The sequence below is a fragment of the [Clostridium] fimetarium genome (assembly GCF_900111235.1).
Lineage (GTDB): Bacteria > Bacillota > Clostridia > Lachnospirales > Lachnospiraceae > Clostridium_N > Clostridium_N fimetarium.
In genome coordinates, this window is sequence record NZ_FOJI01000013.1 from 1 (window position 1) to 57,671 (window position 57,671).

A 57,671-nucleotide genomic window follows, 5' to 3' on the forward strand; every position below is an offset into this window, starting at 1 on the left:
TAAAGTACGCACTTTTTTCACAATAAATAAAGCTTGGAGTTCCCTGTTTATGGGGCTTCCAAGCTTTTTACTCTTCTCTAACTGTCAAACGTGAGGATATATTTCAGCAAAGTGAAAGTCTTTTCACAAAACTTTCATTAAAAACAAAAAACTCACAAAATTAATCTTTGTAAGTTTTTATTTACTGTGCCAATATGGGCAAATCTTATCTTGTTTGCGCTTGAATTGTACCTCCAAATACGGTTGCCAATTCTTCTGTTTTTTTATTAATATCAGTTTTTAGTTCATTTATGCCGTTACTCGCTTTGGTTTCGAATTCATTTATACCTTTGCTAGTATTCGTAATCACTTCACTGGCTGAGCCACGGATTCCACTACTTGCTTTATTACCATCATCAGTATCTTTTTTACCACAACCAGTCATTGCTCCAACGCACATGATTAAAATGGCACTAAGTAATAAAAATTTTGCTTTTACCATAACTATTCTCCTTTGAAAATTAACTTCTCAATTTATTATGAACAATTACTTGATTCTTATGCGGAGGAAAAAGATAAAGTTTGCTAGTTCAAGGGGAAAAAGACAAAGTTTGCTAGTTCAGTTGACTTCGTCAAGATTCACTTGCAAACTTTGTCTTTTTCCTTGGGCTCAGTACCTTAAAGTAAAAGAGTAAAGCAAAAGCCAAAGTTCAAATTATAAAACGAAAAGAAAAATGTAAAACAAAATTAAAATATTAAAAAAATTAAATAAATGTACTAGTTTTTGATTATTTTGCTGACGTATTTGTATAACACGCCTGTCGCGATAGCAACTAATGTACCTTTTAATATGTTAAATGGTGCGACTGCTAATGCTACGAAAGAAAATACATTTGTAATGTTACTATTTACAGCGGTACCTGCTGCAATCAGGTATTCCATTGGTATTCCATATAATTCTGCATACTTTGGAAGCAGATAAAATGCATTCAATAAACATCCAGCAATTACGAGTACTGCAGTACCAACTATCATACCAATAATAGCGCTTTTCTTGGTTTTCTTGAATAAGTATATTGTTGCTGCAGGAACTACATAAAAACATCCTAATATGAAATTTGCAAAATCACCCACGAATACTGTTGTAGTACCTTTGATTACTAGGTGAAGGAGAACTTTAACGCCTTCTATAACAACACCTGCTGCTGGTCCAAACATAAATGCACCTATCAGCACTGGTATTTCACTTGCATCTATCTTATAAAAGTCCGGTACAAATGGAATCGGGAATTCAAAGAACATTAGGATAAATGCCAACGCTGAGAGCATTGCAATCACTGTCATTCTGTTGATTCTTGTCTTTGCCTGGTTGAATTTAACACCCGTCTTTTTCTCAATTAATTTCTCACTTAATTTTGCGATAGCATATACTGCTACCATAATTATTATTGATATTAATATAAATATCACATTGTCCTTCACTTGCTCAAATAACTTTCCTAAATTCATCATTTCTTTTCCTCCATAAATTTATTTTTTGCAAGCAGCTTATTTTTAATACATTTAATTTTAATCAACTTTTACAGCAAAAAGCCCTATATCTGTAAAAGACATAGGGCATAATAATAAAAGTTGGCGTCAAATAAAACATACATTACGCATGCTTACACTTCTTTCATCCAGACTATACTGTCGGTACGAGATTCTCACTCATTCGGCCTCTCTAAAGGTTCGTGGACTAATACTGTACTGCATATTTCACAATCAGTAATTACCACCGGTCAAGAATTAACAGTTTTTACTGTTTCACTTTGCCCTGAAGGTTGGAGTACTCAAACTCACTCTTCGCTATTAAATTATTGATGCTTGCGATAAATTACTTACCACATTTTTATAAATTTATCACAAATATATAAATGTGTCAACCATTAGTATCCTCTGCAACGCGTTTCCAGTATCATCTACATTGCGTTTCTTTCAACCAATTTCCAATAATTTCTACGATTTCATTCATTATTTCCACTGGTTGCACTAATGCAAATCGAACAAAGCCCTCTCCAAGTGAACCAAACGAATTACCTGGTGTACATATAACGCCTGTGTTTTCCAACAAATCCATACAAAACTTTTCTGAACTTGTGTATCCACTTGGAAGTGGTGCCCATACAAACATGGTGCCGCAAGAATTTGGGACATTCCAGCCAATACTTCTAAACCCGCCACAAAGCGCATCTCTTCTATCCTGATACCTTTTCAGATTAATTGCCAAAATATCTTGAGGACCATCGAGTGCTGCAATTGCTGCCTTTTGTACCAAATAACTAGCTCCATAGTCAAACTGTGACCGAATGGTTTTGAATTTTTCAATGACTTGTGCATTTCCTAATGCAAAGGAAATCCTAAGCCCTGTCAAATTGTAAGATTTTGAAAGTGAATTGAACTCAATTCCAACTTCCATCGCCCCTTCGACAGACAGAAATGAAAACCCTTTTTTTCCATCATATATGATTTCGGAGTATGCATTATCATTTACAATTAAGATATTATACTTCTTTGCAAATGCTACTAATTTCTCATAGAATTCAATTGGTGCGCAGGTACATGTTGGATTTAGAGGATATGAAACAACCATCATCTTTGCTTTTCTGGCGATTTCTTCTGGAATTTCATCTAAATCGGGAATGAAATTATGTTCCCTATTTAGATTATAGTATTCAATCTTTGCTCCATTTAAATATGGCCCAACTTCAAATATTGGATATCCAGGATTTGGAACTAATACAATATCGCCCTCATTACAGATTGTTAAGCCAATATGTGCCATTCCTTCTTGAGTACCTGGCACAGACAGGATCTCGTTGTCCATTAATTTAACATCAAACCGTCTTGCATACCATCTTTTCACAGAATCAATCATCTCCTGCGAGTCCTCTAGTGCATACTTGTAGTTTTCTGGATTAAGAGCTGCCTTAGAAACCACTTCCATCACATGTTTATCTGGTTCAAAATCTGGTGTTCCAACTGATAGATTATATACTTTCATGCCAGTATCAACCATCTCTTTTTTCTTATCATTTAAAATCTTAAATATATTAGGTTGAAAGCTTTCTGCCTTATCTGAAAAATGAAACTGCATTTTTATATCTCCTCTTATCTCATTATTATTTAAATTTTGTATTATTCACCTTATTTTATTATCAATATTTTGCGCCTTAATCAATGTATTTTATTTACAATATTTGATAATATTAGCATAATAAGATTTTAATTGCAATTTGTAATGATTTTGATTCAATAAAAAAAGTACAAAGATTATTCATCCCAATACCTTTCCAAAAAACTTTCTATTTATTGGTTATTTCTTTTAACTTCTTATCTGCTAATTTTATTTTTTCTTCTCTATTATTTGTACGATTCAGAATTCTGATTTTTTCTTTTTCTGATGAGCTATCTTTTAAATCATTATTATAGTTGTGTAGTTTTCGCTGCCCAGACCGTATCTTTTTTTCATAAATTCTAATTTTATTATCTTCATGATGACTTCTTTTAGATGCTAATAAAGGAGAATTTATGATCACTTCTTCCATTTTTTCTACTTTATCAAGAAGTCCCTTCTTCTCTGGCATATTTTCCGGAAGATTTTCTAATGATTCTTTTATTTCATCTAAATTATTTAGTCTGTGCTCAAGCTCATCGGTGATATTTTCTACCAACGATTCAATATGCTCAAGAACTTCTCCAGTCGCCTTATTGTAGCTTTTGCCAATAATAATTGTAGATATGGCAAGTACAATTGACGAGACACTGGCAACAAAAGTAATTAGATCAATGTTTCTCTCGTTTTTTGATAAGATATAATATGTAATCAATGCCACTATGATAATAATGCTAATTATCCAAAGGTATCTCTTTTTCTTATTCCAATTTTGATCCATTTTTTTATTTGATTGTTTATCATTCAATTTATTGCATCTTCCTTCCATAATCTATAATTTTAAAATCGTTATCAAATCACAGCCACCAGAAGGATCAGAATGTAACCAATTGAAAATACCATAATAGAGATTTTAAATACCTTGTGTTCAAAAATAGGGTATCTTGGAAATAATTTTAATTCACCTGTTATAAACTGCTTATTTAATTTAATTCCAATAATAATTTCACTAAATAGGTACCCCAATAACGGTGCTAAAATGCTTACATATATAAAATAGTTGCTGTTATTTGAATGATCAAAAAATCGTATGATTATAGTAGTTATTATAATGCTTAGATAGCTAATTGCTAACTGAAATTTGTAATTGTGATAAACTCGTTCCCAACTTCCATCTGCAAACACTGCAGTTTTAAAGAATGAAAACAATTTCTTTTCATTGTAGACTTGCGACATTTCTCTCTCATCCAATTTTTCCTTCAGTTCGTAGATGAAATCTCCAATATGTTCGAGAACTACGGTCAATCGAATATTGCCTCCCTTATAGACGATTTTTATCCAGCCACCCGTGTACTTAATTGAAGGAAATGCAAGTTTCTTAATGTCTTCATATGGAATGATAATCTGCTTCTTAGCCGTATTATAAACAATCGCTTCATCTGTGAGCGTTATATTGATAGACTGAAACTGTTTATATAGGAAATGATAGAAAAATCCCGCCTCCAACAATACACAGAAAAACATAATTAGAATAACAATACCAAAAACATATGGTACATAGCTATTCATTTTCTCATGATTTGTAAATATTAATCCAAATGTCATAATGAAAATTCCCAAAAATATAAGCATTACTATCCTAACAAAAGATTTAAACGGCGCTCTTAGATGTTTCCGATAGACAAAAGTCTGATTCATATTAATTCCCCCTTATGGTGATTCGTTAATAACTATAATAAAATCTAGTTTTTTATAAAATTAACTTTACCATATTTTAGGTTGAAATCCAATCACTTTCACTAATTAATACAAGCTTACAGTTTAAAATTTCCTACAACTTTATTTAAATCTTTAGAAACATCTTCATTTATAACGACCATTTCTGATACCTGTTGAATAACTGTTGATACTTGGTTTACAACTTCCATTATCATACTACTATTTTGTGCAGTATTTTGTGATGATTCAGAAATTGTTGATACGGCATCTGTTACTTCTACCATTATTTTTTCGATACTCTCTGCCATAACTGCAATTTTTCTAGAAAAATCCTCAAGATCGTTTGCATCTGTTCCATATTGTTTCGATACATCTACAAATATCTCATAATCAGGTGTCACTGTATCTAGAACAAATCCTAGCAATTCCTTCGAGTCATTCATTAAATTCATAAATGCTGATTCTATACTACCCGTTATATTTTTAATTTTATTTACTGTGGTTGATGTTTGACTAGCCAGTTTTCCTATCTCCCCCGCAACGACTGCGAATCCTCTTCCCTGCTCTCCAGCTCTCGCCGCTTCTATTTTAGCATTGAGTGAAAGCAAGTTGATTTGTTCGGCTATTTCAGAAATTGTCTCTGCCAATTCATTTACAGATGACACTATTTTCGCATTTTCCATACTTGATTTTAATTTCACTTGATAAGAACTTGTTAATGATAAAGCACTGTCATATGATTTCTCACTATTTATTTGAATATCACTGGCTCTGTGTTTGATTGCATCTGCCATTGAGGCGCTTTTTACTGTTTCATCAGCAAGTAACGATATCAGACTGGTTACATTCTCAGCCGATGCACTAACTTCTTCTGTTGATGCACTTGTTGAAATCATATCTTCATTTACTATTTTGATTATATGTTTGATTTTTATAAATTCATCTTTTAATATTTCTGTTGATTCATTTAGTTTAAAGCTTGAATTTTCAATGTTTTCTGAATGAATAGAAATCGTTTTGATTACATCCTTATTACTTGAATACATATGATTCATGGATGTACTCATCTGACCAATTTCATCCTTTGAAACCACATTTAGAGGATTGATTGTGAAATCACCATATGCTAATTTTAATGCGAATTCATTTATTTTTTTGAGATTTCTTGATACATATTTAACTTGTATTAGTACTGCTATTATAGATAAAAGTACTGCTACTACTGAAACGATTATTAATTCATATGTAAGTTTATTGACAGGGGCCATTAATTCACTATTTGAAATTTTAATCACTAATTTCCAATTTAATGAATCTACATTCATATAATACAAATTATATCTTGTTCCATTTTCATAATAATACCCTGTACCACTATCTGAGGCGATTATATTTTTGCCCATGTCAGCGAGTGATGTGTTCGGCTCATTTATAATATTGAGATTCATTACCTTTGAAGAATCGCTGTCACATATATAAGTTCCATCTTTCGTTAAGAGTGATGACACTCCACTTCCACCAACAACAATTTGAGATACAATATTTTGTATTGAATCAAGTTTGGTATCGACAGTAACAACGCCTATAAATTTTTTATCTGGATCAAGGATTGGAACACTGCAGGTAATCATCGATGTTTTTAACGTTTCATCATAGATAGGATCTGTATAAAATGTTTCTCCTTTTGAGATTTTTGCATTCGTATACCAATCATATTTAAAATAGTTATATTCTAAGTTACTATATTCATAAGTCACTTTCGTGCTCGTTCCATTTTTATATACGTAAGGTCCTATAAATTGAAAATCCGGATTAAAAACATAAGGTTCAAACCAGATACCAGTTCCCGTTGATATCTCATTATTTACTACTTGTGCTTTCAACATTGTTTCATATTGAGAAATCTTTGTACTTTTGTAAGTATATGCAACGGAAGATGCAATGGATTTTGCTGTAGTATCCAAACTATCCAGTTGCATCCTGATGTTATTTATTTCAGATTGAAGTCTTGCCTCCATTTGTTTTTGTATTTCAGATTCTATAATCGCTTTGCTGGAAGAATAGCTTACGAATGTGAGTAAAAACATTGCAACTATTATAATCGGTAAAATCAAACATAACATTCTTGTTCCAATTTTTTTCATCTACAGTTCCCTTTCATTTTATCTTATTTTTCGTGTAGTTATTTGTTCTACTTTTGGCATATAATTGGAAATAAAAAAATACGCATATTTAATATAAAATATGCGTGTAAAAACTATATATAATTATGCCTAATGCTATGTAAAATCAAATAAATATATTAAATTAATTAGATTAATATATGTGCCCTAACTAATTGCTTTCTAATAATAGGACCAATTATGACAGCACAAGCAATTTTTACTATATCCAACGGAATAAAAGGAATTACACAAATAACAGCTGCTGCATGAAAAGATACGTTTTGTTGATATGCAAACCATACTGTACCAAACGCATATAAAACAACGGTTCCAAGTAACATCCCAATTACATACATATAAATTTTCCCACGAAATTTATCGATAAATATACCACTAATAATCGCTAAAAACACAAATCCAATTAAGTAGCCTCCGGTTGGTCCAAATAATCTATCAGGGCCACCTCTAAATCCAGAGAATACGGGAATTCCAACATATCCTATTAATAGATAAATCAAACAACTGATTGTTCCCATTTTCCACCCAAGTATTATTACAGTTATCAGTATTATCAAGTTCGTCAGTGAAATTGGTACTAAACCAATCGGGATTGAAAATGGTCCTATAATGCAAATTATTGCTGTCATTACACCTATCAGTGCTATTTTGTAAATACTAATTTTCTTTTCCATTCATTTTTCTCACATTCTGTATGTATTTATTTTCTTATAATTATAATACCGTCATTCCATATTGTCAACCTTTTTTATGATTAGGTTAACATTAAACCTTTATACTATTTGGTTATTATAAAAAAACAAAATAAGCCAATTAATATTTAGTTCAATACTCTAAATATTAATTGGCTTATTAAATTAAAAAGATGATATCACCCTAACTGGATAGGATTAAATTATCCCTGTGTAATCCTAACGTTTCTAAGCTTTCCTTTAATCGTTTTTTCTTGCAATGCATCAAGCACAGTTTTACCTTTACCATTTAGAATCTCAACATAAGTTAAGCTATCTCTAACATCAATAATACCAATATCTTCTGCCTCAACCCCGTCCAGACTGCATACTGTTCCTACAATATCGACTGCACGCATTTTGGCTTTTTTGCCACCACTGACTGAAATACGTGTAATTGTCTTATTAAATCCAGCACCTTTTTTAGCTCTTAATACTGGCTTTTCGTTCTGTCTATCCCAAAATGCTTTTTCTTCCTTTGATTCTTTCAAATCTTTTCTACTTGGAACTTCGGCATCTTTAATATGCATGTGAATATATTCTTCTACCATATCGCGCATACTTTTATCATAATTCGTAATAAGGCTGATGGCTTTTCCCGAATTACCATTTCTTCCGGTTCTTCCTATACGATGAACATATGCTTCTTTTCCAGTAGGAAAATCATAATTAAATACATGTGTCAGATTTTCAAAATCAATTCCTCTTGCTGCAACTTCTGTTGCAATCAAACAGCGAAATCTTCCTTCTCTGAAGCCTTCAATTGTTTTAATTCTATCACTCTGATCTATTTCACCGTGAATGATACCACTTTTAACTCCATCTTTCTTGAGCATTCGAGACAGTACATTTACCATATCCCTTGTGCCGCAAAACACCATACAACTTTCTGGATTTTCCTTGATTAATATAGATAAAAATGCATCATACTTTTTGTCACCAGTGACTTCATATATGGTCTGATCTACTTCATCCACCGTTTCTGTTTCTGACTCTATTGTGATTGTTTCAGGATTCGTCATGTATTTTTCAATAAGATTTTCAAGACTTTCACCCAAGGTTGCTGAAAAGAGCATAATTACCCTTTTCGATGGAATCTTTTCAATAATTTTACTCACTTCATCAATAAATCCCATATCAAGCATCAAATCAGCCTCATCAATTACAAGGTATTTTATTTTGCTCAAATCGAGCGATCCACGGCGAACATGATCCATCACACGTCCTGGTGTTCCTACTACAATATGTGTTTTCTGCTTTAACGTCTGAATTTGCTTGTCAATTGGAAATCCTCCAAACACATCTGCTACTTTGAGTCGTTTATTTCGTCCTATATTAAAGATTTCCTGTTTTACTTGCACAGTAAGTTCCCTTGATGGCTCTAACACCAACGCTACTGGAGAATTTTCTGACCAGTCTGCGAGTTCACAAAGTGGTATTGCAAATGCCGCTGTTTTTCCACTTCCTGTCTGGGATTTTGCAACGATATCCCTTCCCTGCAATGCAAATGGAATCACTTGTTTTTGAATATCGGTTGGTTCCGTATATCCTAATATTGTAAGTGCATCCACAATTTCACTTGTTATGTTGTATTCGCTAAATTGGTTTTTCATTTAAATCCTCATCTTCTAATTTCTTTTCTTATTTGATTGATTACTGAGTAACAATCATGTTTTTTCCATCACTTGTAACAGTAATCTCACCTTTTCTTGTAAGATATACCTTGGTTCCCATAGATTCTAATAGATTAACTGTCGACGGATCTTCTGTAAGTTTATCTGAGCTTGTTATCACTGCATACTTCGCCGCAACTAGGCTAAATAGATCTGGCAGAGACGTCTGATAAAAGCCATGATATGGCACTTTTAAAAATGTATGTGCAAGGTTTCCCTGGGCAATCATTTCCTGAATCCTTGCATTTTCAGCATCTCCAGTAAACAGAAAACTATTCTCACCATGAACAACACTCGTTACAAGTGACGAATTATTACTATCTTTCACTGCATAAGTCGTTTCTTGTGGTGGATATATAGTATATTCGACGCTATCGAGCGTAAATTTCATTGTTTCCCTTAAGGTAACTGGTATAATTTTCTTTTTTTCAAGTATTTCAATATATTGGCTATAATCATCGTTAACTTTGGGGCAATCACTCTGAATCACATTCTTTACAGTCAGTTTCTTAAGGACCGTATCTGCACCGCCTACATGATCTTGATCAAAATGTGTAATTATAAGATAGTCAATCGAATCGATATTTTGCTGTTTCAAATATGAAACGATTTCAGAACCTTCATCATCCTCACCTGTATCAATAAGCACTGTGCTGTTTTGCGTTCTTAAAATAATCGCATCTGCTTTTCCTGCATTCAAGCATATTACTTTAAATATTCCAAGATTTCCATTTTCACCTGATACATTTGAAGTACTCAAAGTGCTAGTGGTGTCTGGACTATTCGAAGTTTCTGAACTCATCGAAGTGCTCGATGCATTTCTACAGCCAAATACGCCAACTGATAGTATAGCACACATTAATAAAATAAATATTTTTTTAATATTATTTTGTTTTTTCATAATTGTATACATATTAACCTCTTAATTTAAAATGAATGTATTTTCTTCCTCATTCTATTTTTTAACATTGTATATCATCACGTTATACTTATCAAGTACCAAGTATTTTACCTTCAAATTCCACTCTTCTCTTCACTTCAAACATCAGATTGTCAAATTGCGCCAAATCTAGTGATTGTGCCCCATCACACAAAGCGTTTGCTGGATCATTGTGTGTCTCAATCATTAGGCCGTCTGCACCTGCTGCAATTGCCGCCTTTGAAAGTGGCGCTACGAGTGAGCGAATACCTGCAGCGTGACTTGGATCTATTATAATTGGAAGATGGGAAATCTTTTTAAGCAATGGAACCGCTGATATATCAAGCGTATTTCTAGTCATTGTTTCAATTGTACGCATGCCGCGTTCACAAAGGATAACATTTTCATTTCCACCAGCCATTATATATTCTGCACTCATAAGAAACTCTTCAATGGTATTGCAAAGCCCTCTTTTCAGTAAAATAGGCTTCTTGATTTTGCCTATTTCTTTTAGCAGGTCATAATTTTGCATATTTCTAGCTCCAATTTGAATTACATCAACATCCTCAAAGTCATCCAATTGAGAAATGTTAGTCAACTCAGATACGATTGGCAACCCAGTTTCTTGTTTTGCAATAGAAAGTAATTTCAAACCATCCATTTCCAAACCTTGAAAAGAGTATGGAGAAGAACGTGGCTTATAAGCTCCACCACGAAGTAATGTTGCCCCACTTAGCTTCACAGCCCTTGCCACTTTAATAATCTGATCCTCACTCTCAACCGAACAAGGCCCACTAATTACCTGAAATATACCTTCCCCAAATATCTGATTACCAACTATCTTATTACCACCTTTATTATTCCCTACTGTCTGATTACCTGCTATCTTATTACCAACTATTTTTTCTCCAACCATAACCATAGTATCATCTGGATGAAATGCCCTACTCGCAAGCTTATATGGCTCAGTAATCCGCTTTCCATAACTTACAATATCATTATTTTCAACAATATCATCCACATCGAGTATCTTCGTATTTCCAACCAGCCCCACAACAGTTCTTTCCGTCCCGGAACTAATCATCGGCGTAAAGCCCATCTTCTCAAACTTCTGCGTAAATTCATTTATCTTTTTTTCGGACACTCCTGGATGCAATACAAACATCATACCACCCCACCACTCTTTCTATCAAAATTTTAAGAAAATAATTAACTAGCAATGATTACACTAAACTTAATTTTTCAATTGCCTGGTTTTCATCTGAATATTTTACTGTTGAGTTCTTCTTTAATTATAAAGCATATTTCCTTTTTTGGGCTTTTCTGTTTTTCAAACCGGCAAAAAAAAGAAAAGTTTGCAGGTGAATTTTGACGAAGTCAACTGAACCTGAAAGCTTTTCTTTTTTTGCCCCTATGCGTTCAATTCCCTCTTAAACGTAGTAACATACTCCTTCGCCACATTTACATCAAAGTTATTTTCCTCTAGCAACCGAATAAATGCTGATCCAACAATCGCTCCATCAATCTCATCCCTCAGTGGCAATACATCTGCTGCCGTTTTGATACCAAATCCCATCATAATTGGAATTTTTGAGATACTCTTAACATTAGCTAAATATTCCTTAATGTCTTTGTGAAAATTTGCGCCGTTACCGGTAACGCCCATCTGGGATACACAGTATACAAAGCCCCTAGCATTTTCAAGAAGCATTGGAATCCTTTGTTTTGAAACTGGTGCAACTAATTGGATCAGTATAGGTGCGTCTTCAACCTTCTTAAGTGCATCTTGTAGATATCCTTGTTCTTCAAATGGAAGATCTGGGATAATCAGGCCATCTACACCTATGGCAGCACATTTTGCTGCAAATTTATCAAGTCCGTAATATGAAATTGTGTTGTAGTACATCATAAATACGATAGGAACATTTGAGCTCTTGCGAGCTGTTTCTATGGTATCAAATGTATTTCTTAAATTCGTTCCGTTTTGGATTGAACGAAATGAAGCATCTTGAATGACTGGTCCATCGGCTACTGGATCCGAAAATGGTACGCCAATTTCGATGATGTCAACTCCAGCTTCATCTTGTGCAATGATTAGTTCTATCGTTTTTTCTAGTGTTGGAAGACCTGCTGTCACATATGTGATTAATGCTTTTTTATTGTCTTTTTGTAATTGTGCTAATCTGGTTTCAATTCTATTTTCGCTCATTATTTATTAGTCTCCTCTCCCTTAAGATATGCTGCGACTGTCTGTACATCCTTGTCTCCACGGCCTGATAAGCAAATGATTAGGATTTGATCTTCAGTCATTTCTTTTGTTATCTTTGGTATATATGCAAGCGCATGTGCGCTTTCGATTGCTGGGATAATCCCCTCCATTTTGCAAAGCTCAAGAAGTGCAGTCATGGCCTCATCATCAGTCACATTTACATATTGAACTCTTCCAGTATCTCTAAGGTATGCATGTTCTGGACCTACCCCTGGATAATCAAGTCCTGCTGAAATTGAATGAGCAAGTTCTACATTACCGTCTTCATCTTGCAATAGATATGAACGCATTCCGTGAAGTACACCTGGACGTCCAAGTGCCATTGCACTCGCATGTTTTCCTGTCTCTACGCCAAGTCCACCGGCTTCAACACCGATTAATTTAACTTCTTTATCATTGATAAATTCTGCAAACATTCCGATTGCATTTGAACCACCACCAACGCATGCCATTACAACATCTGGAAGTCTTCCTTCTTTTTCAAGAACCTGTTTTCTAGCTTCAACACTGATAATTTTCTGGAATTCTTTCACCATCTTAGGATATGGATATGGCCCTAATGCTGAACCAATGATGTAACAGGTATCTTCTGCACGTTCTGCCCATGTTCGAATTGCTTCATTTGTTGCATCCTTAAGTGTTCTGCTACCTGATTTGACACATACAACCTTAGCTCCAAGCATTTCCATACGAAATACATTGAGTTCTTGTCTTTTCATATCTTCTTCGCCCATGAAAATAGTACATTCCATGTCAAATAATGCTGCTCCAGTAGCAGTAGCAACACCATGCTGTCCTGCACCAGTTTCTGCGAGTACTTTTGTCTTTCCCATTCTCCTTGCAAGAAGTAACTGGCCGATTACATTATTGATTTTATGTGCTCCTGTGTGGTTGAGATCTTCTCTTTTCAGATATATCTTAGTTCCATATTTTGCGCTAAGCTTCTCCGCCAAATACAAAGGATTTTCACGTCCCACATACTCTTTCATATAATAATCGTAATCCGAAATAAATAACGGATCTATGATTGCCTTCTCAAAATTATCTTCTAACTCATGAAGTGTATTCATAAGTGACTCGGACACGAACTGTCCACCAAATTCTCCATAATAACTATTACTCATAATTTCCTCCATTCTGCTGCAACTACGGCAGTAAATTAATAAAAATAGTATTTTTTATTAATTATAAATTTATCTTAATAAACTACAATATTACATAATCACGTAATATCATTTCGTTTGAACTACTGCGTTAATAAATGCTTTTATTCTTTCAGGATCTTTTCCAGCTTTTCCTTCATCCAAATACTCAACTCCAGAACTAACATCAACGATATCTGGTGAAACTTCTTTTATTCCATCAGCCACATTGCTTTCATCAAGTCCTCCGGCAAGAATGATTAATTTATCTTTCTTATCAAATTTCTTTAAAAGACTCCAGTCAAACTTCTTCCCTCCGCCAGGTACTTTGCCATCAAATAAAATTCCTTTTATCTTCGGTTGATCTATCAAATTCTCTTTCACTAAATCAGAGGAAAGGTTATACGCTCTAAAAATTGGTATGGTTGCATTTGTAACAACCTCGTCTTTTAGTTCCCCATGTATTTGAATGATATCAAATCCTAATTTCTGAATGATTTTTAGCTGCTCAAGCGTTGGCGAAACTGTGACTGCTACTTTCTCTATTATAATACCATTTTTTTCGAGTTCTTTTAAGGCTGAAATAATTGGTTTGGCAGTTTCTGGAGAGTTATTTCTTCGACTCTTTTCATAAAACATAACGATTCCGGCGTATTTTACATTACGATCTGCAAGGAATTCAACTTCTGCTGGATTCGTGAGTCCGCAGATTTTAATTTTTGTATCCATGATTTTCCTCCTTCATTGTTTTGTCTTTATTTCGGATTTTCAACATATTATCTCCATTTTGGGGAAGAGATATGGGACTTTTACGGTTTCATCATAATAATATTTATTAGGTGTTTTTGTGTTTGAGTAAAATCTATTCTTTTACGTTGTAAATACTTCTCCAGCTATGTGCTAATTCCTCAGGATTTTCCGATTCCATAAATGCGGTTCCAATTAGTAATGCATTTACATTACTCTCTTTTAGAATTATAACATCATTTTCAGTTGTTACACCACTTTCAGACACTAAAATCTTACCCTCAGACACCATCTCAACCAGTTTTTTGGTAGTATCAAGTGATACCACAAAAGTCTTAAGATTTCTATTATTGATTCCTATTATTTGCACATCCATATCAAGCATTCTTCGCATTTCCGCTTCATCGTGCACTTCACATAAAACGTCAAGTCCAAGACTATAGGCAAGGTCATATAAATGTTTAAATGTGACATCATCCAGTATGGCCGCAATCAAAAGGATTGCATCTGCACCAATCACCTTTGCTTCATATACTTGATAATCATCAATGATAAAATCCTTTCTAATAATTGGAAGTGGCGTAATATCCCTTATTTGCACAAGATAGTCTGCACTTCCTTGAAAAAAGTCCTCCTCTGTAAGTACCGAAATTGCATTTACGGAGGCATTATATTTGTCAATCCTATCAATAAGCTCTATTTTACTATCCATAATTCCATGGCTAGGTGACGCTTTCTTAAATTCACCTATAATTGAGAGACCATCTTTTGCAAGCGCATCATAGAAACTAATTGATTTTCTATTAGATGCTAACGCCATTTCTTTCATTTTATCTTCCCCAATATTCGCCTTATGCTCTAGAAATTTCTTTTTCTTCGCTGCTACAATATCATCTAGTATCATATAAATCCACCCTTTCAAGGAATATTTTTTTAATGTTTTATATATTTCCATTTACATATACATTCTCACTTACTTATACATTCTCACTTACTTATACATTCTCACTTACTTATACATTTTCACTTACTCATATATTTCCATTTACAAAGTTTTCTATAATTCTCTTTCCATGCTCTGTAAATATTGATTCCGGATGGAATTGAAGTCCAACGATTGGATATTCCTTATGTTTAATAGCCATAATCTCTCCATCATCCGTCTTAGCAATCACTTTTAAACTTTCTGGCATTGTCTCTTCAATAATTGCAAGTGAATGATATCTTGCGACATTAATCGGTGAATTAATCCCAGCAAATATACTGCTTCCATCATGTTCAATGACTGACTGTTTTCCATGAAATATCTTCTTTGCATAATTTACCGTTGCACCAAATGCCTCTCCGATACACTGATGTCCAAGACATATCCCAAGTATCGGTTTTTTACCTGCAAAATATTTGATAACCTCGATACATATTCCTGCATCTTTCGGACTCTTAGGTCCCGGCGATATAACGATTTTTTCTGGATCTAACGCTTCGATTTCTTGAATCGTTATCTTATCATTTCTTACGACTTTAATATCGTCATTAAATATCCCAATATACTGATAAAGATTGTAAGTAAATGAATCATAATTATCTATTAAAAGTATCATATTATTTCGTTCCCTTCTGTTTGAATTATTAGATCTTAAGTTCTATTTATTGGACTTTATTTGCTAAGTTTTACAAATTTTCCGACTGTACTAATGTTTTTGCAAGTGCCATTACTTTATTACAACATTCCTCGTATTCCGTTTCAGGTACTGAATCTGCAACAATCCCTGCACCCGCTTGAAGATAAACTGTATTGCCCTTTTTAATCATCGTTCGAATCGTAATACAAAAATCCATATTTCCATTAAAATCAATATATCCTGTCGCTCCACCATACAATCCTCTTCGTGAAATCTCTAGTTCATCAATGATTTCCATCGCCCTAATCTTAGGAGCTCCGCTTAGTGTTCCTGCTGGTAAAAATGAAGCAATTAAATCAAATGGATGATATTCACCTTTTTTCTTTCCTTCTACTAGTGAAACGATATGCATAACATGCGAATATTTGTGAACATCCATAAATTGTGTTACTTTAACAGTTCCAAATTCTGATATTCTTCCCATATCATTTCTTGCTAAGTCAACTAGCATTACATGTTCTGCCTTTTCCTTCTCATCTGCTAACAATTCAGCTTTTAAGATTTCATCCTCAGCATCATCTTTCCCACGTTTTCTTGTTCCTGCAATCGGGCAAGTAAAAACTTTGTTCTCCGCCTGTTTTACAATCATTTCTGGTGAGCTACCTATAATTTCAAAATCACCGAAGTTGAAATAGTATAGATAAGGTGATGGATTTAACTCTCTTAGTTCCTTGTAAAGTTCAAATCCCTCTTGCTTGGTTTCGATTGTCCATCGTTGTGAAAGTACCGTCTGGAAAATATGTCCTTCTTTTATATAACTCTTTATCTTATCAACCTTTTCACTGTATTGTTCAAGTGTATCTGACATTTTCACAATCACACCATCATGTTGGATATTTTTTGTGACTGGTTTTACATTTTTAAGTGTCTTACTAATTAATTGATCTGCCTCCGCAATCGCATCCACTCTCGCAGCTTCTGTATCTTGTGCTAATATAACAGCTGTTAGGGTTTCCGCAACATGATCAATTACAATAAATTTGCTTGCTAGCATAAGTTGTACTGTTTCTATTCCGATATCATCTGGATTCTCATCTGGAAGGACCTCTGAATATTTCACGAAATCATATCCAAGGCTTCCTACAAGGCCTCCCATAAATGCAAGTTCCCCATTTTCCTTCGTGACTTCAAAATCACTATAATATTCTTTGAGTAAATCAAGTGGATTACCCTCAAGTACTGACTTGGTTCCATCTAATTTAGTGATTACTAATGAATTACCCTTTGATTGTATAATTTCTTCTGGTTCAGCCCCCATAAATGTGAATCTTCCGTTGCTCTTATCATAACTTTCAAGCAAGAATCCGATCTTTTCTTTTCTAAGACTTTCAAATATACCAATCGCTGTTTCATTAACGATACTAACTGTTTTTTTATAGGCTTTTAATACTCGTTTCATATGTTATATCTCCTTCCAAGATTGTGTGTGTTTTATAAAAATAGTGATACACTGTCATATTCTACGCGTGCAGGCAAACCATTCTACGCCGAGCAAGATTTAGAAATTATTCTAATTTCTAAATCTCGTGGGCTTCGCCCAATAATCATTTATTTATAGAATACATTTTGTGCAAGCACAATGTATTCTATAAATAAATAATTACTCGGCTCATTGCTTGCACGCACGCAAAGAAAGTCCCTGGTTTAGACGGTTAAGTCTAAACCAGGGACGATAATATCGTGGTGCCACCCTTTTTCACAGATACCTTGGTTTCTTTTTGCATAACGCTTAACTTGCATAAAAAAAGACATCTCCGAAAACGGAAACGCCACCAATTCATCTGTCTCATTCAATACTGAATATACATAAAAAATATCATTCAATATCTTACCCCTGTAACGTGAGGTCACGTCGCAAACTACTTGCCTAAGCTTTCATTCTCGAATCTCCCAAACCCATTCCTCTAAACTCTCCATATCAACTTCCAGCAACGTTGACTCTCTGTGATGTAACTTTCTAGAGTACTATTTTGTTCATAGATTTTAATTTATTAAGTTCTAACTGATTTAAATAATATCACTTTTAGATTTTAATGTCAATGCGATATTTAAAAATTTTCTTTTCTTTTATTTTAACGAAAAAGTGTTATATTTTATTAAATCACATCCACTAAAAAACCGAATAATATATAAATATATTTATATCAAAGGAAGTAAAATATGTATTATAATTGCAACCCCGAAAACACACCAAGATATGATTCAAGTAATTCGAATGATTCCTGCGAACATGAAAATCTGTTTGTTAAAGATTATGGACCAAAACCATTAGTTTTTAATATCAATGAAGCAACTAAGCAAAATAATAATTACCGTACAACTATATGGACAGGATACCATTTACAAATCACTTTAATGAGTATAAAAGTGGGAGAAGATATAGGTTTGGAAAGCCATCCTAATCTTGATCAATTCATCCGTATAGAACAAGGTCAAGGAACCGTTCTAATGGGTGACAGAAAGAATTCGTTGAATTTTCGAGCAAAAGTGTATGATGAATATGCAATCGTCATACCTGCTGGAAAATGGCACAATTTAATTAATACTGGCTCTGTTCCACTTAAATTATATTCGATTTATGCGCCACCACAGCATCCACGTGGTACCGTTCATAAGACAAAAGCAGATGCAGAAGCCGCCGAAGAAAATCACGGTTAAAAAGTATCATTCAATCTAATAGGGAATCTTTTTACCTATAGGGCACAAAATATCCCCTATAAATTCAAATCTCCTATAAAAGCACCAAGCAAAAAAATAAAATCCTCTTTATCAAAGTTGTGCACATAAGTTCCACATAAATGGGTATATTATTTCTAACAATTTTATTACTCAAAAAGTTATAGGAGGAATTCGATGCCAAAAGATAGTCAACCGGACAACAAGCGAGCTAGAATGGAAAAATGTAATGGTCAGACACCAATTACAAAAGAAAATCAAAATGATAATAAAAATGCCAAACATAAATCTATCAAAAATAATGATGTTTAGCACAAAGTTATAGCCAGTAGCAATCTGATTTTTATAAGCAGATTGCTACTGGCTATTTTGTTTTTACGTCGTATTTTTTAACACTTTACCTTACATATTCCATATGGATAATGAACTGATTCCTGTCTCTTAACAGGGGCTGTTCTGTATTAAGCTTTTTTCTTTTTTCGTACTGGAACCTTAACAACTGGTCTTATGATATCTTGTATACGTTTATCATTTTCCTCTTTTATAATTTGTTCGTCCTCTTTTAACTTTTTGATTTCTTCCAAAATCACAGTAGGAACGTCTTTATCTACAAAAGAGATATGTTTTTCAAAGCAAAAAGGGTACTGAAAAGTCTTAGTTTCTGTTGAAAATTCTATCTGAATTGAATTTTCATTTTGCTCAACAATTTTTCCCTCCCCAAATTTGTTATGTGATACTTTTTTTCCTGAAACGTTCATAATCCTTATCCTCTCATAAATACATTTTAATCTTTTTCAAATAACAATCTCTAACTTTTAAATATCCATCAAATTCTATTTTCACTATTAATAAACATTGATAATTTCATTATACCATATTTTTGAGTCGTATAATCCGAATTTTTAATATTTTAATTCTTAATGAGTAATTTTTTCGTTATGACTGCCAACGCTTTCGTAATTCTGATTGTGATTTTCACAATAAATAGCACAATTCCTGCGGTCACAATTGAGGCTCCAAAATAAATCAAAAGCCTTACCTTCGGACTATGAGCTAAATAATTTTGGGTTAAAATGATTGACCAAGTAAAATGACTGAAAAATAATGCCATACTATAATCTGCGCAATAACTCAATTTAGGATATGAAAACAATTTTCGAACACTGCTTTGTTCGCTAAATGTTATTGTCACTCCAATTGCCAATAGCAAAAGTATTATAAAGTCCCTTTCTCCTGCTATATAAAACACCATCCAAACCGATGATATTCCATAACATATAATTTCTATACCTGTTAACAAAAATTTTCCGGTTCTGGTGAATTTAATCATCTGCAGCTTCTGACAGACTTCAAAGCACATTACTCCAATTGAAATGTCAGCTATTGCACGAATTAATCCCTTATTGTAATATCCAAACCATTGTCCTGGAGCGGAGCCCAAATTACCGGAAATAACATATAACCAGCCTGTGAAAAGGATTGCTATTAAAGGTGCTATAACATTAATAAAAATATGTCTTTTCCAAAGTAACAAAGGAAATAATATCAGCATTGCAATCAGCATCGCTGACAGGTACCAGGTTATTCCGGTGATACTAAATATCGAGTAGCCTGCCATCTGCATGCATAACACTTCCCACACAATATTAAAGAAACCTATTAATTTCATATCCAAAAAATGTACACGAAGTGCAATGCAAACAATTAATGAAACCATCAAATAAGGAAAAACGATTGCGTATTTATGAATTATAAAATTTCTTGTCGCAACACCTATATTTATTGATGGATTTCTTTTTAATGCAGTTTTTGCCATTAAATATCCTGAAACCAGAAAAAAGAATTCAACTGCCATTGCGCCGTTTAAAAAATATACTCTTTCACCAAAGAGATTTTCCGAATGCACTCCCATAATCATAATAATAAAATATAGCTTTAAAAAATCAACTTCTGTATTACGTTTTTTCATATTCATTCGTATCCTTTAGCATGCATTTTATAATATCTTTACTTTTACTCGTTTAGCCAGTCCCAATTTCAGTACTCGAGCTTAGTTCATATTATGCATCACAAGGCACGATTCTATCACAAATCGATTTTCTCCGCAAGCCATTTCAACATCTATAATATTTCCTTTTCAAAATTTCAGTAATCTACTTTATCAATAATTTTTCTGCATCAGACTTAAGAAACTCCATATTATCTATTACTATACTTCCGCCTTCTGATTATCCTGCAACGATAATTTTAATCCCCTGATGCGAATTTAATAAGCAATTTGGATTACAACAAGTGGAATCCTCATAAATAGTATTACTAAAAAAGAGACAATTCGCATGATTTATTTAATCCATCTGCTGTAATTGTCTCTATAACAAATATGTTATATTCCTGTGAAAGATTTCCATCAATTCCCTAACCCACAATCATGAAAAGCACACCAGCTTCTCCCCAAATTATCATGATTAGATGATTTTTTCTATCTTTATATATTTGCCCTGCCTTTATAATCGCTCAATTAACTGCTTAATAACAATAAAATTCAAAATCATCGTTATCGGTGTTATTAATATTTTCGCAAACATTGCTGATAAGTGTCTCAAACTATCAGATGTCAATATTTCCAATATCTGATCATTTATACAGCTTAAGATATATGACATCAGCAATATAAGCACTATTTGATAGACAATATAAATGATGAACTTTAATTTCAGGTCAATTCCACCTGCTTTTTGTATAAATGTCTTTCTTGTTGAATAAATAAATACAAAGGAAACCCCTACCAGTGAGCTTAACATGTTATTTACAGATAAATTGGTGAACTTTAGACTCAGCAAATTGTAAATTGTAAAATCCATCAGCCATCCGATTCCACTAATTCCAAAAAATTTCAACATTTGAATCAATAACTTTTTCATTTTATAAGCCTCATTCGTTTTAATAATATTATAACTCAAACTATAAAATGATTATATTTCTATCACATTAATATGTATATAATTAAGTTAAAAGTTCTAATCATAGTAACATAAATCCTCATAATTTTCAATTATTTATACTACGCGATAATTTTTTATATTTCTATCAATTATAGTCATTAAAAACATCACAATAATTTCATTTCGGAATAAACTGTATACAGAAAAGGATATCATATCGTTCAAGGAGGTTCATGTAGTTTATATGGATAATTCTATTAATGGCAGAGATGCCGATACGATTATAGGAATCCCTTATAAAAATATAAACTGGGAAGATATACCGGGTCAACCGTTTGGTTTGGCCTCTCAGTTTAATCTGTTTGTATTTGGGGATGCCAATAATATTGTCGACGTGGAAGGGGCTATGGCCGTAGGCGGTAGTTTTTATAGCCCTAGAAGTTTAAGTGTCGGCTTCGAAGGAGAAGAGAGTCAAGTACCGATTGCATATTCACCTGACTTAGTAAGATATTTAGTTGGAGATGTAATTTCAATAAAAGGCCCATTGGGTGTAATTGGGCACGTAGTTTCGGGTGGAAGTTTTCGCGTAGCTGCCGGTAGTTCTTATTATATTGGGAAAAACGGTTCCAATAATCAGTCTGAAGAATTAAAATATTTATACCAGGTAAATGGAGGAAGTCCTTATTGGATTCCAAGCGAAAAGAAAAATTATTATATTATCTCTAGCTATGATGTTTCACGTGTCATTCCAGCTTCCAGAATATCCGCAAATGTTTCTTCATTTTTTCAAAATGCGAAAAAAAGCATAGAGACATTTAAAGAATGTATACAAAGATTAAATACAAACGCAACGCTTTCCAGCAATTCATATGAATGGGTTTTGAGTGGAGACGACCCAAAACAAAATGTTTTTACAATTGATACTCGACCAAATGGCATAATAAATAAAGGGATTCGTTTTGATATACCAAAGGGCAGCATAGCTATTGTAAGATTTCGAACCGGCCCACATGCTCATTTACAGTCCGGCTTATATGGAGAGAAACGTTTGGCAAATAATATTCTCTATGTATTTGAAGATGCAACCGATATTCATATGGAGAATTCTTCTGATATATGGGGCAGCATCTTGGCACCTCAAGCGATGTTTCATGGGCATCCTACCGGCGGTCATGTTAGTGGAAATGCAGCGCTTGGAGGTTTTGCAGTAAATGCAAATAGTGGATTTGAATTTCATTTGTATCCATTTGTTGGTGGAATTAATTGTATGAATAATATGCCATCACGCGTTGCACCTGAAATAGTTCCGACGCCTAATAATACTCCATTGCCTGAAGGTTTATCTCCAATTAATACACCGTTGCCTGAAGGTTTATCTCCAATTAATACTCCGCCACCAATAATTCCAATAAACCCGATGAGTCCAATCTGTCCAGTGCCAGCTCCTTGTCCTTCATGTCCAGAAGCAAGACCTTGCCCGATAGTGCCACCTTGTCCTACTTGTCCAGAAGCAAGACCTTGCCCGATAGTGCCACCTTGTCCTACTTGCCCGGAGCAACGACCATGCCCTACCTGTCCGGCAGTACCCGAAGCGATTGTTTGCCCGACTTGCCCGACCTGTCCAGAACAAAGGCCATCTCCGACTTGTCCTGCATGCCCAGAGTCTCAACCTTGTCCTACGTGTCCAACACAACAACCTTGTCCTGTGTTCCCAGCGCCACAACCTTGTCCTACGTGTCCAACACAACAACCTTGTCCTGTGTTCCCAGCGCCACAGCCTTGTCCTACGTGTCCTGAGCAACAACCTTGTCCTACGTGTCCAACATGTCCTGAATGTCCTGAACAGATGCGTTGTCCTCAAAACAAAACGGAGTATATTCCAATTCCAATTCCGGTTCCTGTTCCGATGAGATCCTCACCTAGCGTACAAGTTTGTCCTGTATGCGAAGAATGTTTAATCGCTGCGGGCATTATTTCCGGATGTGTCGTAGGTTGTGATTGTTGTAAAAATCATGAATGGGATGTTATGTTATATCAAATGGTAGATGATAAGCGAAAGCTTATTTACTGCATTACAATATGTCATCTAGGATGCTTTAGATTTAATGTAGATTATAATGGATCTTATATTTTAAAAATATGTCCAATAGTAAGAAGTTGTATTTCGCCTAATTGTAGGCCTAAAATCACTTTCAAAAATATTGGTGTGGCTAGTTTCACAATTCAATAACTGATTCCGTTTTGATTTAATCAATTATAGGGCTGGTTTTCCAGCCCTATAATTGATTATTATATAAATAATTTCAGATAATTATTTTGTTTGATTATACCGCTTCTACTGTCTCAGTAATCGTATTTTCAACTACTTGTAGATTTTTGAATTTACTTGATCTATATAATACAACACCAATTCCAATGAGTAAAACAATCATAACTGCCAAACCACCTTCTAACCCAAAAGTTCCGCCATTTATAACTGCTTTGTCTTGAATCAAGTCTGAACTCAAAATAGAATTTTGCTTTGCAAGTCCACTGACTTGAATTCCAAATAGATTTCCCTGCACAAAATTCCACATACTGTGAATCCCAGCAACCATCCAAATATTACCTCGTGTAATCATAATTATTCCTGCAAATACGCCAAATAAAATCAGGTTAATAACTGCCATAACTGTAACACCCGAATTACCTAAATGCATCAATGCAAATACTGAGGAACTTATCATAATAGCTATTGGAATAGAATATCTTCTGGATATGGAAACTAGTAAGTATCCTCTACAAAGAACTTCTTCCGCCATACCTTGAACCATATAACCAGTAAAATAAAGCACTACCAATACAAGTGAAAATTCAGGAGATATCCCTGATATTTTCAAGCTTCCTGTAAAAACACAGATTAAAACGGCTAAAGAAAAAACCACAAATCCAATCAGTAATCCTTTCGCATACTCAGTAGCAAACTTATTCTTTCTAAAACCAAGGGTGGATAATTTTCTTTTTTCAATATTACGGCAATATATAATTATACCAAGAATAGTAATTGCCTCAGAAAACAGCATTAAAACAGTAATCCACTCTGGTCTATTATTCATTAGTCTCGTTGTAACTTCTGTAATCTTTTCCATATTAGTAGCACCAGCTTTAATTAGATCCATTAACTCTGAAGAAGAAGATAGATATATAATCATACCTATTGCAGTCACGATTCCCGTTGGAATACTTATTACTATAAACACCAATGCGAAAATCAATAATTCAACAAACCAATTATGACCTTTCCCGCTCTCTCTTGCTTCCATCATCATAGATGGACGTACTAAATAATCTTTCATTTTTTAAATCCCCCTTTTTAATTTTAATTGCGTTACAATTTTCTATCTTTTACCACACTTTCTAACCTAATGAAAATCAAATATAAAGTGTTTCACTGGTTACATGAAAATGCGAAAAAAAATACAGACGCCAATTGGGTATCTGTAAAAGTTTTTTATAGTCGTTTAATCCCCTATTTTACTCCCTTACAATATATTCCCCAATATCTTGTCTGAAATCAGTATATAATATTTTAATTACCATAACAAGTCATTTTTGAAAAAATATACCTAATACTACATTACCAGAACTACTAATACATTTTAATTTTAATTTTTCGGATATTCGTTTCAAATTTAAAGCACCAAGCATCATACCTTAAGATATAATACTTGGTGCTTTATGAGTAATATCCTCTCGTAACGAAAAGATACATTTTTTTTTAGTATTCGTAATTTATTTTATACCGGCATCTTTAAACACAAACTGTGCAATTTTTGCAACATCTGCATCTTCATAAGCGACTAATTCCAATTCACCAATCTTTACATCCGCAAATACATTCACAAGTGCTACATACTGAGAAAGTCTAGATTTTAAATTCAATCTATCTCCTTCTTCAGTTACCAATTCCACTTTTCCTTGGCACTGATCAATTACTTTAAAAAGGCCTTCTACATCTTTTATATTCTTAAGTTTCATATTATTCCTCCTTCCATAATAAAATTTTCTGTTCTTTGAATTGCTTCACAAATTAACGTTTACCTGCATCGCTTACATAAATTAACTTTTATTGATTTCAAGCTTAAATATTTATCATTATAATTAGATATACTGATTAACATGCGCATAATATTTTCACTTTATTCACAAGTTTTTTCATTTAACTATAACATATACACAACATACCTTATTTTACTAGATTTTGCAAGCCAAACAAGAAGTCCGAGTCCTAATGATGGAACAAGCGAATCCCTGTAAAGCTCATGGCGATTCCATATTTATTGCAAACTTCAAGAACATTGTCATCTCGTATTGAGCCACCTGGTTGAGCGATATATTTTACGCCACTCTTATTCGCACGTTCAATGTTGTCACCAAATGGGAAGAATGCGTCAGAACCAAGTGAAACCCCTGTCATCTTGCCAATCCATTCGCGTTTTTCTTGCCTTGTAAATTCCTCTGGTTTTTCTTTGAAAGTCTTCTGCCATGTGCCTTCTGCAAGCACATCCATGCATTCTTCTCCGATGTAGTTGTCAATCGCATTGTCTCTATCAGCACGTCCGATTTTTTCTAAGAACACAAGAGCAAGTACTTTTGGTGATTGACGAAGAAACCAGTTATCTGCTTTATTTCCAGCGAGTCTTGTACAGTGAATTCTTGATTGCTGTCCGGCTCCGATGCCGATAGCCTGTCCGCCCAATGCATAACATACTGAATTAGACTGCGTATATTTTAAAGTAATCAACGCAATTAGCATATCAATTTTTGCAGTATCGGGTATTTCCTTGTTGTCTGTTACTACATTGCTGAGAAAATCCCTATCCATCTTTAATTCATTTCTTCCTTGCTCAAAAGTAATGCCATATACCTGTTTTTCTTCAATTGGTGTTGGACGATAAGAAGGGTCAATTTCGACTATGTTATAATTACCTTTTTTCTTGGATTTTAGAATTTCTAACGCTTCTGGCTCGTATCCAGGTGCAATAATACCATCTGAAACTTCATGTTGAATAAGTTTTGCTGTTGCTACATCACACACATCTGAAAGAGAGATAAAATCTCCGTATGAACTCATTCTATCAGCGCCTCTGGCTCTAGCATATGCATTTGCAAGTGGTGATAACACACCTGTTTCGGCTTCATCAACCCAGTAAATCTTCTTTTCTACATCTGTTAGTGGAATTCCTACTGCAGCACCAGCTGGTGAAACATGCTTAAATGATGTTGCTGCTGGAAGTCCTGTAGCTGCCTTTAATTCAGTTACCAACTGCCATCCGTTAAATGCATCTAAAAAGTTGATATATCCTGGTTTGCCATTTAATACCGTAACAGGAAGTTCTCTTCCATCTTCCATAAATATTCTTGATGGCTTCTGATTTGGGTTACAGCCATATTTCAATTCTAATTCTTTCATTAAAATCCTCCTATTTCTACTTGTTGATAATTCAACTAATAATTATATTACCACTGCTTATTTTTGTATTAGATGCCTATATGTTTGTTTTTATTTGACGTGCATATTTAAATATTCTTATTTATAATTCTTGTCTCATATTTACCAGTTTTGATGTCAATAAATCTTGTAAATAATGAAACTTTATTATCTTCATTTAAGTTAGTCCATACCTGCTTTGTAAATTGATCGATGTCTCCGCTGATATTAACTAATGCTGGTTCTCCCTCAAAACTAGGAAGTGGATCGCCATCATTCATGTATGTATGAATGAAATGACCTTCGCCTGCAATTGGATTTTCATATGAAAATGTGTAACGATTACATGCATCAGGGTTGCCATTGTTACTCTTTAATATTGACAGTGCATAGTCATATTCACCATTTTCTACAGTCATAATCCCTGAAATACGTGGTGTATAGTTTGGTCCATCTGGCTCAAACTCTCTTGTACGCAATGATTCTTCAAATGTTTGTCCCTTGCTCATTAAATCATATACCGTATCAGTCTGGTCACCATTTGTAACGATTGTCTGATTTCCTAAAAATTTAACTGGTGCATAGATTATAAGACTTGGATCTGACAATTTTGATGGATCAAATGCCTGTGTGCGAATTCCTGCACCATCTTCTACAAATACACGGTTTCTGCTGTTTACGCTTCTTCCCATAATAAAATATGCGGTTACTGCATATTTTGAATCAACCGATTTTCCAATAACAATTCCCCTGCCAGGATAAGTCGTTGAACTTAATTCCTTCTCAACATCTATCATTTTCATAATTTTCCTCCTTGATTTTAAAGCTAACTTTCTATCTTTCATATGTTAACACCTGATGTGCTTTGCGTCTATAAATAATTCTATTTTTTTAGGATTTTTTATCTTATTATGATTTTTCGGCGTCACCCTACATTGGGACAAATACTTTGTATATGTAATTTATTTTCCTTGTTTCAACCAATAGTTTTATATAAACTTTATATAAAATTTATTTTAATTTTTTAAAATTCCTGCATATATATTCACCAACTCCAGTAATACCTGTGCTGATTTTTCCATTCCTTCTACTGTACAATGCTCCTGCGTACCGTGAAATCCATAAGCTCCCGCACCTAAATTGGGACAAGGAAGCCCCATGAAGGTAAGTCTGCATCCATCTGTTCCTCCACGAATAGGAAAATATTCCGGCTCCATACCAGTATTTCTTATCGCATTTTCTATATTACTAAGCAAATCTGGATGTAGCTTTATTATTTCCGCCATATTCTGGTAACTGTCTTCAAGAATAAGGTTCACGGTTCCTTCTCCATATTTTTCATTCAGCTGTTGCACAACTTGTTCTATAAAGGCTTTTTTCTGTTTATACTTATCTTTATCATGTTCTCTGATAATGTATTCTGCCTTTGCTTGTGACATGGAACCTTCTACAAACATAAGATGATAAAACCCCTCTTTTTGCTCTGTAAACTCTGGTGCTTCCTTTTCAGGCAGCATACTATGCAATTCATAGGCAACCTTGACTGCATTTACCATGACTCCTTTGGCAGAACCTGGATGGGAAGGAACACCTTGTATCTGTATTTTTACCGATGCAGCATTAAAATTTTCATATTCCACTGCATATTCTGCACCACCATCTACGGTCACTGCATAATCTGCTCCAAATTTCTCCAAAGCAAATTTTCCGACACCTTTTCCGGTTTCTTCGTCAGGCGTAAACGCGATACAAATTTTACCATGTTGAAGTTCTCTTTCTGTTAATAACTCACACATTCCCATAATTGCTGTGATTCCGGCTTTATCATCTGCACCCAGAATAGTTGTCCCATCTGTAACAATCATTTCTCTTCCGATCAATTCAGGAAGTTCTGGATACCTTTCTGATTTTATCACTGTACCATTTGTGAGGAGAATATCTTTTCCATCATAATTGCTAATCACCTGCGGCTTTATATTTTTCCCTGGTTTCACCGTATCCATATGAGCAATAAATCCAAAGGCCATACATTTTTCATATCCAGTAGTTGCTGGAATATGTGCATATACTGTACCAAACTCATCGGTACATACGTCCCTAACTCCTAGTTCTTTCAGTTCTGCAACCAGTATATTAGCAAGCGTCCATTGGCCGTTTGTAGATGGAATCTGATTTTCGTTTTCTTCATCAGATTCCGTATCAATTGAAACATATCTTAAAAATCTATTTTTTATATCCATATTATTTTTTCTCCAATTTTCTTAACTTTTAAATGCCTAATTTGTCTTATATTTTTGAAACTGCTTTGCCAGGTCTTCTAATTCTTGAAGAAGTTCTGAATTTTCATATTTAATTAGTTCACTTTTTCTTGTGTGTTTATTAGTTTAATTATTCTCTATTTCAATCAATTTTATAACTTCGCTTAAATCACTGCAAATTCTAAACACTTTTTTCTTTATATCCTCTTTAATCACTATTTGATCGGGGATATGTATTACTTTAGCCCCGGCCGCAAAACCTGCAGAAATTCCAGCAGGACTATCTTCCAATACAAAACATTCTTTAGGGTTCCTTCCTATTGTTTGCGCTGCCTTTAAAAAAATATCTGGCTCTGGCTTACCTTTTAAAACTGTATCCCCATAAATCACTGCTTTAAAATAATCATATACACCTGCCATTTTAAGATATTTCTCACCCAATACATGATTCGTTGATGTAGCTACTGCCGCCAAAATATGACTCGCTTTGAGATAATTCAGTAACTCAACAAGTCCTTTTTTTATTGGTACCCCTGATTCTTCAATTACTAAATTCATATAGTCTGTTCTAATACCTCTAGCATATTCATAATCAAACGCTTGTCCAAATCTATCCTTAAATAGTTGTTTACTATAAAGTGCCGATGTTCCTTTAAAACTATTAATAAATTCAAGTGTTAAATCTATATTTAATTTCTTTGCTACCTGTGTCCATCCAATTGTTGATAAGCGCTCTGTATCAAACATAAGCCCATCCATATCAAATATTATGCCGTTAATCATATATTCTTCCTCTTCTATAGTTCATAAAAATAGCAAATACACTTCTATTTCATGTTCAATATACTTTCATTTATTTTGGTACATATTTATTTTGGTTCATATTTATTTTGGTTCATATTTATTTTCAATCATGTGTGGCATACTTGTAATCATAATAACAATCACAACCATTGTTACAATTTCAAGCGCCTTTGACATTACTGGAACCCTACTAATAAGATATACCATTCCATATGTAATTACTATAGTAATAATCATAAGCATAATCATAAGCATAATCCTATGCTTAACATCTTTTTTTATATAATATGTCAGCATATAGAAAAACAAAATGATTATAGGTATAATCATACCAAAAATAATAAATAATATAAAACTTCCCATTGCACTGCCACTTACAGAAAAATATGCGTATCCATTCGGAATTAGTTCCGTGAATACAAAACTAGTTGCTACTTCAATTCTTACTCCTATATAAAACAAAACGGCATTAACAAAGATTTTCGCCGCTATAATTTCCATAGGTTTTCTCTGCACTATTTTTTCCATATACTTATATGGAAGTATATAATCCATAATCATATTAGCAGAAGGAACAATAATACATAATATCATTGCTGGTAGTGATAATACCAAACTGACTGCCTTCAATATATAATCATTTACTCTATTTTGGTTATGAAAACTACCCAGCAATGCCAACAATGTGAAAACAGCCAATATTACTATTGACGCGAGCACAATCCATCTAAGTCTATAATACCATTTGAGCAATTCCCACTTTAATATATTAGTCATTTTTTGTCACCTCCAGATAGTAATCCTCAACCGACTTTCCAAAATTCTGTCTTATATCTTCACAGGTCATATAAACAGAATTATCTTTTCTAAGAATTAATACGTCATCAAAAACATTTTCAAAATCTTTCAGTAAATGTGTTGATAAAATGATTGTCTTATTTTCATCCATCGTTTCCAATATTAAATGCATTATTTCCTTTTTAAATTTAGGATCAAATCCTCCTGCCGGTTCATCCAGCAAATATACACATGCATTCCTTGATAGATTCAATAAAATACTAACCTTTTCTTTCTCACCTTTCGATAACTTTTTAATTTTATCTTTCAGATTAAAATGAAATTGATTGCAATATGCTTTCGCTTTGGACTCATTAAAACCTTTAAAATTATCCCTATAAAAATGGATTGCATCATTTATGCTCATCCAAGAATAGAAATATTCTGGCTCCAACAAAAAAGAGACACATCCTTTTGCTGTTCCATTATGTTCCATATTTCCATAGCTGATGTATCCTTGATCAGGATGCAGAATTTCGGCCATTAACTGTAAAAGTGTGGTTTTTCCTATTCCATTTTCTCCAAGGAGTCCGATTACTCTTCCTGTTTCTAATTCAACTGTAAGACCGTTTAAGACTTGATTTTCACCAAAGCTTTTGTATAGGCCTTGAATTCTAATTTTGTTTCCCATTATTTAGCACCTCCAAAATCAAACTTTCAATTTTTTTATTGTCTAATCCCCTGTTTTTCATCTTTTGTACAAAATCTTTTGCCTGTTCACAAATCATTTCTTGTTCTAGCCCGTTTCTACAGCACATAGTAACAAAACTTCCTATTCCTTTTTTTGACTGAATAACGCCCTCTATCTCTAATTGCTGCATAGCTCTCTGAACTGTCAAAGTCGTGACTTCATATACCACTGACAGATCTCTTACCGATGGCAATTTAGACCCTGCCGCATATATATCATTCAATATCTTTTCTTTAATATCCGTTGCAATTTGTATATAAATTGGCGAATCTGACTTAATCTGCAATAAAACCACCTCATTTGCTTTACTATTAATTGTTTTAGTTTAATTGTTTTAGTTTAATTGTGTTACGCTTAACCGAGTCGCTTCGTTCTGTGTTACTTATGTACTACAGTATACTATTTGTATTTTATTTGTCAAGTAAAGAAATGACTATTTAGATTATAAAACAAATAAATTGGCGCAATTAAAAAGCTCCAACACTTTGGAATATAAGGTAGAAAAAAAACAATATATGAAGACAAGTTGTTGCTTATTAATAATTGAACTGATATAATTATGGTAAAATATTCATTATCATCCTGAAAACAAAGAAAATATTTTCTATCTCTATCTCAATAACTTATTTAAAATTATATACACCAATCATGACAATATAGTTAAGCATATAAGTAATTATATAAAGTCAAATAAATCGAAATCAATTATATATTTTATTAAGATGGTAAATGGATTATTAATTCATTACATATAAATGTTTGCATAATGAAAAAATTTGGGGGGTAATCATGGCAAAATTTTGTGGAAATTGTGGATCACCGTTAGAAGAAGGAAGTATTTGTAGTTGTCAGCAACAGACTACACAAGGTCAAGATCAGAGCATTCCAGAACAACAGCAAAACACACAGCAACAGCAATATGTACAAATAATGGCTCCAGCACCACCAAATGCGTTTGCTATATATTTGAAAAAAATGTGGACACTGATAAAAGCGCTTGTAAAATCTCCAGCTAAAGTTGGAACCCAATTTGTTGGTTCGGCCGATTATAAGATGGCATTAGGATTAATCGGTGTACAATCACTCGCAGCAGTATTTTTGTTTCTTTCATTTGCTGGAAAATTCAATAGTGCTATTGTCGCCGTGAATAACTTAGCTACTAGCAAAGCTTATGGTACGGGTACTAGTGGTGTACGTGTTAGCTTAGGGGGATTTTCTGAGATAAAATTTCCTATGTTTACAGTGTTTGTTGTTGTGGGAATTATAACATTTGGGCTGGCTTGCTTAATGGCAGGTGTTATAATGCTAATAATAAATATTTTTAAAGGAAATACTGATTATAAACATTTGTTATGTGTTTCAGCTATCAATAGTATAATGTCGACTCCTTTTTTATTAGCTGCTTTTTTTGTGAGTTTGTTAATGCCGATGGATATTGCAAAAAGTATAACCTCTGGCAATGTTTCCTTAATATATTCATCTTTTATTTTCCCATTTTTATACCCTTTATTAATAGCACTTGCAGGAAATATTATAGGTTGGTTTACATCTCTAAAAGTAATCGAGGGTGGTTCTGATATAGATGATAATAAGGCGATATATGTACTGTTTCTTTCGGCAATTGTTATGATAATTGCAACATATTTAGCAATTAAGGTTGGAGGACCTATGTGTTTACCATCTACAATAAGAGAAGGTCTAAGCAAGTTTAGTTAATAAGGCAAAATTAATACAAGTATTCTATTTATAAAATAGGATACTCGAACCACCTATACATAACTAAATTCAGATAATATAATTCACCATATATATTCCAACTAAACAATACTAAAAAAGATACTATATCATTAATATAGTATCTTTTTTAGTGGTTTGCTTATATAAATTTTACCTTATAAGACGATTTATTTTACAATCTTAAGTCTTTTATTATAAACAGTATTTTGTTCTCCAAGTATATTTGTATTTCTGTACACGCTTAATATCAGACCAATAAATACTGCATTTATCATCGTATTTACAAATCCAAATGGTAGAAATGGAATTGAAGTAATATCCCACAAGCTATATCCAAAGTTAATCCCAATATACACAATTATTCTTAACAATACACTTATACTACATGTCATTCCTATCAAAAATCCAGCCCTATTACTTTGCCTATTTGAAATTGTAATTGATTTGAATACAAAAAATAATAAAGCGGCAATTACAGCGATTCCAAGTACAATTCCAAAATAAGAAAAAATTGAATTTAAAACATATTTTGAAAATACATCAGAACTCGAACTCCATCTATATCTGGTAAGCTACTATTTCCAAGAGTAGAAAACATTGTAGTACTATTTCTAGCATTAATATTATTAAGCATTTGGAAACTAATATTATCTGGATATTTTTCAGGAACTATACCTATAAGCATTCTTATCAAAATATTACTGTGTCTAATATATAGAATAAAAGCTGTAATAATTCCCGATACAGTTATAGTAGTCCATAATACCGCAAATTGAATCTTTTTATTTCCCGCAAAAATACTTTTATGAATTGCAAGAGTAAGTACACATACAATTACAATGAATGTTTCCATGAATCCGTCGTTATCTAATCTTTCCTTATTTAAACCATGTATATTTAATTCAAACACACTTGGTGAAAATACGAAAGCGACCAGGCCTATAGCAAATATACTTAATAACATACATTTTACTAAGCCAGCTGTTTTCTGATTCCTGAATCTGAATATAAGCCCAGCTAATATCACGGGAAAAATAATTGTAGCATAGTAAGGCGCCATAAAATTATCAAGGTAACCCCTAAAGTAAATTGCTATCCATATGATCGTAATTAAATATAACACATATAGCGTCATAGAATGCGCCGCAATAAATGAATAGTCCAAATTCAAAATAACGATTATAACTATAAATCCAATCATATTATATACAATTGTATTGCCCAAAAAACTATTAAAAATATCATCAGTATGATTGGCATAAGACTGTCGAAATATAACTGCCTGCATTAAAACGCCTATTACGGTCAGTATAAATGCAATTGCAAGTAGCGAATACGGCATTTTCGGTCTGTGAATTCTATTAAGATTGATCCCAGTCTCTACAGGATTTCCCATCTGTTTTACAGCTTCATTTTCTGCATCCATATGATTCAATCCCTCTACCTCATATGTTTCAGTCTGTTCCTCAATGTGATTTCTAATTTCTTTTTCAACTAGTTTTTTGGCCCTTTTATTATTTATTTGCTCCATTAATGTGTTCATATATTCATTAAAATCCAATTACTTGCCCTCCTTATAATATTAATTGATATATGAAAATGCCATTACATTCGCAATTGTATTGGTATACTCGTCCCATTCTTCTTTCTTATATTTAAGATTCTTCTTGCCTTCTTTTGTAATATGATAATACTTTCTAGTCTTACCACTCGTATCATCTTCATAGGAAGCAACAAACCCCTTCGCTTCTAGTGAATGAAGCAGTGGATATAAGGTTCCAGCTTTCAATTCAAATACATTATTAGATTTTCCCCTTAGTACATCAATCATCTCATAACCATACATGTCTTTTTCATCAAGCAGCCGTAAAATAAGCATTGCCATACTTCCTTGAATCAAAGTCTTATCAATTGCCATATTGAATCCTCCTTAAAATATTATATAGACTGTCTATATAATATTGTATATAGGGAGTCTATATAAGTCAATAGATTTTAATAATATAGTTAATTACTATCTAATAACTTACTACTCTCAATATCTATATTATTTTACTCTTGAATCTGTAAATACAATAAAGACTCCACACAAAGTTGGAGTCTTTATCTTTTTATTATGGGGATGGCGGGACTTGAACCCGCAATTAGATTAACAAATATCGTACGTACCTCCTCAATTCTTCTCTAGACACTCTAGTGGATTCATTCGGGCCGCTCTTATTGCTGGCGATATACCAAAAAACAAGCATACTATCATACTTAAACTTACACCCAATATTATTGCTGATCCAGAAACAATAATATTTATTCCTGAAATGAAACTAATAATTACAATCAAAGCCCAACTCAAAACAACTCCAATGGTTACACCAAATACGGAAAAAAATAAACTCTCAAATAAAAATTGCATTAAAATCTCTTTTTTACTTGCTCCAACTGCTTTTCTCAGACCAATTTCCCATTTTTTTTCAAATATAGACATCAGAATTACATTCATTATTCCTATTCCACTTATAATCATGGTAATAGATGTTATTACTATTGAAAATGCATTTATGTAAGTAAATATGTCTTTCGCACTTGCTAATTCAGTCATAACACTTTTGATTTTATATGTATATCCTTGATTTGTAAGATTTGAAAGTAGAATATTTATTTCACTTTTATATTTACTAATCTGGGTTACATCATTTACGGTAAACCTTATCATCTCAATATTTGTTTTACTATAATCCTTCGAAAATGTGGTGTAAGGTATGTAGATACAATTCTCCGATTCCATACCTGAATCCGTATCAGTTTCTGGGGGCAATATACACCCAATAATCGTATAATAATTTCCCGATATATTTATCTGTTCTCCAACTGGGTCAATATTCTTATATAAAAACTTTTTCCTAACCATATCTGAAATAACACAGACCTTTGATCCATTCTCATATTCAGATGCATTAATAAATCTATCATATACATTCATATTCATAATCTGGGAATATTGGTCATTGACCCCTGCAACAGAAATATTTCCACTTACTCCATTTACAGATATACTTTCTGACATCACCGAATATGGACTTGCATTTTTGACAAAGGACAGATTTTTAATATGATTTTCATCATCTATCTGAAGTCCTGAACTTCCAGCCACACTATTATTAGTATCAGTACTGACCCACATTAAATCTTCTCCAACACTTTTATAACCATTTTCTACAAAATCACTGAGTGCACTGGTCAATGACATTACAACAACTATGGTAATCACACTCATTACTATACCAATTATGGAAAGTATGGACTTTGTTTTTCCTTCTTTAATTGATTCCCATGCAAATCTAACATTTCTAATAATCATACATTTACCCTCTTGCTAATTAAGCAGATCAAGATTCAAATAAATTCCGCTGTCATTGTTTATGTTAATTGTTTCTCCGCCATTCAAATTATAATTTCCTTCTGTAATAATCCTTGAATTACTTGACAATAAATCACTCTTTACAACTGCATTTGCTCCATTACAGCTTAATAAATCTACAACTACCTTCTTGGCATAATATTCAGATCCACTTTGCCCACATACAAAGATGGTATTTATATTATCTCTTAATACCAGTGAATTAAATGGAATTGTATAATACATTCCAGTACCATCTCCTTCGTCCGCCAGTAATTGTGTGCTTGCACTTATACATAGGTTTACACTCATTCCTTCTGCCAGCTTGTAATTAAGAATTTTTGAATCAGGATCTTGTAACTGTATATCAATCACATAATATTCACTATTATTTTCTTCTACAACTCGAGGGACTCTATCTTCTACAGTTCCATCTAAAACAATATTGGTTATACTGTTTCCAAATGTAACCTCAACAGTACTTACATGAGCCATATTTTCATAATCAGATGCATGAATTTTTGCTTCTATGTAGAAATCAGCAGCAGTTTCTAGCTTATATATTTTTAAAACAGTTGTATATTGGGATATAATGCTTCCAACATATATTTCCTTACTAAATTCAACAATTCCAGTTCTTTCTGCATATATGGTAATTGCTGAATTATCCGAAAGCTTTTTAAAACTAAATAATTCCTGACCTTCATCAACTTTCTGACCATCTTTAACATTAAGCTGAGTTATACTTGAATTATATTCGATTGATACCGCATTCACGCTTTCGCTTTTCAGTTTCAAGGTTCCATTTAATGTTATTTTTGATTCAATCGACTCTGCAATTTGCACACTGCTTAATGATACCTGATAAGTTGTAACTTTGTCTTTGCTTTGATTAGAATATTCCATATAAACTAGAATTCCGATTACAATAAAAGTAATCACTGCGATCCCAACTATTTTCTTTATATTTCGTTTCTTCATTTTCAACTCCCCTTAAATTTCCAAAAAAAAATATTTTCAACCTATTGTTATCCATATTTTTTCTATCTTTATGAATCATTTTTCCATATTTGAATATATGTTTGTATTTCCTTTATTTTCTATTACTTTAACATCTTTACACCTTACAATTTTCATTCTATATTACCTCATTAATTAATTTTGTAATTATCATTTGTTATTTTACCATCATAAACCATTAGAACTCTTTGGCACATTTTAGCTACATTGGGATCATGAGTAACAATTACAACTGTATTTTTTGTTTCTTCATGAATTTCAATTAACAATTTAATAATCTCTGCACTTGTCTTACTATCCAAATTTCCGGTAGGTTCATCAGCTAATAATATCTTTGGTTCATTTACTAGGGCCCTGGCAATTGCAACTCTTTGGCATTCCCCACCTGACATAGTGCTTGGTGTATTTTCGAGCATATGTGAAAGCTTTACTTTGTTAAGTATCTCTACCGCGCTTACCCGCGCCTCTCTATTTGTTATTTCATCATTATAATACAAAGGCATCATCACATTTTCAACTGCTGTTTTATTTTGAAACAAATGAAATTTTTGGAATACAAAGCCTATTTGCTTATTTCTTAAAACATTCAACTTATTCTCGCTTAGCTGACAGATATCGGTTTCATCAATTTCAAATTTCCCAGAAGTAGCTTGATCAAGGCAGCCTAATATTCCTATCAATGTTGACTTTCCTGAGCCCGATGCACCCATAATTGCTACCATTTCTCCATCTTTTATTTCTAAATCGATTCCATGAAGAACTTCTACTAACATAATTCCATTCATATAACTTTTTTTGATATTTTTCATTTTCAGCATAGTTTGTACCCCTTAATCTTTTAGCATTTAAAATACCTCTACTTAAAGTAATCATCTTATATGCATATTGTATATTTACATTTGAAATTACATCATTATAATAACGATAAAATTCCGCCATTGGTTAACGGCAGATATTGACGTGGCAAACGAACAATATTTTCATTATAGTGAGTATTACTATAAGTTGGTATAACCTTAAACTAATCCCGCTCCTCATAAGCAGCTCGAATAATATCATCTATTCCCGCTTCTTCGATGGAAACATCTTTTATCTGTGCTTTCATACTTAATGCTTCAATTAATTTTGCTGCAGTAATATCATTTTTCATAAAACGATATTTTGCTATATTTCCGTCACTTTCTATCAGCTGACATTTTTCATGTGTTGCAAACTGTTCATCATAATATTCAACCACCAAAGTTTTGTATGGTGCTATGCGATTCACGATATCTTCCAGATTGCCATCCTCTACCAGATTTCCATGGTTTATAATAATCAAACGATTGCATAGCTGCTGTATATCTCCTAAATCGTGTGTTGTTAAAATTATCGTTGTGCCCCTTTGCTCTTTGATCTCTTTTATAAATTTTCGGAGTGCATATTTCGCGCTAACATCCAGTCCTATGGTTGGTTCATCTAAAAACAACACCTTTGGCGAATGAATCATAGCAGCAACCAGATCCCCCTTTACCCTCTGTCCTAAAGACATTTGACGAACAGGTTTGTCTAACAGTTCTTTTATACCAAAAATATCATCCATCTCATCCAGAGTTTTCTGATATTGGATTTTGTCTATCTGATAAATATGTCTCAACAGTTCAAAGCTCTCACCTAATCGCAGGTCCCAATTTAGCTGAGAACGCTGACCAAATACCACACCAATATGCTGCACCACCTCTTTACGATGCTTTGTGATATCTATTCCACCAATCAGAATCTCACCCTCAGATGGCGTTAATATGCCTGACATCATTTTGATAGTGGTGCTTTTCCCCGCACCATTCGGCCCTATAAAGCCTATTATCTCACCAGCTTCAATTGTAAAATTCAGATTTTTAACTGCAGAGATCACCTTGCTTTCTCTAGTTACCAGGGCTTTTAGAGCGCCCTTCATGCCCCCTTCCTTTTTCACCACATGATAATCCTTACTTAGATTTTTTACTTCAATCATATTCATATTTTAATTTCCTGCACTTTCATATTTCTTTAAGCCAAAATTAAAGAATAAACCGGCCACGATCATAACCAATATTCCAATCAAAAAAGTAAGTCCGATTGTTCCCGGGAACTGGGCATATGTACTTTGAATACCAAGCAAATCAGATACCGGATAAAAGCTTACCCATCCAACAGGAATCAAATATGTCAATATAAACTGTATGTTCTCCGGATACATAGAAATGGGATACATTGTAGTTTTATCAAATATTTCCTGTGTGTACTGACCAAAATCATTAGTACTTCTTGTGAAAAAGGATGTGGTTCCTATCAAAATGTATATCCCACCTCTAATCAATGTAGCCCCCACTAAAAGTGCAAGAAGTATTATTATGTTTTGGATATTCCACTGAAAGCCAACCTTATAACACCCATATCCAAATACCAGTATTCCAGGTACTAAATCTGTAAGTCCAAACACATTGATATGTGTAAAGAAAAACTGATATAGTACACTAAGTGGCCTTGTCAGATATCGGTCAAATTCACCTTCTAACACGAAGTAACCCATAAACCATCCCTGAACGAAAAATATCATAGAGAGGGCGTGTGTAATCACAGAAAGCCCATATAGGAATGCTAACTGACCATAATTCCAGCCATTGACCTGTCCAAATTCCTGCACCACAAATTGTATGGTGGCAAAACCCACGATAAACTGAATGGGATTAGATAAGAGCCATCCCAATATACTCGACGGATATTCGATAATAGTGAGAAGTGCTATTCTTATACATACTCTTGTCACATCCAGGTAATGGAGCAGAAATTTTATATATATTTTCATTTTTTCAACCTCCCTGAATCATGATTTTTCCTGTCACCTTTTTCTGCATATATCGATATATCAAAAATAAAACAATCGTCCAGGCAAGCTGGATTAATAGCCCTCGAACCAAAGATTCTTTTGTATATTTTCCAATATATATGTCTAATGGCATTTGGTACAGATATACAAATGGCAGTACCTCTAATGCACCTTGAAACCAGTCTGGGAAAAACCAAATTGGAATAATGCTTCCAGACAGCAATCTGATCAGATGCTTTTTCACCTGGATCAGAGCATCCATTTCAATCACAGAAAATGCCAGCATACCAAATAGAACAGCCAGGTACCAATTAACAAAAAATGCCAGCGTTAAGCTACATATAAACAAAAGAAAACCCGTAACACTGCCCGGCGTTGGCAGTTTAATCAAAACACTTCCAATGAGAAAGATAGGCAACAGATTTTGAAACAGTAATGCCGTTACACCGCCCAAGTTTTCCGCAAAAAAAACTTTAAAGATATTTACCGGCCTCATCATATCAATGGCAATCGTACCCTTTCTAACACTAAGTGTGATTCTGTGTTCTACATTAGTAGTCAGCACCACAGAAATCATGGAAGAAACCACAGTATAAGTCAGCATCGTATCCACTGTAACTCCTTGCACCGAATCAGCATTTTTGAATAAAGCTCTCCAAAAATATGCTGTTGCCACCATGATGATCGTCTGCATTAAAATATTGCCATACACATCAAACTTATATGCCAGACCTTTTAAGATCTGTGTTTTATATACATAAAAATAGGCGTTCCTATTCTTTGCTTTCATCCTTAACCCTTTCTACACTCTTTCGATAATTCTGTGGGCTCATCCCCATTCTTTTTCTAAACATTTTTGAGAAATAGCTGCCATCTGAGAAGCCTGTTTCATAGGCAATCTGTGTAATAGTTTTATCTGTTTTCTTTAACAGACAACAACTCTTTTCGATTCGATAGTTACAAACATACTCTATTGGTGTCATATTCAAATATTGATCAAGCAATGAAATTCCCTTAGTTTTTCCAACCTTTCCAGCAGCGCAGATTTCCTGCAATTCTATTTTTCGATGATAATTATCCTGTACAAAGGTGATCATAGCCTTCACTAATGCCAAATCCTGATTTGGGGAATATTCATTGTCTGAGGATATTTCCATATTCTCATATAAAGCCGTCCAAATATCAAACAGGTATTTTATCACCTTTAATTCACCTGAATCGCATGAAAAAACCTTTTCTATGGATGTAATATTCTCGAATATTTCCTTATGCCAACTCACATTTTCATCCAACAATAGATACGGCATTTTTTCATTATCTATAACGGGAACCACAAATTGTTTAGCAACATGGTTTGAAGAACATAAAATAGTTGGATGAAAAATCAGACAGTATAATTCACAGTTCGAATGATCATTAACAATCAAATGCAGTTGCCTGGAATTTACAAAAATACCTTCCCCAGCCTTCATTCTCACCATATATCCATTGAGCTGATACCGTATACTTCCGGAGCAAACATACACAAATTCAACCTCATCATGCCAATGAATGGATATATCATCAAAAATACACTGTGCAAGAATATGATTTTTTCTAAAAAAAACAGGATGATCAGGAATATCATAATGTAATACTTCTGATGCATCTGATCGAATGTCTGCCATACCTTATTCTCCTTATACTTAAATGTATGTATGCTCTAGATTTCCATGCAAGGCTGAGCTCGCTTCCCCATATTAATTGTATTATATTCTACAGAAAATGATAATTCAATAATAATATCTCTCGTTTTAGGTATTATATTTCACGAAGTATTGTAAAAATCCAAATTTTTGAGACAAATGTATAACCTTCCTTATTTTAATGTATAAAAAAGGCCCACGTCCCAAGCCATGAAAATAAAAAAATCGTGAAAACCAGTATAAAACTGACTTTCACGACCTTCAACCCAATGCGGATGGCGGGACTTGAACCCTCCGTCACCACTTCACCCATGAAACCCTCTAACCAATTCAATAAATTCCCTAACTGGCTCCGTAATATATTTATGTCGATTCGTAACAATCGTTAACTTTCTATTCAAGTTCACATCTGATAATTTAATTTCAACGATTGTCCCCTTCTCTAATTCTTTTTTTACCAACTGATATGGAACAACTGCGATGCCAAGGTGTTCTTTGACTGCATTTACCAACGCTGTTGTGCTGCTACTTTCCCACACAGGCTCTAACTTAATGCCACGTAAATAAGCAATATGTTCAAATGTATCACGTACGCCTGCGCCTTTTTCCCTAAGTAAGATTTTCTCCTTTGAGATATCCTCAAATGTAACGATTTCTTTTTTACATAATTTATTCTCTGCATAGGCGATGACTACCATTCTGTCATCACAAAAAACTTCCGAGTCCAAATATGTATTTCTTACTGTCTCTTCCATTAATGCAAAATCCAAATCGTTATTGTTAAGCATCTCCTCGATTCTTCGAGAATTGTTCACAGAAACCATGATATTTACAAGTGGATGGATCTCATTATATTTCTTAATATATTGATGTATTAATGTTGTCCCGATTGTTATATTTGCACCAATTCTAATATTACCTGAAATCTGCGGATTCTTGAGTTTAACCTCGACTTCTTCCAAAAGAGAAACAATATGCAATGCATAATCGCGTAATTCCTTACCTGCATCAGTAATAAATAGCTGTTTGGAAAATCGTTCAAAGAGAATGACATGGAAGTATTCTTCGACTTCTTTAATCGCCTGACTAACCGCTGGCTGTGACATATTGAGCTGTGCACCTGCCGCCGTCATATTTAGTGTTTCACACACATACAAAAATATCTTCAAATGCCTAATTGTCATATCTCACCCTCCCTTACTACTCCATTATATCTACTTATGTAATACATATACTTCTTTTCACATTTTACAACCGTCCCAACTTCTTTTAAAACGCCCCCCTCCTCCGGGCAAGCCGACCTAAAATCGTTACTTTGCCTTTGCCATATCATTTGACGGTATGCAAAAGTTACTTATGCATTTATTTCGTGCGTTAAGATAAAAAGTTCTACTGTCTGACGAACGAAGTGAGGAGTTTAGAACTTTTTATCTTTGCCTTTAGCACAAAATAAATACATTAGTAACTTTCATACAAGGAAATGATATGGCAAAGGCAAAGTAACGATTTTAGGTATTCTCTTCCCACATCACCCTGTAGGCATGGATTCAGTCCCTTTTACAATTATATTAATAGCCTCTGATGTAAGTAATGTTGAAGCTACACTAACCGCACATTCTAAGGCCTTTATCTCTACATTCACAGGGTCTAATATCCCCCGCTCTTCCATATCAACAAATTCTTCTTTATCTGCATCAAATCCTACTGGATAAATCATTTCTTTTTGCTTTGCAACGATTACTTCTGCTGCAAGTCCAGCGTTTTTTGTGATTTGCCATAGAGGACGCTCAAGTGCTTTTCTGATTATCCTTGCACCTGTCAATTCATCATAACCGAGTTCGTTATTTTCAATCATTTCATCGATAGCAATTTGTGAATATATATATGCTGATCCGCCACCGGGAACCACCCCACCTTTAATTGCTGCTTTTGTGCTTGCAATTGCATCTTCAATTCGAAGTTTCTTTTCGTTGGCTTCTAATTCACTCGACGCGCCTACTTTAATAACAGCAATTCCACCGGAAAGTTTTGAGATTCTTTCTCTATATCTTTCTTTATTAAATTCAGAATCTGTCTCTTCACTTTTCGCCCTAATAAATGCTGCTCTTTCAAGAACTTTTTCACTATCTCCATATCCGTCAAGGATAATTGTATTGTCTTTTTGAACCTGGACACTCTTTGCACGGCCAAGCATACTTAATTCAACATCTTTTAAATGCATTCCTGCCAATTCATCAACTACCATTCCACCAGTAAACACCGCCAAATCTTGCAGTAAATCCTGCTGCATCTGACCATATCCAGTTGCTTTTATAGCCGCTACTTGAATAATTCCTTTTGCCTTGTTTATCACGATTGTATTCAGTGCATCCCCTATAACATCTCTCGCTATAATTAGTAACTGAGCCTTCGCATTTACAATTTTCTCAAGCAGAGGTAACAATTCTGTAATGTCACTGATTTCTTTATCTGCAATAAGAATATATGGTTGCATAAATTCTACTTTTCTTCCAACTTTATCCGTACACATAGCTTTAGAAATGTATCCAGTTTTAAGGCGCATCCCCTGAATAATCTCAAGCTCTGTTTCCATTGTATTTGAATCTTCTATCGTAATAAATCCATCTTCTTTAATAAGTGAATCCATTCCCTTTGCAATTAATTCACCGATTTCTTCGTTTTTAGAAGAAATTGTTGCTACACGTTTGATCTGTTCACTTGTCGTTACTTTCCAAGCCATTGAATTTAGGGCCGCAATAACTGCTACACTTGCCTTTTTCATACCATTTCTAAACGGAATTGGATTTGCACCAGCAACTATGTTTTTCAAACCTTCCTGTACGATTGCTTGGGTTAACACAATTGATGTTGTTGTTCCATCCCCAATCATCTCGTTTGTTTTTGTAGCGGCTTCAATGATGAGTCTTGCGCCCATATTTTCAAATGGATCTTCTAATTCTATTTCTCTAGCTATTGAAATGCCATCATTTATGATTAAAGGACTCAGTTTATTATTCGTCCGATCGATTAAGACATTTCTTCCTTTGGGACCAAGTGTAATATTCACTGTATTTGCTACTTTATTCACTCCGATTTCAAGCGCATTTTTTGCCTCAATATTCATTAGTAGTTTTCTAGCCATACACTATTTCCTCCAACAGGTTTATTTAATTTGGCATAAACATTCTTTGATCGCCAATTAATTCAAATGAATACAAAAACTCTTCTACTTCACATTCTTTAAATAATAATATATCATTAAATGTGTCCTCAACGGAAGGGTATTTTATATTAATTAAAAGATTGAATGATGATTCTGATTTACCAAGTTTTAATAATTCACAACTTAGATCTGTATCATCATCTATTTCATACTTGGGATTCATCATAATCAATAATATTTCACAGCATGCAATAATACTATCTTGAAGATAATCGTCTTCTTCTATATTAGCTGGTAACTCTGCATAATACCTACTTCCACTTTCGCATTCAGTGAATATTTCACTTGCTTCGGGCTTTAGTTCGCTTAAATATTCTGCAGATATATATAATTTAATTTTCATTTCTGCTTCTTGCTGATTATCTATCTCTTTTCTATTTCCTATTACATTTGCATCTTCCACTGTAGGCTCTAATGTATTTTCTAGTTCTTTTTTCATAGTATTATACCACCTTTCGCATCTTAAACACACCCTTTGCAGCTACTACAATTACCGCCACATCCATCTGGCATATACAACATATTGTAAAATGTAGAAAAACTAAATTTACTACTGTCATAGAATTTTACTTGATTATTACTATCTATGATTTCAATACCATTTGCTTGAATGGATATTTTAATTGGAAACATCTGCATTACATCAATATCTAACAGACTAGGTTTTCTCAATGCTCCAATATGAATTATATCACCATATTTATCTATTACTTCAATTCCACTCTGAATTGTTGTAACTGTAATTACGTCTCCAGACTCATCAAATTCTAATGAATTAGTGTCACCATGAATTCCAACGGGATTATTGTCATATGCGATAATCATTCCAATTGATGTATTTACTAAAGTTGGCGTCGCTGGTTCGATTGATTTTATTGCTCCATTTTCATAAAATGCAATTCCAAATCTAGCTTCGATTTCTCCACCATTTACTTTTACCATAACTTTCTCACCCGTATATAATGTTATACTTTTAATTGTTGCCTTTTCGTAAAAACAGATGCAGGATAGTTTGTTATAAATAATTACGTCGCCACAATCGACTTTAATAATCGGTGCGAGTTTAATTTCTTCTTCCTCTGACCATGTTCCGCTTACTTTCCCAAATGTTGGGAATATTCGATGAATCGACCCACTTTCATAAAAAGTGATAAATTCACACCCTATGATTCCGATTGGCGTTATGATGTTTGTTACATTTTCCAGATATATGCTCTTCATCAATCCATTTGAATAGAATTCCACGGAATCTTTATCTCTTGTTCTAGTTTCTGACAACTGATACTTAGGAATAAGCTTTCCTACGGGTGTTTTAATTATATTTTCATCTTCGAATTTACAACTTTTTATCTTCCCATCTTCAAAAAATGAGCATGCAATCTCATTATTTAAATCTCCATAAATTGAATTAACCATATTAACTCCCATCTGTCTGCTTTAGCAGACCTTTAATCAGAACAACCTTTATGTACAATAATGATTGTATATATGCCATTTTCCCTTTTGCTACTGAATTGTATATTTTTATTCTCAGCAAAATAGTTCTCAAGCCAAGGCATTACATGATTACAAACTATTATAAGTGACTGATATAATTCATTTGATAGAAATGGTAACAACGCTTTCTTCGAAGTGATTTCCGGTCTATATTTTTGGACTCTGGTAAAATCTAGGAAATAATCGCCCTCCTCATTGGTTGCAAATGGTGCTATTGGTGTATTTGCAATTTCTATTTTTTCCAAATCATTTTCGTCTGAATCAAGATTGTTTTTTGGGTTCTCAATATAATCCTCATGAATTTGCGCTAGCAATTCTTCACTGAATTTCTGCGCTTCAAATATCTCAAAACCTTCTTTTGCAAAAAAATGATATGGAATACCTGTTATTTGTGAACCTACAATGATTTTACTTGTTCCAAATTCTTCAATCAGTTTAGATAAAGATTCCCTTGAGGATTTAATGTTAGAAGTATCCATTGAAATGTCAGAAATTTCTCTAATAACCTTAAATTCTTGATCTTCTTTCTTGTATATTCTAATGCGACTTAAGTTATAAAAATCTGTCAAATTATCATTTACATCAAATAATACTACAATCATTTCTGGCCTCATTTCCGCGCCACTTCCTGCGCATCTTTCATATGTATATTCTTTTTTATATATTTATACATTTTTTCTTGAGCGCATTTTCAACGGCTTCTACTTTTCTTTTATCAATTCCACAATCAAATAATCTTTCCGTTGCATATAAGAATTTTGATAAATCACAATTACCGCTACGCTCGCCAATTCCTAGCAATGTACAATCGATATACTGTGCTCCCGCCTTAGCACTTGCAATTGAATTTGCAATTGCCATTCCCAAATCATTGTGAGCGTGAAACTCAATATTTAGGTCGACTTGTGCATGCAATTTTTTAACAAGCTCTGCTGCTCTGTGAGGAGTTAATACTCCAACCGTATCTGCAACTCTTACTGTCTTCACTCCAAGTCTTTCAATCATTATAGCTGTATTAATCATAAAACCTTCATCAGATCTAGATGCATCCTCAAAGCCAACTGTAACTTCAATTCCTCCAGCGATTGCTATGTCAATACATTCTGCCAAAACTTTCTGTACCCAAGTTTTATTCTTATTTAACTTTCCGTATATCTGAACATAGGAAACTGGTGCGCCGATATGGATAATATCTGGTTTACATAACATCGCTTGTTTCACATCCACAGGGTTCATTCTAGACCATACTGATATTTTTGAGAATTTACAAACTTTTTTTATTTCTGTGATATAATCTTTACTTTCCGTCTGCATGATAGGGATTCCAGCCTCTATTTCATATACGCCCAATTCATCTAGCATAATTGCTAATTCAATCTTATCTCTTTCTGTTAAAGCGATCCCTGCACTTTGCTCTCCATCCCTTAGTGTTGTATCCACGATTCTTTTTTTTTCAATCATCGACAATCACCCTTTTCACCAAATCTAGAAATTCTTCATCACTCAAACTATTCCTATTTTCAGTACTAACTTTCTTCACTTCTTTCAAAATGACTGGTATAAGTGCATCATTTTCAATTCCATACTCCTTCAATTTACTTTTGATTGAATTTCTTCCTGAATACTTTCCAATAACAATTGTTGATTTCTGACCCACAATCGATGGTGAATATGCCTCGTAATTCGATGCCTTTTTCAGTAATCCATCAACATGTATACCAGATTCAACATAAAATATTTTACTCCCAATAACAGGCTTTCTAGAAGATATTTGTTCACCTGTAACAGTCTCATACCATTCTCTAATACCAATTAAAGCATCTAATTTTTGATTGGGTTTCACCCTTTCAATTACACGCATTGCCATACATACTTCTTCAGTCGCCGCCATATTTCCACATCCAGCAAATGCTGTCGTAACTTCAGATCCACCACTAATCAGCCATAATATCGCAATTGCACTGGCACAGTAAAAGGTATTTTCTGGACACAGATTAATAATACTATTGTTAAATATCTTTTTGATTTCATAAAAAGCATACTCATATTCATGGCAAATCAAATCATCCAATCCTCTAATTCTAACATTAGTAAGATTGCTGTAAGATTTGAGCAAAATCACTTCTCTAGCATCATTTATTTGAAACTCACTTATAATATTAGGCTCCTTATTTTCACGAGCTGCGACATACTTATGTATTCCTGGATAATCACTTGCCTTATCAAACGGACCCAACTCCAGATAGAATTTGATTCCATCTGGAAGTGACTCCATTTTTTTGTATGATTTGATGGATATCTCAAGATTATCTATACCAATTTGTTTCATATATTTACAAAAAAGAAGTAATTGTTCTTTTGATACATGAAACATATCAAGTTTAGATAATGTTGAATCAATTATTTTAATCATAACTGCTTCCACCTCACAATCTTTATTATTCAAAAATTATTATGAGTCCCATTTCTGAATCCTATCGCCGAATTCTATCCCTAAATCCTATCATCTTATCCCTGAATTCTATTACAAATTCCCATTTTTATCCATTTATTCTAACACATAACAAACTATATTTGTAAATCTTTTACTGGTGTTCCACCTTCGAAATGCTCATCAAATATTCTTTCAACATCATCATCCGTAACATTGCCATACCACACGGCTTCTGGATATACAACAACGACTGGTCCTTTTTCACAAATCCCAAAACATCCAGTATTAGTGATCATTACATCGTCCGACAAGCCTCTGTCATCAATTTCTTCCATAAATCTTTGAACCAAATCCACTGCTCCTTTTGAATGGCAAAACCCCTTTTGTTGCCCATTTACTCTGCAACTAGTGCAAATAAATACATGATACTTTGGTTGAATCATACGTAATCCTCCTTAATTTTTAATTAATCTATTTGTTTATTTAAACTGAGATTTTAAGATGCAAATCCCAAACCGCAAATTTTAACCCCAATCTCTAAGCGTAATTTCCACTCGTAATTTCTTCCTGTAATTTCTACCCGTATTTTCCACCCGTAATTTCCACCGGTATTTTCTACCCGTATTTTTTACCCGTATTTTCTATCCGTATTTTCTACCCGTAATTTCCACCCGTAAATTTAAAAGCCCAAATTTTAACTTCAAATATTAATTTAACTTTCAAACATCCTATCAATGAAGTAAATGGTGAATATTAATTTATAATTATGCTTTCCCGCAGACCGTCTGAAAGCAGCGCTTACATTTTTTCCAAGACTCAGATGAAAATTCGAACGAAGTGAGACTTTTCATCATCTCTGAGGCTTGCAAAAAAATGTGCTGCTTGAAGGAAAGGCAAGGCAAAGCATAATTATAAATTAATATTCACTCACTACCTCCCGTACCACAATATTTTGACCTTAAATTACTATTTACAAAAATTTCTTTATGGACATGCTCTCTGCCGCAACTTTAACTGCCGTTTCTATTCTGTCATATGTAGCAAACACTCTAATATTTTTATCTCTTAACTTTTTCTTAGGTGCCTCACCGATTCTCATTACAATAACTCCATCACAATCAGAAATCGAACGAATAATTAGTGATATCTTATCTTCTGCTTCGTCACATTCTTCACTTCCATTACAATACTTATTAATTTGTCTTTTTTCAATATACTTTGCTTCTCCATCCTTATACTCATAAATATATAATTCTGAAACTTGCCCAAAATGGCTATCTACCAACATTCCACTCTTAGAAGCAACTGCGAATCTATAAATTTTACCAGCCTCAACTGGTGTAGAACAACCACCACTTTTGATCCCTTCAAATTCGATTGAAACATCATCTCCAAGTGTACCAATTGCATCCGCTCTACATTGTTTGCAGTGATACATCTGTTTCATTGTCTGACCACATTGATTTCTGATTACATTGATTTCTTTGTTACTCAGCGTATCAAGGTGTTCAAATGCACTTCCTTCTACCTGAATAAATGGCATGATATTCGTTATGTAACAACCAATATTATTCACTGTTTTTACGATTTCTGGTATATGCTCATCATTAATTCCCTTTAAAGTAACTATATTGATTTTGCAGATAATACCTGCTGCCACAAGTAATCTTAATCCACTCAATTGATTTGTCAAAAGAATTGCTGCTGCACATTCTCCCTCAAATCTAGTTCCGTTATAATTAATGAACTTGTAGATCTTTGCTCCAATTTTTGTGTCGACTGCATTCATCGTTACCGTAATATGTGATACGCCGAGTGCAATTAATTCACTTGCATAATGTGGAAGCATAAGTCCATTTGTTGATAGACAAAACGTAACTTCTGGATCATATTCTCTAATCAACTCAAGCGTTTTTTTAGTTTCATCAAAATTGGCAAGTGCATCACCAGGTCCTGCAATTCCAACGACTGTCAGATTCGGCATTTTTTCTTTTACTAATTTGTATTTTTCAAATGCCTCTTGCGGTGTTAATATCTTTGTTGTTACGCCAGGTCTACTCTCGTTTGGACAATCAAACTTTCTAACACAATAATTACATTGGATATTACATTTTGGTGCAACAGGCAGATGCATTCTTGCAGTCGTTGTATTGCATCCATTATAACAAGGATGATTTTTCGTTTTTTCTTCTATAGACAAGTTGACCGCTTTTTTAGGTGCACTATCTTTTTCTTGGTCGATATCAGTTCCTTTATAATATTTGTTATACAATTCTTTTCGAAATCCTTTTTCTTTTTTTGCAAGGATTGCATTTGCAATATCATCTAGGAATATTATAGACCCTTCATACCCAAGCATTCTAAGTCTCTGGCCTCCTACTCTGTCATGGATTGGAAATGAGCGTCTAACAAGTGGTATTCCCAGACTTTCTTCAATTCTTCTTCCATCAGAATTACCAATCATTAGATTCGCGCCCAACTTTTCGGCCATCGCTTCAATTACTTTAAAGTCAACATCATCTAAAATTTCAAATCTCTCCACAAAGTATCTCTTAGCAATGTCTTCAATTTCTTCTGATAGGATGTCTTTTAATTCCTTACAGACAGATCCTGTTGCTACAACGAGCGGCATTACTCCATTTTCTACACATATTCTAACCGTTGATACTACAAAATCTGGTTCGCCAAATATTACAGCACGCCCTTCTCCATTATATTTGTGTGAATCTATCATTGCATCCTGATATCTTCCTCTTTGAATATCAATCTCAATAGAAGGATTAATATCTTTCGCATATCTACTGATTACTTCATAGAATAAATCTGTATCTCTAATACCCACAGGAAGATTCATTCTTACACATGGGACCTTATATTCTTTCTCAAGATACTTTCCTGGAGAATAATCAAGATTGATACTACAAAACTCAAGCGTAAGCTTCGCTCCGCCCATTTTCCTAATATCTTTGATGTCTGTGCCGCCAGATGGAAGTCTCTCATATGTTTCTCTATATACACCATCTAAATTATCTGATAAATCGGGAAGAAGTATGATATCTATTCCAAATGACTTGAATGTTTCTTTCAGAAAGCGTGTATCTGCAGGACTAATTTGAGATGTTATGACATTTATATAATCATTTGGAGTAATATTCATTTTAACATTTGATACAATTCCATAAATTGCTTTAAAATAGCCTTCAAACTGTGTTCCACCATAGCCGGGTGATTTTACTGGGATTATTTCAATATCCTTATATTCTTCATGCAATTCGTGAAATTTTTGAATTATTCTAGGTACATCTTCACCGATTGTTTCTGCAAGACACGTAGTCGAAACACCAATTACTTGAGGATGATAAAGCTCAATCAGATTTTTAAGCCCTTTTAACAAGTTATCTTCTCCACCGTATACTGTTCCTTCTTCTGTAAGTGAAGAAGATGCAATGTCAACTGGTTCATTATAATGAGTTGCCATATGCCTTCTTATATATGTTGAACATCCCTGGGAACCATGGAGAATATTCATACATTCTTTAATCCCATAAAATGCTGTAACAGCACCCATTGGCATGCACATTTTACATGGATTAACATTCAAATTTACTAGCGGTTCGATTTTTGTTTTCTTCATATGATTACCTCTTCTCCACCTTATTTTTTATTATTTCTAACGTACTGCCATACTGGATTATTAATACTTTCATTAATTTCTTGTACGAAATTAACGACGCCCTCAAATCCTGCAAGTGGATGTTTTCTTTCGTGATTATGATCGCAAAATGCGATACCTAATTTATATGCAAGTGGTCTCTCCTTAACACCAGCAACTAAGATATCAACACCTTTTTCTTTCATATATTTCTCAAGTTCAGCTGGATTGGCATCATCTAGGATTACTGTATCTTGATCAACAATATTTTCTATAATTTCATATTCATCTTTTCTTCCGGATTGTGTACCTACAACTACTGATTTGATTCCTAGTGCATTGAATTGTTTGATAAGTGATATAGCCTTAAATCCACCACCTACATATATTGCTGCCTTCTTACCAATTAAATTCTTCTTATACATCTCAATGGTAGCTTCAATCTCTTCCGTTTTTTCCTTGCAAAACTTAATTGCTTTTAGTCTTGCTTCTTCATCTCCAAGTGCCTCTGCAATTCTAATTAATGAGCTTGTTGTATCCTCAACGCCAAAAAAGCTAACTTTGATAAATGGTATACCCATCTCGTCTTCCATTCGATTTGCTAGATATACACTTGATCCAGCACACTGTACTACATTAAGCGTAGCTGAAGGTGCCAGCTTTAAAGTCTCAAGGCTTGAGTCACCAGTGAATGTTGTACAAACGTGAATCCCAATTTTTTTCATGTAATTCTTAATGATCCACATTTCGCCAGCCAAATTGAAGTCACCAAGGATATTAATCCCTTTCACTTTGGGCTGATCTCTATATTTTGTTATAATTTGCATAATTGCATTACAAGCCATTTTATATCCCGTAGCTTTATTTCCAGAAAAACCAGGAGATTTTACAGGAATTACAAGCATGTCGTATTTTTCTGACATTTGTTTACATACCGCTTCAACATCATCTCCGATAACACCTACAATGCAGGTCGCATAAACAAATATCAGTTTCGGATGATGTGTTTTTGCGAGTTCTTCAATTGCAGCTTCTAACTTTTTGGCACCACCAAATATAATATCCTGCTCTCTAAGATCAGTTGAAAAACTATTTCTAAATATATCATCTCCACTTGTAAGACTTCCTCTTATATCCCAAGTGTAGCTTGCACATCCGATTGGCCCATGTACGATATGAAATGCATCAGTAATAGGATTCAGTACAACTCTAGCACCACAATATACGCAAGCTCGTTGGCTAACGGCACCGGAAACACTGTCAGAATCGCATCTGATTCCACCTCCGCAAAGGTCAGCATCACTTTTTAAGCGGATTGACTGCTTTCTTTCTTCAAGTATGCCGCTACTGTTATTTAATTCTTCTTCAGACGCTTCTACTTCAGTTACTTTTTCTTCAGCTACTTTTACTTCAGCTACTTTCACTTCAGTTATTCCCATATAATCACTTCCTTTACCGTATATTTTAATGTACAACTACTGTAACTGTTCAATACCTGAATAGTTACCAACCGATTAAATTAAATAAATAAAGCAAAAAAAGAGCACATGACAAGATGATTTGACATCTTTGTCATATGCTCTATATAAAAAAATAATGTGCACACTATAACTATTAACTGTTATTCAATTATATTCCTAATTTCTCTAGATTTATAATACAACACTTACATAACAATTTCAACATCTTTTTCATCACAATGAGAATCTTGATAATCCATTAATGCATTACCGATTAATTCAGCCATCCTGATTCCGCCTTTGTAGCCTACTAAAGGCATATATGAATGAATGTATCTGTCGATAATTGGGAAGCCCATTCTTACCAATGGAATATCTTCAGCTCTTGCTATATGCTTGCCATATGTTCCACCGATTAGTAAATCAACGCCTTCATTTTTAATCCACTGGTGAAGTAAGAATAGATCTGCATCAGCCTTATATGTACAATCTTCAACTGCATACTTTGCTAATAATTCTTTTGCACTTCTTTCAAACGCAACTCCTGGTGTACCTGTTAACATATACTTAGGAATCATTCCTAATTCCAATGCAAATGCTGCAATACCAAGAACGGTATCAGGATCACCATAGATAGCTACTTTTTTTCCATAGGTATATGGATGAATATCTAGCATGATATCAACAAGTTGACCTCTTTGTTCTTCAATCTCAAATGGTACTTCTTCTTTTGAAATATCGCCTAAAGTCATTATAAATTCATCAGTTGCTTCAACACCCATTGGCAATGGTAGTGCTTTGAATTCAACACCACATTTTTTCTTAAGTGTTTCAGCTGATGGTTCTGAAGTCTGGATGCCTAGTGCAACTGTTTTGATGCAATCGCCAAGACCTTTAATATCATCAATCTTAGTTCCACCTTCTGGAAACATGTTGTATTTTCCAGTCATAGGTGTATCTAGGACTCCACTTGTATCTGGTAACATTGTAAATTCAACCTTCATTGCTTTCATTAATCTCTTATATTCTCTCATATCACCTGGATTTACAAAACCTGGCATAAGACAAACTTTTCCATTCGGCGTACCTGTTTTAACAGAAAGATAATTAACGAATCCGGATACCATATTCGTAAATCCTGTAACATGTGAACCTTTGTAACTTGGTGTGTTGCAATGAACAACATACTTGCCCTCTGCTACTGGATTGTCTTGAATCAATGCATTCAAATCATCTCCAATTGTCTCTGAAAGACATGTAGTATGGACTGCAATCATATCTGGATTATATAAATCAAAAATATTTTTAATGGCTGTTTTTAAGTTACTACCACCGCCAAATACAGATGAACCCTCTGTAAATGAACTAGATGTTGCAACTGCTGGCTCTTTAAAATGTCTTGTTAAATACATTCTATGAAAGGCACAACAACCTTGTGAACCATGACTATGAGGAAGACACTTGTGAACGCCTAATGCTGCATACATAGCACCAACTGGTTGGCAGGTCTTACAAGGATTAATTCTTAATGCTGTTCTTTCTGTAATTTCTTTTGGTGTGTAATTAAGCATTATTCCTCACCTCCTAATGTTCCTTCTAAACTTGGTCTTTTTTTCCAAGGTGCCTTTACAAGGCCCCATGCTGGTGTAGACAATCCCATAAACAGGTCGCGACCAAATAATACTGCACCATGGAATCCTGCATATGGTCCACTATAATCATAAGAATGTAGCTGTCTTGCCATAATACCGCTCTTTTGTACAACGAATTTATCTTTGATACCTGATAAGAAAATATCTGGTTTTAAAATCTTTAAAAACTCTTCTGTTTCAAAGTGATTTAAATCATCTGTGATGATTGCTCCTGGATCCATTCCTTTAATCATACCTTCATAATAATTGAGCTTAATGCCTTTTTCTTCAAGGTCTTTTCTTTGCTCATCTGATAGATTAACTCTGTAGAACTTTGGATCTGGCTCAACTGTCAAGCTTTCAATATTTTTGCTATCTGCATCCGTTTTTAATGTTGGTATTACTTCACGTCCTTCATAATCATCCCTATGTGCAAATTCGTAACCAGCTAATACTGTACTGATTCCAAAATCTTTTAATAAAAGTTGATAATGATGAGAACGTGAACCGCCTACATATAATGCTGCTGTTTTGCCTTTGAGTTTACTCTTAAAATACTGCATTTCATCAAATACATTGGAGATTTCATCAGCAATCACTTCATTAATTCTAGCTTTAAGCGCTTCATCGCCAAAATATTCCCCAATGCTTCTAAGTGATTCTTTACTTGATTGAATACCTATAAAGTTAACTTTAATCCAGTCAATACCATATTTGTCATACATCATCTCTGCTACATAGTTGATTGAACGATGACACTGCACAAGATTAAGCGTTGCTAAATGTGAATTCTTGATATCACGATAACTACTACCACCAGTAAATACTGATACGACTTCAATTCCGCATCTCTTAAGTAGTTTCTCAACTTCCCAGCCATCTCCACCAATATTATACTCGCCAAGAATATTAACGCTATATTTTTGTTTTGGAGCTCTGTCACCAGTACCAATTACATATCTAATCAACTGATTATTAGCAATATGATGTCCAGCTGACTGACTTACGCCTTTATAACCTTCACAACTAAATCCGATACATTTGATCTTGTATTCTTCTGTTGCCCATTTTGCCACAGCGTGAATATCATCGCCGATAAGACCAACTGGGCATGTTGAACATATAAATATAGCTGTTGGATGAAATATTTCCATCGCCTCTGTAATTGATTTTCTTAATTTCTTTTCACCGCCAAATACAATATCGGCCTCCTG

General features: G+C 33.8%; 54 protein-coding genes, 1 riboswitch and 1 other annotated feature (1 of these 56 running past the window's edge). Of the genes, 4 read left to right on the forward strand and 50 right to left on the reverse strand.

From position 1 onward, the window contains the following. Window positions 1–205: 205 nt before the first annotated feature. The 16 genes from BMY18_RS15220 to trpE form a co-directional block, all read right to left on the reverse strand. Complete coding sequence (locus BMY18_RS15220; protein ID WP_092455580.1) at window positions 206–481, reverse strand: hypothetical protein; 276 nt, start codon at window positions 479–481, stop codon at window positions 206–208. A 275-nt stretch (window positions 482–756) separates the two neighbouring features. Beyond that, a complete protein-coding gene (locus tag BMY18_RS15225; protein WP_092455583.1) occupies window positions 757–1,491 on the reverse strand; it encodes an ECF transporter S component in 735 nt (244 codons plus the stop codon). A 151-nt stretch (window positions 1,492–1,642) separates the two neighbouring features. After that, window positions 1,643–1,807: riboswitch (FMN riboswitch) on the reverse strand. Between the two features lie 129 nt (window positions 1,808–1,936). Continuing rightward, window positions 1,937–3,115: an aminotransferase class I/II-fold pyridoxal phosphate-dependent enzyme gene (locus BMY18_RS15230; protein ID WP_092455585.1), complete on the reverse strand. Its 1,179-nt coding sequence runs from the start codon at window positions 3,113–3,115 to the stop codon at window positions 1,937–1,939. 208 nt (window positions 3,116–3,323) lie between these two features. Next, the gene (locus tag BMY18_RS15235; protein ID WP_139197305.1) at window positions 3,324–3,941 is read right to left on the reverse strand and encodes a hypothetical protein; all 618 of its coding nucleotides are present in this window, start codon (window positions 3,939–3,941) and stop codon (window positions 3,324–3,326) included. Between the two features lie 44 nt (window positions 3,942–3,985). After that, window positions 3,986–4,831 carry a hypothetical protein gene (locus BMY18_RS15240; protein ID WP_092455589.1) on the reverse strand — a complete coding sequence of 282 codons (846 nt, stop codon included), beginning with the start codon at window positions 4,829–4,831 and terminating at the stop codon, window positions 3,986–3,988. A gap of 116 nt (window positions 4,832–4,947) precedes the next feature. Further along, entirely contained in the window at window positions 4,948–6,996 is a 2,049-nt protein-coding gene (locus BMY18_RS15245; protein ID WP_092455591.1) for a methyl-accepting chemotaxis protein, read from the reverse strand. Window positions 6,997–7,163: 167 nt separating this feature from the next. Then, window positions 7,164–7,709 (reverse strand): biotin transporter BioY, encoded by a 546-nt coding sequence (locus BMY18_RS15250; RefSeq protein WP_092455593.1) that lies wholly within the window; start codon window positions 7,707–7,709, stop codon window positions 7,164–7,166. Between the two features lie 221 nt (window positions 7,710–7,930). Continuing rightward, on the reverse strand, window positions 7,931–9,379 hold the full coding sequence (locus tag BMY18_RS15255) for a DEAD/DEAH box helicase (protein WP_092455595.1): 1,449 nt from the start codon (window positions 9,377–9,379) through the stop codon (window positions 7,931–7,933). Between the two features lie 40 nt (window positions 9,380–9,419). Next, window positions 9,420–10,352, reverse strand: coding sequence for a ComEC/Rec2 family competence protein (locus BMY18_RS15260; RefSeq protein ID WP_092455596.1), 933 nt, complete (start codon window positions 10,350–10,352; stop codon window positions 9,420–9,422). A 79-nt stretch (window positions 10,353–10,431) separates the two neighbouring features. Next, window positions 10,432–11,526: a 3-deoxy-7-phosphoheptulonate synthase gene (aroF, locus tag BMY18_RS15265; protein WP_092455598.1), complete on the reverse strand. Its 1,095-nt coding sequence runs from the start codon at window positions 11,524–11,526 to the stop codon at window positions 10,432–10,434. 243 nt (window positions 11,527–11,769) lie between these two features. Next, window positions 11,770–12,567, reverse strand: coding sequence for a tryptophan synthase subunit alpha (trpA, locus tag BMY18_RS15270; protein ID WP_092455600.1), 798 nt, complete (start codon window positions 12,565–12,567; stop codon window positions 11,770–11,772). Then, window positions 12,567–13,751, reverse strand: coding sequence for a tryptophan synthase subunit beta (gene trpB / locus BMY18_RS15275; protein WP_092455602.1), 1,185 nt, complete (start codon window positions 13,749–13,751; stop codon window positions 12,567–12,569). The genes trpA and trpB overlap by 1 nt, the downstream gene beginning before the upstream one ends. A 108-nt stretch (window positions 13,752–13,859) precedes the next feature. Continuing rightward, window positions 13,860–14,498 carry a phosphoribosylanthranilate isomerase gene (locus BMY18_RS15280; RefSeq protein ID WP_092455604.1) on the reverse strand — a complete coding sequence of 213 codons (639 nt, stop codon included), beginning with the start codon at window positions 14,496–14,498 and terminating at the stop codon, window positions 13,860–13,862. A 133-nt stretch (window positions 14,499–14,631) separates the two neighbouring features. Beyond that, window positions 14,632–15,420, reverse strand: a complete 789-nt coding sequence (gene trpC, locus BMY18_RS15285; protein ID WP_092455805.1) for an indole-3-glycerol phosphate synthase TrpC — start codon at window positions 15,418–15,420, stop codon at window positions 14,632–14,634. Between the two features lie 127 nt (window positions 15,421–15,547). Beyond that, a complete protein-coding gene (locus BMY18_RS15290; RefSeq protein WP_092455606.1) occupies window positions 15,548–16,117 on the reverse strand; it encodes an anthranilate synthase component II in 570 nt (189 codons plus the stop codon). A 70-nt stretch (window positions 16,118–16,187) separates the two neighbouring features. Next, window positions 16,188–17,597 (reverse strand): anthranilate synthase component I, encoded by a 1,410-nt coding sequence (gene trpE / locus BMY18_RS15295; RefSeq protein WP_092455608.1) that lies wholly within the window; start codon window positions 17,595–17,597, stop codon window positions 16,188–16,190. Window positions 17,598–17,860: 263 nt separating this feature from the next. After that, window positions 17,861–18,185, reverse strand: a binding site (T-box leader). 173 nt (window positions 18,186–18,358) lie between these two features. Here trpE and BMY18_RS15305 point away from each other — a divergent pair. After that, window positions 18,359–18,856: a cupin domain-containing protein gene (locus BMY18_RS15305; protein WP_092455612.1), complete on the forward strand. Its 498-nt coding sequence runs from the start codon at window positions 18,359–18,361 to the stop codon at window positions 18,854–18,856. 195 nt (window positions 18,857–19,051) lie between these two features. Next, a complete protein-coding gene (locus BMY18_RS21545; protein WP_278281062.1) occupies window positions 19,052–19,186 on the forward strand; it encodes a hypothetical protein in 135 nt (44 codons plus the stop codon). A gap of 149 nt (window positions 19,187–19,335) precedes the next feature. On the opposite strand, the gene BMY18_RS15310 is transcribed toward BMY18_RS21545, so the two are convergent. The 3 genes from BMY18_RS15310 to BMY18_RS15320 form a co-directional block, all read right to left on the reverse strand. Further along, a complete protein-coding gene (locus tag BMY18_RS15310; protein WP_092455614.1) occupies window positions 19,336–19,632 on the reverse strand; it encodes a hypothetical protein in 297 nt (98 codons plus the stop codon). A gap of 152 nt (window positions 19,633–19,784) precedes the next feature. Further along, entirely contained in the window at window positions 19,785–20,843 is a 1,059-nt protein-coding gene (locus tag BMY18_RS15315; RefSeq protein ID WP_092455615.1) for an acyltransferase family protein, read from the reverse strand. Between the two features lie 535 nt (window positions 20,844–21,378). Then, entirely contained in the window at window positions 21,379–21,795 is a 417-nt protein-coding gene (locus BMY18_RS15320; RefSeq protein ID WP_092455616.1) for a GtrA family protein, read from the reverse strand. A gap of 265 nt (window positions 21,796–22,060) precedes the next feature. Here BMY18_RS15320 and BMY18_RS15325 point away from each other — a divergent pair, with 265 nt between their 5' ends. Further along, window positions 22,061–24,046: a choice-of-anchor A family protein gene (locus BMY18_RS15325; protein ID WP_092455617.1), complete on the forward strand. Its 1,986-nt coding sequence runs from the start codon at window positions 22,061–22,063 to the stop codon at window positions 24,044–24,046. Window positions 24,047–24,140: 94 nt separating this feature from the next. Here BMY18_RS15325 and BMY18_RS15330 read toward each other — a convergent pair whose 3' ends face one another. The 9 genes from BMY18_RS15330 to BMY18_RS15370 form a co-directional block, all read right to left on the reverse strand. Beyond that, window positions 24,141–25,151, reverse strand: a complete 1,011-nt coding sequence (locus tag BMY18_RS15330; protein WP_092455619.1) for a CPBP family intramembrane glutamic endopeptidase — start codon at window positions 25,149–25,151, stop codon at window positions 24,141–24,143. Window positions 25,152–25,587: 436 nt separating this feature from the next. Next, a complete protein-coding gene (locus tag BMY18_RS15335) occupies window positions 25,588–25,833 on the reverse strand; it encodes a polya polymerase (RefSeq protein WP_092455621.1) in 246 nt (81 codons plus the stop codon). A gap of 250 nt (window positions 25,834–26,083) precedes the next feature. Next, window positions 26,084–27,268, reverse strand: coding sequence for a phosphoribosylaminoimidazolecarboxamide formyltransferase (locus BMY18_RS15340; RefSeq protein WP_092455623.1), 1,185 nt, complete (start codon window positions 27,266–27,268; stop codon window positions 26,084–26,086). A gap of 107 nt (window positions 27,269–27,375) precedes the next feature. Next, window positions 27,376–28,089, reverse strand: coding sequence for an IMP cyclohydrolase (locus tag BMY18_RS15345; RefSeq protein ID WP_092455625.1), 714 nt, complete (start codon window positions 28,087–28,089; stop codon window positions 27,376–27,378). 213 nt (window positions 28,090–28,302) lie between these two features. Beyond that, the gene (gene pepT / locus BMY18_RS15350; RefSeq protein WP_092455627.1) at window positions 28,303–29,526 is read right to left on the reverse strand and encodes a peptidase T; all 1,224 of its coding nucleotides are present in this window, start codon (window positions 29,524–29,526) and stop codon (window positions 28,303–28,305) included. 144 nt (window positions 29,527–29,670) lie between these two features. After that, window positions 29,671–30,327 (reverse strand): HAD family hydrolase, encoded by a 657-nt coding sequence (locus BMY18_RS15355; RefSeq protein ID WP_092455629.1) that lies wholly within the window; start codon window positions 30,325–30,327, stop codon window positions 29,671–29,673. 102 nt (window positions 30,328–30,429) lie between these two features. After that, window positions 30,430–31,125, reverse strand: coding sequence for a hypothetical protein (locus tag BMY18_RS15360; protein WP_092455631.1), 696 nt, complete (start codon window positions 31,123–31,125; stop codon window positions 30,430–30,432). Next, entirely contained in the window at window positions 31,118–31,816 is a 699-nt protein-coding gene (locus BMY18_RS15365; RefSeq protein WP_092455633.1) for an ATP-binding cassette domain-containing protein, read from the reverse strand. Before BMY18_RS15365 ends, BMY18_RS15360 begins: the two co-directional genes overlap by 8 nt. Next, entirely contained in the window at window positions 31,800–32,162 is a 363-nt protein-coding gene (locus BMY18_RS15370; protein WP_170841434.1) for a GntR family transcriptional regulator, read from the reverse strand. The genes BMY18_RS15365 and BMY18_RS15370 overlap by 17 nt, the downstream gene beginning before the upstream one ends. 503 nt (window positions 32,163–32,665) lie before the next feature. Here BMY18_RS15370 and BMY18_RS15375 point away from each other — a divergent pair. Continuing rightward, window positions 32,666–33,592: a hypothetical protein gene (locus BMY18_RS15375; RefSeq protein WP_092455637.1), complete on the forward strand. Its 927-nt coding sequence runs from the start codon at window positions 32,666–32,668 to the stop codon at window positions 33,590–33,592. Between the two features lie 188 nt (window positions 33,593–33,780). Here BMY18_RS15375 and BMY18_RS15380 read toward each other — a convergent pair whose 3' ends face one another. The 22 genes from BMY18_RS15380 to BMY18_RS15485 form a co-directional block, all read right to left on the reverse strand. Further along, the gene (locus tag BMY18_RS15380; RefSeq protein WP_092455639.1) at window positions 33,781–34,005 is read right to left on the reverse strand and encodes a hypothetical protein; all 225 of its coding nucleotides are present in this window, start codon (window positions 34,003–34,005) and stop codon (window positions 33,781–33,783) included. A 125-nt stretch (window positions 34,006–34,130) separates the two neighbouring features. Further along, window positions 34,131–35,174, reverse strand: a complete 1,044-nt coding sequence (locus BMY18_RS15385) for a permease prefix domain 1-containing protein (protein WP_092455641.1) — start codon at window positions 35,172–35,174, stop codon at window positions 34,131–34,133. Between the two features lie 21 nt (window positions 35,175–35,195). Then, a complete protein-coding gene (locus BMY18_RS15390; RefSeq protein ID WP_092455643.1) occupies window positions 35,196–35,531 on the reverse strand; it encodes a PadR family transcriptional regulator in 336 nt (111 codons plus the stop codon). A gap of 255 nt (window positions 35,532–35,786) precedes the next feature. Beyond that, entirely contained in the window at window positions 35,787–36,968 is a 1,182-nt protein-coding gene (locus BMY18_RS15395) for an ABC transporter permease (protein WP_092455645.1), read from the reverse strand. A 15-nt stretch (window positions 36,969–36,983) separates the two neighbouring features. Next, a complete protein-coding gene (locus BMY18_RS15400) occupies window positions 36,984–37,988 on the reverse strand; it encodes an efflux RND transporter periplasmic adaptor subunit (protein WP_092455647.1) in 1,005 nt (334 codons plus the stop codon). Window positions 37,989–38,158: 170 nt separating this feature from the next. Beyond that, window positions 38,159–38,845 (reverse strand): ABC transporter ATP-binding protein, encoded by a 687-nt coding sequence (locus tag BMY18_RS15405; protein WP_092455649.1) that lies wholly within the window; start codon window positions 38,843–38,845, stop codon window positions 38,159–38,161. Window positions 38,846–39,048: 203 nt separating this feature from the next. Next, a complete protein-coding gene (locus tag BMY18_RS15410; RefSeq protein ID WP_092455651.1) occupies window positions 39,049–40,026 on the reverse strand; it encodes an ABC transporter ATP-binding protein in 978 nt (325 codons plus the stop codon). A gap of 3 nt (window positions 40,027–40,029) precedes the next feature. Further along, window positions 40,030–40,854, reverse strand: a complete 825-nt coding sequence (locus tag BMY18_RS15415; RefSeq protein WP_092455653.1) for an ABC transporter permease — start codon at window positions 40,852–40,854, stop codon at window positions 40,030–40,032. Between the two features lie 4 nt (window positions 40,855–40,858). Next, window positions 40,859–41,665: an ABC transporter permease gene (locus tag BMY18_RS15420; RefSeq protein ID WP_092455655.1), complete on the reverse strand. Its 807-nt coding sequence runs from the start codon at window positions 41,663–41,665 to the stop codon at window positions 40,859–40,861. Continuing rightward, complete coding sequence (locus BMY18_RS15425; protein ID WP_092455657.1) at window positions 41,649–42,542, reverse strand: AraC family transcriptional regulator; 894 nt, start codon at window positions 42,540–42,542, stop codon at window positions 41,649–41,651. Before BMY18_RS15425 ends, BMY18_RS15420 begins: the two co-directional genes overlap by 17 nt. 323 nt (window positions 42,543–42,865) lie before the next feature. Beyond that, window positions 42,866–43,744 carry a LysR family transcriptional regulator gene (locus tag BMY18_RS15430; RefSeq protein WP_092455659.1) on the reverse strand — a complete coding sequence of 293 codons (879 nt, stop codon included), beginning with the start codon at window positions 43,742–43,744 and terminating at the stop codon, window positions 42,866–42,868. Window positions 43,745–44,088: 344 nt separating this feature from the next. Beyond that, window positions 44,089–45,702, reverse strand: a complete 1,614-nt coding sequence (gene groL, locus BMY18_RS15435) for a chaperonin GroEL (protein WP_092455662.1) — start codon at window positions 45,700–45,702, stop codon at window positions 44,089–44,091. A gap of 25 nt (window positions 45,703–45,727) precedes the next feature. After that, window positions 45,728–46,222, reverse strand: a complete 495-nt coding sequence (locus BMY18_RS15440; RefSeq protein WP_092455665.1) for a hypothetical protein — start codon at window positions 46,220–46,222, stop codon at window positions 45,728–45,730. Between the two features lie 23 nt (window positions 46,223–46,245). Next, the gene (locus tag BMY18_RS15445; protein ID WP_092455667.1) at window positions 46,246–47,199 is read right to left on the reverse strand and encodes a hypothetical protein; all 954 of its coding nucleotides are present in this window, start codon (window positions 47,197–47,199) and stop codon (window positions 46,246–46,248) included. A gap of 32 nt (window positions 47,200–47,231) precedes the next feature. Beyond that, window positions 47,232–47,894, reverse strand: a complete 663-nt coding sequence (locus BMY18_RS15450) for a Fe-only nitrogenase accessory AnfO family protein (RefSeq protein WP_092455669.1) — start codon at window positions 47,892–47,894, stop codon at window positions 47,232–47,234. Between the two features lie 43 nt (window positions 47,895–47,937). Beyond that, window positions 47,938–48,741, reverse strand: coding sequence for a beta/alpha barrel domain-containing protein (locus BMY18_RS15455; protein ID WP_092455671.1), 804 nt, complete (start codon window positions 48,739–48,741; stop codon window positions 47,938–47,940). After that, the gene (locus tag BMY18_RS15460) at window positions 48,734–49,693 is read right to left on the reverse strand and encodes a homocitrate synthase/isopropylmalate synthase family protein (protein WP_092455673.1); all 960 of its coding nucleotides are present in this window, start codon (window positions 49,691–49,693) and stop codon (window positions 48,734–48,736) included. The genes BMY18_RS15455 and BMY18_RS15460 overlap by 8 nt, the downstream gene beginning before the upstream one ends. A gap of 155 nt (window positions 49,694–49,848) precedes the next feature. Beyond that, complete coding sequence (locus BMY18_RS15465) at window positions 49,849–50,157, reverse strand: 2Fe-2S ferredoxin (protein WP_092455678.1); 309 nt, start codon at window positions 50,155–50,157, stop codon at window positions 49,849–49,851. Window positions 50,158–50,684: 527 nt separating this feature from the next. Next, window positions 50,685–53,348: a nitrogenase cofactor biosynthesis protein NifB gene (gene nifB / locus BMY18_RS15470; RefSeq protein WP_092455679.1), complete on the reverse strand. Its 2,664-nt coding sequence runs from the start codon at window positions 53,346–53,348 to the stop codon at window positions 50,685–50,687. A 20-nt stretch (window positions 53,349–53,368) separates the two neighbouring features. Next, window positions 53,369–54,805 (reverse strand): nitrogenase iron-molybdenum cofactor biosynthesis protein NifE, encoded by a 1,437-nt coding sequence (gene nifE, locus BMY18_RS15475; RefSeq protein ID WP_092455681.1) that lies wholly within the window; start codon window positions 54,803–54,805, stop codon window positions 53,369–53,371. A gap of 227 nt (window positions 54,806–55,032) precedes the next feature. Next, window positions 55,033–56,397 carry a nitrogenase molybdenum-iron protein subunit beta gene (gene nifK / locus BMY18_RS15480; RefSeq protein ID WP_092455683.1) on the reverse strand — a complete coding sequence of 455 codons (1,365 nt, stop codon included), beginning with the start codon at window positions 56,395–56,397 and terminating at the stop codon, window positions 55,033–55,035. After that, window positions 56,397–57,671, reverse strand: the 3' portion of a protein-coding gene (locus tag BMY18_RS15485) for a nitrogenase component I subunit alpha (protein ID WP_092455685.1). Its footprint extends 333 nt past the window's final position; only the last 1,275 of its 1,608 coding nucleotides appear in the window; its start codon lies off the right edge, out of view; its stop codon occupies window positions 56,397–56,399. The genes nifK and BMY18_RS15485 overlap by 1 nt, the downstream gene beginning before the upstream one ends.

Coding starts and splice junctions, on each gene's coding strand:
- BMY18_RS15240 (WP_092455589.1), bottom strand. CDS start 4,831: ATGAATCAGACTTTTGTCTATCGGAAACATCTAAGAGCGCCGTTTAAA.
- BMY18_RS15380 (WP_092455639.1), bottom strand. CDS start 34,005: ATGACATGTAGTATAAGTGTATTGTTAAGAATAATTGTGTATATTGGG.
- BMY18_RS15440 (WP_092455665.1), bottom strand. CDS start 46,222: ATGAAAAAAGAACTAGAAAATACATTAGAGCCTACAGTGGAAGATGCA.
- BMY18_RS15395 (WP_092455645.1), bottom strand. CDS start 36,968: ATGATTATTAGAAATGTTAGATTTGCATGGGAATCAATTAAAGAAGGA.
- BMY18_RS15320 (WP_092455616.1), bottom strand. CDS start 21,795: ATGAAAAAGTTATTGATTCAAATGTTGAAATTTTTTGGAATTAGTGGA.
- BMY18_RS15310 (WP_092455614.1), bottom strand. CDS start 19,632: ATGAACGTTTCAGGAAAAAAAGTATCACATAACAAATTTGGGGAGGGA.
- BMY18_RS15420 (WP_092455655.1), bottom strand. CDS start 41,665: ATGAAAGCAAAGAATAGGAACGCCTATTTTTATGTATATAAAACACAG.
- groL (WP_092455662.1), bottom strand. CDS start 45,702: ATGGCTAGAAAACTACTAATGAATATTGAGGCAAAAAATGCGCTTGAA.
- trpA (WP_092455600.1), bottom strand. CDS start 12,567: ATGAGCGAAAATAGAATTGAAACCAGATTAGCACAATTACAAAAAGAC.
- trpE (WP_092455608.1), bottom strand. CDS start 17,597: ATGAAACGAGTATTAAAAGCCTATAAAAAAACAGTTAGTATCGTTAAT.
- BMY18_RS15460 (WP_092455673.1), bottom strand. CDS start 49,693: ATGATTAAAATAATTGATTCAACATTATCTAAACTTGATATGTTTCAT.
- BMY18_RS15280 (WP_092455604.1), bottom strand. CDS start 14,498: ATGGATACAAAAATTAAAATCTGCGGACTCACGAATCCAGCAGAAGTT.
- BMY18_RS21545 (WP_278281062.1), top strand. CDS start 19,052: ATGCCAAAAGATAGTCAACCGGACAACAAGCGAGCTAGAATGGAAAAA.
- BMY18_RS15340 (WP_092455623.1), bottom strand. CDS start 27,268: ATGAAAGAATTAGAATTGAAATATGGCTGTAACCCAAATCAGAAGCCA.
- trpB (WP_092455602.1), bottom strand. CDS start 13,751: ATGAGTAATAGTTATTATGGAGAATTTGGTGGACAGTTCGTGTCCGAG.
- BMY18_RS15345 (WP_092455625.1), bottom strand. CDS start 28,089: ATGAAAATGATAGATGTTGAGAAGGAATTAAGTTCAACGACTTATCCT.
- pepT (WP_092455627.1), bottom strand. CDS start 29,526: ATGGATATAAAAAATAGATTTTTAAGATATGTTTCAATTGATACGGAA.
- BMY18_RS15425 (WP_092455657.1), bottom strand. CDS start 42,542: ATGGCAGACATTCGATCAGATGCATCAGAAGTATTACATTATGATATT.
- BMY18_RS15255 (WP_092455595.1), bottom strand. CDS start 9,379: ATGAAAAACCAATTTAGCGAATACAACATAACAAGTGAAATTGTGGAT.
- BMY18_RS15330 (WP_092455619.1), bottom strand. CDS start 25,151: ATGAAAGATTATTTAGTACGTCCATCTATGATGATGGAAGCAAGAGAG.
- BMY18_RS15290 (WP_092455606.1), bottom strand. CDS start 16,117: ATGATACTTTTAATAGATAATTATGATTCATTTACTTACAATCTTTAT.
- trpC (WP_092455805.1), bottom strand. CDS start 15,420: ATGATACTAGATGATATTGTAGCAGCGAAGAAAAAGAAATTTCTAGAG.
- BMY18_RS15465 (WP_092455678.1), bottom strand. CDS start 50,157: ATGATTCAACCAAAGTATCATGTATTTATTTGCACTAGTTGCAGAGTA.
- BMY18_RS15315 (WP_092455615.1), bottom strand. CDS start 20,843: ATGAAAAAACGTAATACAGAAGTTGATTTTTTAAAGCTATATTTTATT.
- BMY18_RS15225 (WP_092455583.1), bottom strand. CDS start 1,491: ATGATGAATTTAGGAAAGTTATTTGAGCAAGTGAAGGACAATGTGATA.
- BMY18_RS15400 (WP_092455647.1), bottom strand. CDS start 37,988: ATGAAGAAACGAAATATAAAGAAAATAGTTGGGATCGCAGTGATTACT.
- BMY18_RS15325 (WP_092455617.1), top strand. CDS start 22,061: ATGGATAATTCTATTAATGGCAGAGATGCCGATACGATTATAGGAATC.
- aroF (WP_092455598.1), bottom strand. CDS start 11,526: ATGATGTTTGTATTGCATCCAGGAGTGTCCGAAAAAAAGATAAATGAA.
- nifE (WP_092455681.1), bottom strand. CDS start 54,805: ATGGGAATAACTGAAGTGAAAGTAGCTGAAGTAAAAGTAGCTGAAGAA.
- BMY18_RS15305 (WP_092455612.1), top strand. CDS start 18,359: ATGTATTATAATTGCAACCCCGAAAACACACCAAGATATGATTCAAGT.
- BMY18_RS15410 (WP_092455651.1), bottom strand. CDS start 40,026: ATGAATATGATTGAAGTAAAAAATCTAAGTAAGGATTATCATGTGGTG.
- BMY18_RS15250 (WP_092455593.1), bottom strand. CDS start 7,709: ATGGAAAAGAAAATTAGTATTTACAAAATAGCACTGATAGGTGTAATG.
- nifK (WP_092455683.1), bottom strand. CDS start 56,397: ATGCTTAATTACACACCAAAAGAAATTACAGAAAGAACAGCATTAAGA.
- BMY18_RS15455 (WP_092455671.1), bottom strand. CDS start 48,741: ATGATTGAAAAAAAAAGAATCGTGGATACAACACTAAGGGATGGAGAG.
- BMY18_RS15230 (WP_092455585.1), bottom strand. CDS start 3,115: ATGCAGTTTCATTTTTCAGATAAGGCAGAAAGCTTTCAACCTAATATA.
- BMY18_RS15360 (WP_092455631.1), bottom strand. CDS start 31,125: ATGACTAATATATTAAAGTGGGAATTGCTCAAATGGTATTATAGACTT.
- BMY18_RS15335 (WP_092455621.1), bottom strand. CDS start 25,833: ATGAAACTTAAGAATATAAAAGATGTAGAAGGCCTTTTTAAAGTAATT.
- BMY18_RS15375 (WP_092455637.1), top strand. CDS start 32,666: ATGGCAAAATTTTGTGGAAATTGTGGATCACCGTTAGAAGAAGGAAGT.
- nifB (WP_092455679.1), bottom strand. CDS start 53,348: ATGAAGAAAACAAAAATCGAACCGCTAGTAAATTTGAATGTTAATCCA.
- BMY18_RS15390 (WP_092455643.1), bottom strand. CDS start 35,531: ATGGCAATTGATAAGACTTTGATTCAAGGAAGTATGGCAATGCTTATT.
- BMY18_RS15355 (WP_092455629.1), bottom strand. CDS start 30,327: ATGATTAACGGCATAATATTTGATATGGATGGGCTTATGTTTGATACA.
- BMY18_RS15220 (WP_092455580.1), bottom strand. CDS start 481: ATGGTAAAAGCAAAATTTTTATTACTTAGTGCCATTTTAATCATGTGC.
- BMY18_RS15260 (WP_092455596.1), bottom strand. CDS start 10,352: ATGTATACAATTATGAAAAAACAAAATAATATTAAAAAAATATTTATT.
- BMY18_RS15405 (WP_092455649.1), bottom strand. CDS start 38,845: ATGCTGAAAATGAAAAATATCAAAAAAAGTTATATGAATGGAATTATG.
- BMY18_RS15450 (WP_092455669.1), bottom strand. CDS start 47,894: ATGAGGCCAGAAATGATTGTAGTATTATTTGATGTAAATGATAATTTG.
- BMY18_RS15365 (WP_092455633.1), bottom strand. CDS start 31,816: ATGGGAAACAAAATTAGAATTCAAGGCCTATACAAAAGCTTTGGTGAA.
- BMY18_RS15430 (WP_092455659.1), bottom strand. CDS start 43,744: ATGACAATTAGGCATTTGAAGATATTTTTGTATGTGTGTGAAACACTA.
- BMY18_RS15415 (WP_092455653.1), bottom strand. CDS start 40,854: ATGAAAATATATATAAAATTTCTGCTCCATTACCTGGATGTGACAAGA.
- BMY18_RS15245 (WP_092455591.1), bottom strand. CDS start 6,996: ATGAAAAAAATTGGAACAAGAATGTTATGTTTGATTTTACCGATTATA.
- BMY18_RS15445 (WP_092455667.1), bottom strand. CDS start 47,199: ATGGTTAATTCAATTTATGGAGATTTAAATAATGAGATTGCATGCTCA.